This window comes from Paenibacillus taichungensis (assembly GCF_013359905.1).
Lineage (GTDB): Bacteria > Bacillota > Bacilli > Paenibacillales > Paenibacillaceae > Paenibacillus > Paenibacillus taichungensis.
The window spans coordinates 1-57,671 of record NZ_JABMCC010000114.1; the positions used below are offsets into that span (position 1 = coordinate 1).

Here is a 57,671-nt window from a genome sequence, read left to right on the forward strand (position 1 = left end):
CCAGCAACTTTTTTTTCACGATTTACACCCTCCGACTGGTACTATTTTCCTAAGTATCATATCATACAATATCTGATAAATAAATATATGGTTACCATTTTCGAGAATTAAATTATCTTTAGAATTCAATAAAAGAAGACTCATCAACGCTATGCTGTTAGGAGCTCAAATAACCTTTAGATTTCTGGAATCGATATACCATTAACCTTATCTTTCAAAGGTTTAGACACTTTATTAATTCTAAGATAAATCTTGCAATGCCCGCCTAAGATTGAATAGAATTGATCCTCCTTTCAAGAATCGACTGGCTTTTGCCTAATTATTAAGATGGAAATACCTTGGACGGATGCCAAGTTTGTCAACTGCGCAAATCGGCAATATCTTCGCCGTTAAATTCAGAACGATTAGGTTCCCATCTACTCTTACACGCTCAACAATAATGCCACTTTAAGATTGTAATCCCTCTAAGTACGCTCTACCGTTAGTGTAACCTGCCTTAGTTTAATGAATTGAAGGGCAAGATGACCATTAGATACACGCCTAATCGGCAACAGGAACATGTTCTAGTCCTCAGCAGCTATTTTCAGTCCGATATTTCGCCTTTTTAATACCGAGCAACCGTGTTTAACCTCTCATCTTGTCAGTTGTCACATAACAATGTGAACATTTTCATGTATTATGGTACTTAATAAAGCTTTAAGTACAAGTAATTAATGCTTAGATGTACATCTAATCGGCAATCGGACTATGTTCTTGTCCATTCCGGCAATAGGTACAAGTTCTTTTCACTCATCTACCACCACTTACGGTAATGATTTCCCCTAAAATATAATTTGCTACATCTGATGCGAGGAAGCAGATGACTTCTGCTATTTCCAGTGGAGTTGCAGCACGTTTCATTGGGACGGATGCTACTAATCGTTCGAGGCGGTTATCTTCAGGGGCAAACTTATCATGAAATGGTGTTTCAACAATTCCGGGGGCGACTCCATTTACAATAATCCCATATTCAATAAACTCCCTAGACATTCCAACTGTCATCGTGTTTACTGCACCTTTTGTTGAGGCGTAGTGGATACTTTCGCCCGAACCTCCAATACGAGCCGCTGCCGAAGAAAGATTAATAATTTTACCACTTTTTCGTGAAAGCATGTCTTTTAATACCGCCTGTGAACATAGAAGGATACTTTTTACATTCAACGCATAGGTATCGTCCCAAAGTTCCTCGGTCATATCCATGAATGTGCTCTGTTTAATGCCTCCACCAGCGTTATTTACCAATACATGAACGGCTCCATAAATCGAAACAACCTCTTGAACCATTACCTCAACTTGGTCTTTCTTAGTAACATCTGCTTGGACAGCTATACATTCACCACCCAATTCTCGAATCGCAGTAACTGTTTCTGTTGCTCCCTTTTTGTTTGTATTGTAGTTGATGACAACGTTTGCCCCTCTAGAAGCCATTAATTGCGCCGTCGCCCGACCAATTCCAGAACTGGCTCCCGTAATGAGAACAATTTTCCCTTGTAAATCTTGCACAATCTCTACCTCCCGACTGTATTCTTTTTAATATTTTTGGATATTATTATGCATCAAGCGTGGGATGGAACATTTACCTTGCCTTTATTTCAAGATTACTGCCCTTTAGTTTAACAAAAAAATGGAGCAACATCCGCCCGCAGAATCCTCCATTTTTTGTTACGCTATAGTTTCCTGATTGCGTTACATTGTTTATTGACAACCTTAACAACTATTTAATCGGTAAAAAATCAGTACATAATTTTTTACTCTTGTTTATCTAACCATAGAAAATGAAATGGGAATATAAAATTTTCTATCCATTATAGTTCTTCGTTGTATAGAGCTATACTCCGTGCTGCACAACTCTAAGTCTAATTCACTTGCTCTTCCAAAGATCTGACTCGTAGTAGCTCCATCAAGGAAAACCAAATTTTTTAGCCGTTAGTTCTACGATCTACAACAGCTATTTTCAGTCCCAAATTGTTATTCTTTAATACCTAGCCGCCAGCGTTTAACCTCTCATCATATGTTTAAGTGGTTAAGGTCATTTTATATAGATTATAACGTTTACCATTGTTACGCTAACTTGCCAGTTAGCTTAGTTAAACAGATAAAGATTCTCATTAACATTGACCAAGTTCTTAACCGTTTCAACCATTATAGCCCATTTAGAAATAATCATGCTGGCACGCTAACATGGGTTAATAATAATACTCTTATTGAAATGAGTAGTTCTCATTTTAACAAAAATACCATGATGCAATAAGCCTCTACTATTAAGTAAAAAACAAAGGATGCCAAACGCGAAATTAACGTATTGGCATCCTTTTAAATTTATTGATATTCGTAACCGTCTAAAAAAACGCAATGTTCTCCATGAATATGAAAATACCGCTAAAGCGTTATTCAACAACGCTTAGACGGTATCCAGTAATTGTTCTTGATTTCAATATCGGGGTGGTCGGCTGAGACAGCATGACCAACCAAATCGTCGTTGGCTTTTCGTTTACGCCCTTTATTAGTGCCTGTGCTCCCTTTACTCTCGCTAATTTTATTCCTCTACGGCGATGCCGGCAGCTCTTAAGTGCCCATAGGCAACAATTTTACTAAACTGAGATGAAACTTCATCTGCAGGAAGGGGTTTATCGTTTTTAATCCACCAAATTACAATGCCCATGAAAGCCGATCCGAGGTATTCGATCAGCAATTCCTTGGATATCGCTAGTGTGGAGTTTTCCTTAGCAGGTTTCCACCCCTCAATTAATTTATCATTAATGATGTTCTCCATTTTCGATTGAAACTGATAGATTCGATTCTCTTCAATTAACATGGAACGGTAAAAGGTCATACTTAGGGAAATATGCTCCAGTACAGTTTGCATGACTGTCTCGAGTAGAGAAATGCTGAAAAGATTCATGCTGATCGGACAAAGAACGACTGCATCCTTTAAATCGCTTAACAGTTCATTCATGCATGTATCTAATAAATCAGGCTTGTTTTGGTAGTGGAGATAAAAAGTATTTCGATTGATCATAGCCCGATCGGCAATATCCTGGATCGTAATCGCCTCGTATCCTTTTTCCTGAATAAGCTCATAAAACGCCTTTCGAATCGATTGTTTCGTGCGCAGTATTCTTAGGTCGATTTTTTTATTCATTGTATTCGTTCCCCCTAAATTTATTTAGGTCGTTAAGCGACAAAGTTTTATGAAGTTGTCTGTTATCCATCATAGCTAAAAATATTGAATATTGAGCGTTATATTAACCACTATTATAATAAGCATCAGATAAATAAACAACGTTCTGTTCATTATTTATCTAATGACCAAAAAAATTCCAAGGAGGATTTACCAATGACATTCAACCATCAAAATGAGCTTGTTCGTAAGACAATCGCCGTGCTGGAAAGTTTTGAAAGCGGCAATCCCGAAGCGATTACGGCTTACGTTCATCCAGATCAATATATTCAGCACAACCAGGCCTTACTCGATGGTCGTGAAACCATGCTTGGTGCTCTTGATCATTTAAAGGGAATTGGTACTAAGGTAAGCATTAAGCGGGCTTTAGTTGACGGAAATTATGTGGCTCTTCATTCTGTATATCATTTTCACGGCCCTAAAATCGTATTTGATATCTTCCGTTTTGAGGATGGGCTAATCGTTGAACATTGGGACAATTTGCAAGAGATGGTGGAAAAGACACCAAGTAATCATTCAATGATTGACGGACCGGTTACGATTAAGGATATCGACAAGACGGAGGCCAACAAAGCATTTGTCAAAAGCTATGTTGAAAACATCTTGCTCGGAAATAACCCTGATCTGCTTGCCTCTTACTTTGATGGAGATACCTACATTCAGCATAGTCCTCATATTGCAGACGGCCTTTCTGGTCTTCACGCTGCTTTGCAGGCTCTGAAGGAGAAAAAAGTTGAGTTTCAATATACTCATGTCCATCAAGTTATCGGGCAAGGCGATTTTGTTCTTACCGTGAGCGAAGGTCAATTTGATGGTCAACATACTGCTTTCTACGATTTGTTCCGCGTACAGGATGGAAAGATCGCTGAGCATTGGGACGTTATCGAGGCCATTCTACCGGAAGAAAAACGGAAAAATACGAACAGTAGATTTTGAAGTTTGTGTAGCTGAATCGCAAGAAAGACATCGCCAAATTTATTTACGGTGATGTCTTTCGCTTCACGAATGTACTTGAATGGAAAATTTTAAAGTCCAATGGATACAGGAGCGTTGCTTCAGCAACGCTATTTTTGTTCAATGCAATGAAGTGATGAGGGGAAGAGAATCATGAAAATATTGACACAAAAAATGATGTGGATCGGATTAGTGCTCGTCCTGATCGTGCTGACCGTATTCGGGGTAGCGATGATGGGATCGGTGCTGGGATCGAAGCCCAAGGAGCTTCCAGTGGCCCTCGTTATCCTTGACCGGCCGGCGGATCTGTCGACTGGAGGAACGATTTCGTTTGGGGAAATGATTCGGGAAAAGTTGGTGTCAGACCCGGCAATGCCGTTCGTATGGCATATCGTGGATTCCGAGGAAACGGCTCGGGAAGGATTGGATAAACGCGAATATTACGGAGTGATAGTGATTCCGGCGGATTTGAGCAGCGGTTTACTCTCGTTAGCAACTCCCTCACCGATTCATCCTAATGTGAAGATCATCGCCAACGAAGGGATGAACAGCCAAGCCTCGTTGGTCGTAAGACAGACCATGAGGCAAGCGATGCAAATGATAAGCGAGGAACTGTTGCAGCTGCTGCTTGAGCAGATCGGGCAGCAAACGGAGCAAATTCCTGTTGACTCGGCAACAGCTTTAATGACACCGGTGACCGTTCAGGAGGACGTCGTGCATCCACCGGGAGTGAATAATGCGTCGGGGAATGCGCCAGGTTTGTTGACCCAGATCATGTGGATCGGCAGTCTGGTGACCGGGATAGTTTTGTTCCTGGCTAGCCAGAAGGCAGTCGCCGCGGGTTCAAGGAGATGGACAGTAAGTGCGCTGCAAGCTATCGTGGGACTTGCGACCGTTGGTATAGCGTCAGGCTTCACCGTATGGATGGCTTTGTCGTGGTACGGCATGGAACTAGCGAACGCGAGGGAGACTTGGTTCTTCTTATGGTTGGCTGGATCGGCGTTCTTCTTGTTGCAATCTTCATTACTCAATTGGATCGGATTTCCGGCTATGCCTCTGCTCGTACTGCTGATGTTCTTCTCCATGCCGCTGCTGAACATGGCTCCGGAGTTCTTGTCGCAGACAACGCGAGATTGGATCTATTCGTGGACGCCACTGCGGTTCACGGCAGAAGGGCTGCGGGAAGTGATGTACTTCGGAGGACTGGACGCGGTCGGCTCAAACGCCTTCGTTTTGTGGGGCGTCGCCGTGGGATTTTTGGTCCTGCTGCTCGCTTCCGGATTTAAGGCCGGTCGAACTACAGATGCGCCCCCTACTTCTGTTACAGGAGATTAAAATATGGTAAGAACAAACAAAGTTGTGTTGTCGGTATTTGGTTCGGTTAGTGTGGTTCGATATTCTCCCTCATGATACTATTTAGATAATTACCTAATACGAAATGATACCAAGTTTTTGTCCCTCGACCGTTCCCTACCCTTTGTGGTGTGTACGATATCATCGATTGAATTTCTCCTTTAGCACTATCATGCTGATAAGGACATAAGCATTTATTAAGTATCGATTCATTTTTACTTAAATGGTAATACTCAATTCTGCTGGAAGAACTGCTGTAATCAATGAGCCTGTGTGAGGAAATTGTATCATTTCGAGGGAGCTTAACAAAAGCAGCCGATCACGATGATCAGCTGCTTTATCTTATTGAGCTATCGTTTCCCGTTAATTGAATACTGGCCTTAATACGACTTCTTTACCCTAAAAGAGTCTCGTGGACTCCATGAAGTTAACTGATTCAGCAGAGCATATCCTTTTCCTATTTCTTCAATTGCTTGAGCATGGTTATCCAGATCCTTAAACCTGTCACCCACAGCGTCAAAGCAGAACCGAAACCGATAAAAATAGACCTCGCAATCAGAGATACATCGCCCAAAGTGGTATTCAGTGGTATAAACAAAGAAATGATGCCTAGAATACTGAGCACTATACCTGTACCATAATAAAAATTCTCTCGAAACAATCGCGCTAAAGGAAAAAAATGGACTCCGACAATGATAGCCATGATCGGGAAAAAGACTTCAAAGCGATCAAATAAGTTACAAAGCACACTTGTAATCAAGATTGCCAGACCTTCTAAACCACAGATCATACCAAATTTCCGGTTAATTTTATTCCTCATTTCCCTCTCTTTCGGTGTAGTGACATGGTTCACGTCACGTGCTTTCCCAATTAGCGAAATAGCTCCGATTAGCAACGTTAATGTCACAATACCTGAAAGAACAAGCAGCCAAGGAGCTCCCAGTTTATTTGAACCAATAATACCAATTGCAGACCAAAGGGCTCCAAAAAAAGTCATGAATATTACTCCATTTGCAGCTCCAAAGACAGCAGCTTTCGGCAGTTTTACTACATATCCCATCCTAACCATGTCTCCTACAATTCAAATTTTAACCACTTTTAATGTACCATAAATTCTCTTTTTGAAAATGCAATGTTAAATTGCTTCTCCACACTTAGTGAAGATTAATCTATGGTTCTATACATGGCTAACGTATTAAATTGGAACTATCCTGTACGTTTAGGATGCAAATACTAAGCGTACAACCCCTTTACAGTTGCATGCTCTATTTTTTATGTCTTTGCAAACCCTAAATATCCATATACTCCTCAACCTGGATAAATACTGATTTCCAACTACAAGTCGGAAACTGTACTTGTTGATACTCAAAATATTATTACATTGAGACCATATGAAGCTAAGGTTAATTTATACACAGTGTAATCAAATTTTTTAAAGGTCTTCCACACCATACTGTTCAGCGAGCCGAAGGCCAGTCTGGGGACAAAGCTTGCCGTTCGTGCGATTTCTGAGGGCCTGCTTCAAGATGCCAGCAACAAGCTTCGAGTAACGATCGTTTCACCTTGGATCCACACAATTGGATTCCCTGGACGCCATAAATGACTCAGAGATGAAAGCCAAACTCGAAGCTTATCAGAACATTGGGTTCTCCCCCTACTCTATCGCTAAAGCTATTGCGTTCGCAGTTGAGCAACCAAATGGCGTGGATGTAAGTGAAATAGTGGTCCGCCCCACAGCGCAAATGTCCAGGGACATCCTCATTAATGATCAATAAGGATCAGGTACCACCTCATTACGAAGTTTCTTGATCTCCGCAAAAAACTTAAAATGCACCTCCAATTGTTAGTAGTGGTTAACAATTGGAGGTGCATTTCATATCCTTTAGCTTCTTTTATATTACATAAATGATTAATATCAATCCTTAGGCAATTCATTAAAGAAAGCGACATCTTCTATCGGTAATCTTACCGTCCGGTGTCCGGGCTTCACCGCCTTGCCGATGGCGATAAGCATAACAGGAGCGTATCTCGCCGGAATATCAAACTCTTCTACAAATTTTACTTGGTCAAAGCCGCCCATCGGGACCGTATCATAGCCTTTTGCACGAGCGACAAGCATTAGCTGCATGGATACCAGTCCACTATCAATAAATACTTTTCGGAGTACATTTTCTGGAGGCATACTCGCGAACAGTCTTTGGTATCGCTCCACGAATGAATTAGCTGTCTCTTCAGGCATGTACCCCGCATCGACCGCCATCCCGTATACTTTCTCGGCCAATTTATAGCCTTCTAAATCTCCGAGTATCGCAATGACAGCTGAAGCCTCAATCACTTGCTGCTGGCTGTTGGCGATCAGAAGCAGTTTTTGTTTTAGCTCCTGCGAGTCGATGACGAGAAATCTCCACGGCTGGAGATTGGCGCCAGAAGGAGCCAGTGTAGCTAGCTGCAATATATCCTTCATTTCGTCCCGTGAGATCTTTACTTCGGAATCATAGTACCTTACAGATCTCCGATCTTGAATAACATCAAAAAACTGCGCCTCCACCTTCTGTGACGATTGTTCAACGGACATGCTTCTCTCCTCCTCATAATTTCCTTGCCCCAAGTTGGCACAAGATATTCTAAATAATTTGTAGTCGACCTTCAAAACAAATTCAACCATTGCAGTTAAATGAGCTTAATTGTTACTATAAATTATTTAGTGTATACTTTAAAGTAGACACATTATTTTTATATAGCTCTATAAATTAGACTAACTATACTATAGTAAGGGATGATTTTGTGGATATAAGCAAAGAGGACGAACAATGTCTCATCTCCATTCGCGAGGCGTTGGAGGTTGTTCGCGGAAAATGGGCTATTTTGGTACTCACCTTACTTAGTCTGGGTCCGCAGCGATTTAATCAGATGCGAAGATATTTAGACAATGTCAGCATCAAGTCTTTAACGGATGTCCTGCGTCATTTTGAGCGGCATGAAGTCATCAACCGTCAGGTGTTCCCTACCTCACCTGTTACTGTTGAGTATTCGCTAACAGATAAAGGAAAGGCGTACATACCTGTACTTCGGGAGATGCGCATATGGGGTGAAACCTGGGGAGGAACATCGGAAGGCGTTAATGATGACGAAACCCCGCTTGGGTAAAGTCATAGTTTAGACTGGCTCTTAAAAATGAAACGGCAACAGCTAGGGAATCAGAAAATAAAGTCTTCGTTATGGTCTTAATACAGTATTAAGTTCATGTGATTAATGTTTAGATGTGCATCTAATCGGCAATCGGACTATGTTCTTGTCCCTCGACAATTTTCTATCTATATCCCCTTTATTTGATTAATACGAATAATATATTACAACCAAAATAATTCTTTCAACTTAAATCCTATAAGCCTACGAAATCCATTAGTATGGAGATTAACTTGGTGGGTTTGAATTTATTGTTCAGAAAAATGCTGATCCAATCAGTAAATCCCAATAAGGCAATCACTAAGAAAACTACAATTTCCTTTTTTGCGTTACGTTTATTAATCATGATAAACAGACAAATCCCCAGCACTGTTATAAAAAACACAATAAACCAGATCATGAGGTCGTCTCCCTCATGGATTTTTTTCTGCTCCTACGTATCCAAGTGACAATTAAAAGCAATAGTGGAATGAATACGCTATAGATTAACGTATATTCAAAATCATATTTTTTGCTGAATTCGATATTCTCCACTACATTATCATATCCCAGAGCCAGACCTGAAATAAGCAAAATGAGCGCAAGCGTTATCCAAGATCTATTTTTAATCCGGAAGAGTTGGCATATGCCGAGAACTGAGCAATAATAAGCGATCGATAATTTTATGAAGATAGCTACTAACAAGATCAATGCAATCGTAGATTCCATATGTTCGAAAAAGGACCCAATATGAATCTCCTGCGCAATGACAAACAACGGATAGGTATCATGGGAAGCACGCGTGACACCAAGCACCCCTATCGTAAAAAACGTTGAAAAGCTTAGCATAATTGTTGCAATTACAATTGCCAAGATAAAGCTACTCTTCAATTTACTTTTAACGAAAGGAAACAGCATTAGGAAAAGCAACGATTCTAGGAATGGGAAGCCAAAGATTGAACGGGTCTCCTTCATCGTCTTCCATAGATCCATTCTAAACATTCCCTGAAATCGCCCTGAATCCCATTGAGTCAATCCCAAACAGACTATGAAGATAAACGTTACCCCCATAATGATAAATAATAACTCTGAAGATCGAGCTATGGTGTCGATGCCTTTGTATACGGCATATCCACTTATAACGAGAAACATGAGATGAAACACGGTTATAGGTGACATGGGCATCATTGCTTGTTTCATGAAATCACCCATATTACGAGTAACAAATACTGCTAATTGAATAAAGTAGGAGATATACATCAATGCTAGCAGACTTCCCAGCTTCTTTCCCGCTACTTTAATACAAATCTGGATAATCGATAGACCTTGATATTGCTTGGAGAGTTCTAACCAGATTAGGGACACTAAAATAGTGGAAGTTCCCGCCCAAAGCGGAACGATCCAAGCATCTTGCTTGGCAACATTAATTAACCCACCAGGGGTAAAAAAAAATGACGTTCCGATTAAAAAAGTTAAAGTCAGAACAAAAAATTGCCAAACCGTAATTTTACTCTGTCCCATTCCCTTCACCCTCCTTAAACGGATCGATGATTTCGCCAACATCATTAATTGTACTCCTGACGGTTAATTGCAGCTTGGTTTGAGTCCAAGCCTCACTTTGCTTCTGAAGAAAATTCCATGCTCGCCCCCGTTTATATTTGATCATATCTCCGAGTCCGAACATATCCCATTTGTTTCTGATCGCTTTCTTATAAAGATTATGGGAATTCTCAATAATCTGTTGATTAAATTGGTTTGAAATTTGAGAGACATTGTCCCAATCAAGTTTTTCTCTCTGATTATTATTCCGAATGGCAAGTTGGGCGGTAACCTCAATATTCAATACAGGTTCCCCGTTAACTAGCGACAAATGCTGCTTAGTCTTGACTTTATTAGCATACAAATCTACAAAACTGCCTTTTAAGTCGATGGACTGAAAAAAAGTATCCGTCTCACCTTTCAACATATTGTAATAACCATTTTCCCACAAGGTAATTTTCCCCACCATTCGGTCTTTATTAAACAGCGCAGCACCGGTAAGGATCAGGTTGCTCTCGCTAACATCAATGTTTTCGAAACTGCCCGTGGTATGGTCAGGTGGTTTTGCTCCTTTTAAACTGACGATAGGCAAAACCGTTACTTTAGAAGAATCCAAGTTCTCGACCAAATCCTTTACACGGGATTTCAAGCTAATTTGACCGGTAGCCTTATGTGTATTGCTAATCAGAGATCGTAAAAGCCGCCCGGGAAGTTTCTCAAGCGGAGTATATGTCTTCATAACCTCAGATAGGGGAGAATCAGTGATGAACAGATATAGGCTGGATCGCCTGTTGAACTGACGCTCATAATAGTTAAGAAAAGAGCGCATACCTTCTTTGGCATAGGCTTCAGTGACGATGTGAGACTGATAATGATCCGTAAAAAGTTTTCGAGGCAGCATATAACTTGACTTTTGACCAATTGCTCCTTTGGTCTGACTACGAAATGTATAAGTGAATACAGGAGATCCACCACTTGCTGAGCTTGAAGAAAAGGCTTCGGGATTAACAATCTGGTAGTAGACAATTTGCTCGTGAGTCTTTTTGTCCATCTCTGATCCTACCAGCCCAACAACGGCCAGTTCATTAATCTCAACACGGTCCCAGCAGCCAGTGAGACAGCTTATAGTGAGTCCACCAACTATAAGCTTCAGAAAGACAGATTTCATAGGCCCCTCCTTCTTTTCCTTCTTTTAGTCCCTTTCATTTTTGGATATTCCCTCATCCAAGGTCGTGGCACACGGATTAAAATGTCTTTCCAGTCGGATAGAGTGGTGGGAGCAACTGGAGACAAATAAGGGACGTTGAAAGAATTCATGGAAGCAAGATGCACGACGGTAAGCAGCACTGCACATAAAACGCCGAAAAGGCCCATTGCTCCCGCAAGAATTAGATAGAAAAATTGTAAAATCCGCTGAGTAATCCCGAAACTGTAAGAAGGCGCTACAAAGTTGGAGATGGCTGTAATCGATACTACAATTACCATTGCGGTAGAGACAAGGCCCGCTGTAACCGCGGCCTGACCAAGTACCAATGCACCAACGATTGAAATCGCTTGTCCGGCTATACGTGGCATACGCAAACCCGCCTCCCGTAGCACCTCAAATGTGATCATCATTAGCATAGCCTCTACAAAGGCTGGAAAAGGGACGCCTTCCCTTTGCCCTGCTATGCTGATTAACAAAGAATGGGGGAGTAGTTCTTGCTGATAGGATACGACGGCCACGTAAAGGGCTGGGACGAATATTGACAACATAAAAGAAAGAAATCGGATCCATCGAAGCATTGTTGCAATGTCTGGACTCTGATAGTAATCTTCAGGTGCGATAAAAAATTGGAAGAACGTAATAGGACCCACCAATGCAATTGGACTCCCGTCTACAAGTACACCTACACCCCCTTCCAGAAGGTGTGAAGTTATAATATCGGGCCTCTCTGTACTGAGCAGTGTTGAGAATGGAGAATAGCTCTTCTCTTTCAACCACTCCTCTACATAGGCGCTGTCCAGAATACTGTCTGTATGAATTGCGTCAAGACGCTTGCGAAACTCCTCTATCACTTCATTCGAAGCCAAATTATTCATATAAATAATTGAAATTTTTGTATCAGTCTCTGTTCCAGCTGTAACTTCCTGAATGCAAAGATGTTCATTTCGGACTCGCTTGCGGATCAGAGAGAGATTAATTGCCATTTCCTCTGTAAACCCAACTTGTGGTCCCCGTACAGTTGATTCCGTCATAGGCTCTGCAACACTGCGCTGACTGGTCTGAGAGACGTTAATCCATAACACTTCTGGAGCACCTGACACTATAATGAGGCAGGCACCTTTTAAGAGGCTGTCGATACACACTCTAAAATCACTTGTGGATGATACTGAGCTGAAAGGAATACGTCCCTTTAGGACCGCGATAATTTCATCTGTACTGAAGGATTCTTGGAATTCCTTTTTCTCAGCTAAAAATGAGAGCAGCTCATGCTCAATTTTATTCTTATCTGTTAGCGTCTCAAAAAATACACATTGGCAAGGAATATCTGAAGATATAACCATTGAATGGATAATAAGATCGGGAGGGCTATGCAGGTATTCCTGTATAGCATGAACAAACGATGCTGTATCCTCGCAGTTAAAACTTGAATCTTTGAACGATTCTGATGATTGCTGGTTCGAGTAGGAATCTTGAGTAGTCATGCTAGGTGCTCCTTAGGTGTCATCTGGAATGTTTTTTTAAATATGTCCAACAATGGGTAAATTTATACGAGAAGTCCAATGCCTAACCTAACTGAAAGAAAACACTAAACGGCGAGATTAACGTATTGGAACATTAGCCGATTAAAAAAAATGTTTTCTTCCAACAATTCAATCAGCGGCGGAGAGGTCTCTACGGCGGTTACACGGGCCCCTCGCTCCGCAAATGGTACCGAGAACACTCCCGATGCCGCGCCAATCTCCAGCCCACGAATAAATTTGTTAATCAGGGTCAATCCGGTATAGAATCCGGCAGCGACTAATCCATAGCCGATACCGAGAAGATGATGCCCATTTGTCTGCATCCTTTCGTTTTGCAAAATGAGAAACAGTCCCAGCAGAGCAATGACTATACAAATTGTCTTTTTATACCGAGCTTATAGAAGCAGGTATCATATTATAATTACCTATTTGTGTAATCGAATATGACACGATGTCCTTGTCCTCAGTTTGGAAATAAGCTTGGTTCCTTAAACAAAAACGCTATTTACGCGACATTTTATGTTATTTTCTTTAGTCACTCTACATGAATTCCAGCTATGAAACTATTTAGATACTTACCTAATCGGAAATGACACAATGTTCTTGTCCTTTTCGGCAATGGTACAATGTTCTTTTCCTCAGCAAGGGACAAGAATCTAGTTCCTTAAAACAAAAAGGCCGCTAAATAAGCGACTTTGAATGGAACAATGTTCTTGTCCCGCGACACATTTTGACAAGAACTTATACCTATTGCCGTAGCTGGACAAGAATGGCATCAGAGAAGGCGGATCGTACCTTATCGCTGCCTTTAAACGACAAAATGGTGCCGATAGCCATAGCCCCATAGCGCAACGAAATAATGAGCCTAATCCAACAGTGCCCGCATGATGTTGGATTTTGCCTCTGCCGCAATCGCTTCATTCCCGTCATCAACTGCTTGCATTAAGATCAGCATGGGGATGTATACCGCGATCAGCCGCGCCAGCAGCTTCGTTTCCTCGTCCGCTCCTCCGTACGTTTCGAAAAACACGCCGCGAGCGTAAGGTGGTAAAAAGCTATAAGCAACGCTCAAATCGCAAGCCGGATGGCCTACGTTCAGATCGCCCCAATCAATGATGCCAGAAACGATCCCGTTCTCATTCACAAGCATATTTTTGAAATGAAGATCGCCATGTAGCAGTGCATTCACCGCCTCGACACGGTCCTTTTGCAGCCTGCTAATATACGCTTCGATCACACCCGACTCCTCCGGCGACAAGTGTTCAACCACCTTCGATAGAAAGCCTTCCAATTTCACTTTGCGCGATGCTATGTCCGTCAAGTTTCGATGATCTTGCTGAACTCCGCACTTCAGCGCCGCCTGCACCGGAAACTCATGCAATCTCCGCAAAAATTTCGCCAGCGTCTCTGCCGATAAAGCCCGGCGTTCTTCCGTCAAACCGATTGGGAAATCTCCTGGCACGTAGGCATAGCCAAGAAATGGTGCCGGGTATTCGTCACTTGCTTCGCCATAAAACAACGGTTTTGGATAGGGGATGGTCATATATGCCTCCAGCTTCGGCAGCAGTTTCCCTTCCATATGAATCGAGCCAACTGCAATCGATCTTCTTGGAAACCGGAACACGTACTCGTCACCAATGAGAAAAACCGTATTGTCCCAGCCCCAGCCCAATCGCTTCACTTGCTTCGATGACAGCTGAGGGAATTGTCTGCCGATCAGCGTCCGCGCCTGCTCTTCGTTAACCTCCCACTCCGCATCCCATACATTCGTTCCTCCCATGAATTGTCTGCCTCCTCGTTCCTTACGTTATTTAGATGTTTACATTCCCTGGAAGTTACGCATAACTGCCCGTTAGTTGAGTAAAAGCAGCCATTCACAATGATAAGCTGCTTTCTTGTTGTTATAGAGCCAGCAACAACTCCCGTAAGTAAAAGCGATACTAATTTTTTTCCTTTCATGGATTGAAACCTCCTTTTCAATGTTTTTCCTAAAGTGTTGGCAATGCTGATCTTATTTTCTTTAGGTCTACTGATATAACGCAGTAGATTGCTGGAAGGTTGTGAGATTTCTGATAATATCTTTAATCTATAAGTTAGGTTTACTAACTTACTTGAAGTTTTCAAGAAAGCCTAGTGAATATTCTTTTTGACTGTCTATAAAAGTATACAAAAAAGGATCGTCAGCAATCCCTATTGTCAGTACGTTAGTTAAAAACAGCAGCCAGAATACCGGCTGCTGTTGATTACATTTCTTTTGTGCAAAAGTTTCTCGTTATCTTAATCTGCTTCTAAAAAGCAATAACATTAATATCATCTACCCTATAGCCAATAAGACCATCTCGGCAAAACGTCAGCTGAATTAACGAACATTGAGTTGTGTCTGTTACTGGCACTCTCGAATATACTATTTTAGCATAGGTTCGGAATCGAATTGGGATGAAATGCATTATTCAGAACCTAAAGCCACATTGGCGACTCTTGAGCTTGAAACCTTCTCCATCCATTCCTATGAAAAATCCAATCTGTTATTCTGTTTTTTTGGGCACAGCATGGCGGTAATATCGTATGACCTTGCGATACATCTTCTTGTCCTTTAATTGATTGAATATAAATGGGTCCGGTTTGACATTCACCTCTATAATCCAGGGTTTCAGACTGTGGTCAAGGCCGATATCCACACCGATTTGCATTAGATAAGGGTACTTTTTTTTCATATGACGAGCTATGCGCAGGCTAAGCTCATTCATCTCCTGAACCAGTTCATTCCTGCGTTTTGTGGATGCATGCGATTGTAGCAGCTTGTGAATATCCATCGGGGTTCCACCACTATGATAATTGGTTACGATTTTCTTTGGATGACCCAGTCGGCCGATGATTCCGGTAGCTTCCCAATGTTTGGTAGGGCTTAGCTGTATCATGACTCGGATGTCAAAACGTCTGTTATTGTGCTTAAGCAGATGGATTCCTCTCTGAATCAGATAACTTCTTTTATGCACCAAACGAGTCAGACTGCTATAAAACGATTCAAAGCTGTCAAACGTCAGGCGTTTTTGCTCTATCTGATAGACAAAATGTTGATGACTGTCCATCTCGGCCTTAATAACACCCATCCCGAAAGTACCTCTCTCGGGTTTGACATAGACCATTCCATATTTGCTGATCATGGATTTCAGATTCGTTTTGTTATATTTCTGTGTGTCGGGGATATACGGTTTAATTGATTCATTATTAATGATCAATTTTGTTTTTAACCACTTGCTTCTTAACGGCTGCAATTTATCAACTCCCATGTCGTAAACTCTCCCTTCAGCAACCGCATCAAAGCTCGCTGTTTGATCAAGATCCTGCATGCATTATATGTAATACCGATAAAGGAACCCTGAACAAAAGCCCCTATTCGTAAAAATGTATATTTGCACATGCCCTGACCAAAACACTTTTGCACACATACCATATAATAAGTCATCACGATTTGTGCAAGGAGTTGAGAAGATGTCCGTCCAGCGTGGAATCCGGTTGAATAATGCGCCTAAGATTGATGTTCTTATACCAGCGATCGAAAAAGATTTGACTACCCTTCCCCTCGTCATCGATAACATTCGCCGTTATGTAAAACATCCCATTGGAAGCATATATATTGTTTCTCCGGTCAGCACCAAAATCAGAAAACTTTGTTCCCGTAAAAACTGCATTTTTGTTAATGAGCGATCCGTCCTGCCTATAACCAAAAACGAGATACACTACCAGTCCTCCCGGTGGAATCGGTCAGGCTGGTTATATCAGCAGTTGCTCAAAATGAACGGAGATTCCATTGTGAAGGCAAAATACTTTCTAGTCATGGATGCGGATACCGTACTGATTAAACCTCATTCATTTCTTGTAGAAGGCAAAACAGTATTTTACTGCCGTGACTGGAGCCAGCCGGAATATTTCAATACCTACAGCAAGTTGTTAGGCATGAAAGCTCCGCGTCCCCGCTCTTTTGTCACCCATTATATGCTTTTCGATAAATCTAAACTCTCTGCCTTGAAACAGAAAATTGAAGCGGTTCATAAACTGCCATGGTACAAAGCGATCATCTCCAATATCAATAAGAAAAAGCAGTTTGGTTTCTCCGAGTATGAAACGTATGCCAATTTTATGTACACGAAGAACCCAGGCAGCATGGTCCTTAAAAGTTCCATGAATAAAAGTCTGAATGTGAACGCTTCTTCGTTAAAAGAGCAACAAATCCGTAATCTGGCCCTTAAATACCGTTCTCTTTCCTTTCATAAACGGAAAATCTATAGTAAAGCTCCCTGAGCTTAAGGAGGAAGCCCATGCATATCGTACTGCTGTGCGGTGGCTCTGGCAAAAGGCTCTGGCCGTTATCCAATGAGCTTCGCTCCAAGCTGTTCATAGATATACTTCCATCACCCGCTGGAGGTAGGGAATCCATGATCCGCAGAGTATGCCGCCAGCTTGACAGTTCATCCCTGACGGATTCAACGCTCATTATTTCACATCAGGATCAGGCTAATATTACGGCTCGACATACTCAAGGCAAAATACCAGTCATCGGGGAACCATATAAACGAGGCACTTTTACTGCGGCGGCCTTAGCGACGTTATATCTGCAATCCTTCCGAATGGCCAAAGATGACGATGTGATCTGTATCGCGCCAGCTGATGTGTTCGCAGGTGAAGATTTTTTCAGCAACTTCCAATTACTACCGGACATCTTGAAACATTCTCAAGCCGATATTGCTTTAATTGGGACAAGGCCTACACATGCTTCAGAACAGTATGGATACATCCTGCCGGGTGAGGAAGAACATGCTTATGCGCCCATAACACAATTTATAGAAAAACCCGAAGCCACCATTGCTGAAACTCTGATACAACGTGGGGCACTATGGAACTGCGGTGTGTACGCGTTCACCGTCGAGTTTATGATATCCCATATTAAAAAAATGGGGCTTCCGGTTCATTATGATCAATTGTCATCCCTGTATGAAGCGTTGCCTGAACGCAGTTTTGACAAGCATGTTGCAGAAAAGGCTCAGCGGGCCGTAGTCCTGCCTTATAAGGGAGTATGGCAGGATATCGGAAGCTGGGATACGCTGTGCGCACAGTTAGATTCCCATGTAATCGGACACGGTGGAATCTCGGGCTCTTCCTCCGACTCCTATATTATTAACGAGCTTCCCTACCCCATCCAAGTCATTGGCGTGCCAGGTATTATCGCTGCCGCAAGTCCGGACGGCATACTCATTGCCAACAAAAATAATTCAAATGAAATTAAAGCGCAATTAGGCAACTTGCCATTAAAACCGATGTATGGTGAAGCAACCTGGGGCAGTTATCGTGTCATCGAGAGTTCGGTAGAAGATGAGAGTACAACTGTAACCATATTAAACATAACGGTTCTACCGGGCAAACATATCGGGTTGAACTGGCACAGGGCAGGATGTAGAGCGTGGATGGTACTTGCAGGCAGCGGTCAATTGCTTATCAACGGACAGGTCACACAGATGACTCTGGGCACTCAGTTCGCGATGATCTCGGAGAGCGTCTATTCTATTTTCGCTGAAACCAGGTTGGTCTTCCTTGAAGTACAGATCGGCGAACCCGAGGATGAGAACAATATCCTTTTTGAAGAAGAAGACTGGAATATAATCGTAGAACGTGCAGGATCGTATAACTATGGAGTGTAAATTGAACCGTTCAAATCTTAGCCCCGTCCATTCGTGGGGGCTATTTGCTTTGCCTATCAAACGAAACATGGGGTAAAACCAAATATCAGTGTGCTAGGGAATATGTTCTTGTCCCTCGACAATACTACTATATTGAAAGGGTACTCTTCGACATTGAAGAGTTTATCACTCACGCGACAGAGCAAACTCAATTTGTCATCATTATAAGGTTTACCAGATCAAATGCTAAAAACATTGCCTGCCCCGTATTTCATCTCATAATTGGTAAGATCAATTTGCATACCATTACTATCTAAGTGACGCTTTAAAGACGTATCTTCACTCACTGCTCTTTGAAGATTTATTAGGGATTTGGAAAATAGTCGAATTGAGGACAAAAACTTGTACCGATTCCCATTTACTTTCCCATCTCTTGAAATCGCTGACTTATGGGATAGTTATAAAAAGTAGTTAAGTTAATTGAGTAGTGATAGTAAAGTAAATGAGACGTTTATTTTCGGGATAAGTTAATCCCCCCTAGACCACAATTCAGCAGATCGTAGGCAAAGTTTTTATCTATGTTCCTCCTCATTAACTATGAGACACTTGTAGCCGTCACTGTAGGCGTTCCTGAAGAGATAATTCAAAAATAGGAATCTAACGCCTTAATGATACTATTTCCCACCTCTAATTTGCATTTCATCAGCCTCATGCATGATGAGTTGGCGCAATGGACTAGGAATTTGTATTGGTAAAATTTACTCATTAAACTGTGTTCTCATCTTTGTTAAAGTGGATAAGCATTATGAAGACAAAGACGGGAGTTTTAATTGACATGAACGTTCTTACCAAATCCATCATCGGCCTGCTTTGCGTGACGACATTAGCAGGCGCGTATTTCAGTTATACCGAGCATCAGGATAATCGACAATGGAAGCAGCAACAACAGCGCAATACGCAATACTGGTCGCATATGCAAGCGATCTACCTGCGCGATTTCGACTATGCGCTTGCGGAATCTCTTGCGGCATCTACGATTGCGGATCGGCAAGCAGCACTTCAATCTGCAATTGAACATGCCAATTTTATTTTGGAATATGTAAGGATCGGATCCGTTACAATGAACTTTCCATCTTGGTCCTCGTATGAGTCATTTATCACGGACGGCAGCCGCTACTTGGCCTATCCTGCCAGCGAGAAGGGAATGTCGCTCAACCCAGATCAATTAGAACAAATTCAACGCTTGAGAACGTTCGCGAGGATCGCTCTACCGTATCTCGAGCAGATGAGGAAGAAAGCTGTTGATTCCTCTTTATCAGATATACAACAGATTTCGACCGAAATGGAAGAGGCTTTGTCTCAACTTGACTCGGTCTTTACGTCCGGCAATAAAGCCTTTAACGAGTTCCTGTACAACCAGAATCCTTACATACCTCTGAAGCCAGGAACCGTGTTCGCCGGGGAAACCACGTATAAGGCTACGGAGCTTGCGGCCAAAGCGAAAATTTTCATGGGCGAGGCTTGGAATAAAGGAGTAGGTAAGCAAATCGTCCACATGTCCTCCGGCGGAATCGGCCCCGAGTTCGGAGAAGTCATGGATTTCAATTTATCGGACACCGATGGGAAATCAACCAGCTCCTATATTGCAACACTGAGTAAAAGCGGACACGTGCTCCAAGTGAGACGCAAGGGCTTGATCTCCGAAAAAGGAGATGTAGAGCAATCTATGGACTTAAAGCAGGTTGTCGCGGTTGCGGATACCTGGATGGCTCGCTGGTCTGGCGAACGTCTGACATTAGTAGGGAAAGAGATAAAAGAAACCTCCATTTATCTCACGTATATTCCGGTCCGGGAGCAAGTTTCCATTCCACAGATGAAAGTCGTATGGCAATTTGATCGCCATACCGGTGCGTTAAAGCGCTTTGATGCGTCTAAGTATTTTACCTATTACAATAAAACCTTCCCCATTCACCCGAAGCTAACAGCGGAGCAAGCCTCAGCGAAGCTTGGTCCAAAAGTTAACGTTTCGGGTAAGCCAAAGCTGGAGCTCCGCAACGACAAGCTCGTATATGCATTTCCCGTCACTGGGATTGAAGGCGTTTCTCATGTATACATAAATGCCCGCACAGGCGCTGGCGAAGGCATTAATTACAACTTTTAATCACAATTGAAAAGGCAGCCCCACGAATACCTTTGCTGCGGGCTGCTTTAATTTTGCGTGTCAATCTTGGCTCACCTTCATTGTTACTTACTTATGTCACCGAGAGCCCAACAAAAAATGAGAATCGGTTACCTTCTTAGAGTAGGCAAGTCATAATCCCTAATTTAAAGACCATCCTTTGTGGGATGGCCATTCCTTTTCTGGCTGTGTTAACGTATCGTACCCGTTAACACAAAAAGTCCATATCAATATAGGGAGTGTTATTTAGCAAATTTTCATAGTAGAAGCGTCGGGCTTGCTCATCCCATTCGCTCCAATCAGGAGCGTTAAAATCTCTGCTTCTATAGAACGCGGCTAATACTCTAGCTTGCCTTAAATTAATAAATAATGGGATTTGGTTTAACCAACCTTGACTCACCGTATTTTCCTTACAATAGCCGTTTAAGAAGTTGCAATAGAAACGCTTTGCAATCTCCTTTCTTACATCTCCAGACACAACCCACGGAATAGGGATTTCATAGAATAATGGAGTAGCAATATCAGAAACAAACCAGCTATATTCCGAGTCGTCATAATCAATAATAAAGGCATTGTCCCCATCATTAAGATAATTGCCAGGGCTGATATCCCCATGAATAAGACCGTACGTATCTTTTTCCTTGGCTAGAGCGCTAACTTCAGTAATTAAACGATCAAAGTTATCGTGTAATTCTAACGGACAATACTTCTTAAATGAGGCTAATAGGGCATTATCATTCCATTCATAGCGTGAATGTTGGGACGAATAATGAAGTGAAAACTTATGTATTGTACCGACCATTTGACCGATATTCTCATAAAATGTATTGCTCTCCTCGGCTATTACTGCATTTTTGCCGGGTGCTTTCTCAAAAGCTGTCACAACAAAGGACTCGTCAATGATATGAATAAGATCCCCTGATAAAGACTGAATGGGCCTTGCTACTTTCATTCCGCAATCAGCCAGGAACATGATAAAATCTAGTTCCGCTCTTATTAATAATTCATTTCGATGTGTGACATGGGCAATTCTTAAAATAACTTTTCGATCTCCAACTACCCCGGAATAAACGAAATTTTGAAATCCATTTAATTCGAAAATGGAGTCTTCACGTATTCCAAAACATTGTGCGGACTGTCTCAATATATCTTGTGTGTATAGTAGTTTAATCTTTTTATCCATATTACCTCTCCCCTTCATTTTCATGGTAACAAAAGGTGCTGCTTGAAAATATACTGAATTTGATTCAGAATCAAATTCTACACAAAAAGCCACATCAGAAAGCTCGATGTGACTTACAAGTGAATCTATTTTCTAGAGTAAATGATTTTCTTAATGCTTTCGTAGGAAAGACTGAATTCATTCGAGAGTTCATCGATCGACTTTCCATTGAAATATGTTTGACGGATCGTTTCGTTTCTTAGACTCAGCCGTTCTCTACTCCCCGATTTTTCTCCCCATTTTTTGTGCAATTTTTCAGGGGTCGGGACATACACCATGCGGCCGTGAATGTACTTCTGAATTTCTTTTAGCAACTCTTCCGGAAAGATATTGTCTGCATTTACATATTTCATGATAGCTCTGCTCCTTAAAATTTTTTTGAAATTTAAGGGAGCAAAGTCATTCTATAAACAGTAAACATCATGCCAGAGATGATTCAGCGGTTAAATTTCTTTGTTCTCGCTCCACACAAACAACCGCCGTTGTTTATAGAATAGACTTTGCATGGAGCAGATTGTGGATTTTCTCATCAGTTGAAACCCTCCCTCCCAAAATTATAAATGTAACGCATTCCCAAATATTCGTAAATACTAGTTCTCGACTATTTCCTGCACCGCACAAATACCCCGATAACTCAAAATCGGTTCAGGGGAACTTTGGGACATATATTATATTCGTGACCTAGAACTACGACCCCTTTTTCGAGGTTTTTTTTCTTTTTAAGAAGGTAGGTAGATTGAGAATCATCAAAACGAAGCAGTACATTGTCATTTTGCATCATGCGGATCTGTCCTTTTCCAACACGCCCAGCAATTAGCTGGCTGTAAGAAATGTCTGGTTTCCACAACTGCCATATCCCGATGAGCAGCCCTAACAACGCAATCGCTCGTGGCACCTTTTCGATAATATCATAAGTCGCGAAATGCTTTTCCGCCCCAAAATAGACGTTGTAGCCACTTGTGGCTATGAGTTTTAATAATTCATCCTTATTCAACTATCGATCCCTCCTCCCATTTATCTTTTATTTTTCTTTTCAAAATGAAAGGCACAGGAAAGTCTCAACTTCTTACATATGATCTTACGATAACTAGTAGAAATCTCCAATACATTCTCTACCATTAATTGATTTTGACTTCAGTGATTAAGCTGGTTGCTGTGTCAAAGAGAAAATGGCTTTTTCGGTTGATCGAGTCCGTGTATGCGAAAGGCTACATCGAGCAAAAAGGAAAATAAGCGTTTGCGCAGCCCTTTTATAAGTGCATGTGCTCAATGTTTAGACATACATCAAATCGGCAATCTGACTATGTTCTTGTCTATTACGGTAATCGGTATTAGTTCTTGTCGTTTGCTTGGGACAAGAACTTGTACCGATAAATTAAAAAAGCCGCTAAAATAGCGACTTTAATTTATCCTCGACAATCCTTATGCAAGTGTGACGCGACCTCCGAAGCTGTCAGCGGCATCGTTTATTAATAGAGTAAATTACTAAAGAATCTCTGCATGCTCTAGCAGACGAACGATCATTGCAGCAACCTGCTCTCTCGTAATTTGATCTTTTACGGCTAACTTTCCGTTAATACCCATAATAATTCCTTCTTGTACTGAGGAGGCAATATCATTTCTAGACCAGATGCTAATTTGAGCTTGATCGCTATATTCGCCAAGGACCCTATCCATTTCCGAGTCAGATAATACCTTTTTTGAATCAAGATGATGTAACACTCTCGCTACAATAACCATAGCCTCTTCTCTCGTAATTTTCTGAGTTGGACGATAAGTAGTATCTGGATAACCATTCATAAAACCAAGTTCCGCAACTGCAGCTACAGCATCCGAATACCATGCACCTGTAACAACATCAGTATAATTTAGGCTACCTGATGTCTCCACCAGCCCGAGAGCCTTGCTGATAATAGTAGCAAATTCAGCTCTTGTTATAGCACGTTTCGGTTCAAACGTTGTTTCATTCACGCCACTCAGTATAAGTTTGGAAGATAATGTATCAATTGCTTTAAGCGACCAGCCGGAGACGTCTGTAAATCTAGGCTGCTTGCGAATCAGCATGTAAGTGCCTGATCCGTAGCTTGTTACCTTAGCATAATAGCTTTGGTCATTTATTGAAATTGCCGCTGTCACTGGGCTTTGTACTCCGTTATCTAGAAGCTTTAACACGGCTGACGGCAATTCCCCCGTACCCGTGGAGCCAAGCACGATAGTTCCAAGCTCTTGTAAATGTAGTGAGTTATCCTCATTCTGTGCCAATAGATCAATTGTAATCGGAACTCCAATTAACTGATAAGCACCCTTTTGAGCTTGTTCCTTAGCTTGAGCAAACATTCCTTCAGATTCATGCTTTATGCTAATTACATATCTGCTGTGATTGGTCGCTAGCATTTGCTTTAATTCCTGGCTGCTTAGTAAAAATTGTTGGCCCGTTGTTTTAAATAACAGACTATTGCTGTTAGCAGCAAGCTTATCTAGCGCTTCATTGGACACGATTAGCTGAGACTTTGAGTATGTCCCCATTAAGCTCACTTCTATCGTCTGGTTTTCATGTGTTTTGCTTAAGTGAGTAAGCTGCGCCTTGCTTAACAGAATCTCAATAGAGCTTCCTTGAACATGGACTTGACCTGTAAACGCACCCTCAAGCTCATCTTCACCAAACTTTATCATCACATCTGCTGACACTGGATTTTCGGTAGAAGCAACCTCAGATGTATGTCCTGTACTATGACTCGGCTCAGGAATGGTACGATAAATAATGGAAGCACTTGTGGCTTCTGAAACATTGCCTGCGCGATCGATGAATCGGACATAAACCGTCTTGCTGCCTTCTCCTGCTGACAGGTTGTAACTCATGCTTGGGCTGTAGGCTTCTTCTGTTGACCATGTCACATTGTCATCCGAAAATTGTACACCCACGACATCCGTCACACCTGCCCCTAAAGTAAATTTAAGGGTTACCCCTTGAGATGTTGCATAGGCAGCTCCTCCATTAATCGCAACTGTTCCTGTTGGTGCTAAGGTATCAAGAATAATTGTTGATGAATATATCGGAGAAATATTTCCTCCCCCGCTAATTAGCGTAACCGTAATCTCTTTCTCTTCATTCGTATTTCCTACATTAATAACAAAGCTGTCGATATATGGGATCGTCGTTGGTGTTGAACTATTAATCATATATCTGATGAAAGCAATGTCGTTTACACCTACATCTGGAGTTATTGCAACGACTACATTCGCGTTATTCGTGTAGACGTTTCCATTATTAATAAGAACAGAAGCTGTTGGAGGCTTCGTATTCAACAAAATACTTCTCTGAATCACACCAATGTTGCCAAAGCGATCAATAAGTCTTACAAAAACGGTTTTATCTCCGTCTCCCGTTGGCAATGTATATCTTTTGCTTGGGCTGTAACCTTCTACTGAAGACCAATTATTATTATCTGCTGAAAATTGCATACTCACAATTTCATTAGCACCTACATCTGTTGTAATAAGGAGATCAACCTCGCGCTCTGTTGTATAGGCAGCACCACTGTTAATCGTTAAAGTACCAGTAGGGATAGTAGTATTCATTGAGAAATTCCAAAAATAAAGCGGAGATATATTGCCCGCTGCATCTATTAATTCAACTCTTACCGATTTATCACCGTTATCCGATCCTACCCCAATTGAAAATTGTGAATAGTATAGCTGAGTAGTTGATACTTGAGACGAATTAACAGAATACCGCATCCTAACGATATCATCCACGCCTGGATCTGGTGTAATTGTAACATCTACAAATTGATGATTCGTGAAGTAGCTTCCATTATTTATAAGAACGGTTGCAGTCGGAGGCGTTTTATCTATTTCGAATTGTAATGTTTTTGAGAGGCTTCCATCAGTAACGACAAGTGTATAAGAACCCTCAACAGTAATTGTTGTTCCACTTGAAAAGGAAGCTCCATTTAGTGTAGCTGTACCTATGTTAAATTGCGGCGTTACATTTGTATTATATATACCGTCATTAACAACACCCGTTATTTCGATATCCTCAATTTCAGAGTATGTAATATCAGTCGTTTGTATATAATGTTCCTTCGTTGGTATATCGGCACTGCGTGCTTCTTCGGCAGAAAGTACAGAAAGGATAAATGTTGCAGTAGGATTTGTTTTTAGGCTTTCCTCTGATATGTGGCTTGTAAAGTCAAAGGGAGCAAGGGTGGGCTTAGGGTGAATTTCTGGGATAGTATGATTTAATAAATTAGTCAGTTTGGATTGAACCTCTATTGGAGAACCGTATCCCCCCTGATAACCTAAATTAAGATATCCAAGGCCCTCATCTTCGTACATTATCTTTCCTGAATCTATTCCTTCATAAACAATTGTTGTATCCTCTAATGCATAGATAGCTGACGAAACGATATTAGCAGATGCTGCAGTTTGATGATTAAAAAAAACGATGAATACCATACTAACGATTGCAACGAATAAACTTCCGGTTGAAACCACTCTCTTTCTCACCACATACACTTCCTTTCTCAGATCTAGTTACTGTTTAAAAATGGTGAACCGATTGCTAAAATTACCTCCTGTCATTCATTCCAATCTAAATATCATAGTCTGAGCATAAGAAATTTAAATCCTACTAAAGTTGTACTCAAAAAAAATTTGATCTGATCTTAAATCATGACGCTTTTTATGCTCATTCCAAAAAAAAGAAAGAAGCGACTTTTACAGCTCGCTTCCCGTTTGTCACTCTATCCATTGCAGCTCTCTGGCACGTACGACAGCTTGACCCCGCCGCTTTACACCCAGCTTGCCATAGATTCTAGACGTGTGTGTTTTAACCGTTGTCTCTGCGATACCAAACCGGTCGGCAATCTCCCTGTTCGACAAACCTTCCGCAATCGCGGTTATAATTTCCGTTTCACGTTCGGTCAGCGGTTCGGTCAGCCCTGGTTGACCAAGACCAGACGTCGCAGACGATACGTTAGTACTCGGGATTGTAACATCCGCAGCTTCGTCTTCCAGTAGCTTGAGATAAATGATCCGTGTCGCAATAAGCTCCAACACCTGGACGTCCTTCTTTGTGAATACGCCTGGCATCTGTCGATTTTCCAAGTAAAGCAGATAGGAGGCCTGTTCTCCCGGAACATCAATTGGCATGCACAGGATCGATCTTTGTGTGCTTGCTGCAATATAGGCATCTTTCACCCAAAAACTCTCAATCGCATCATACAGAACCAGCGGTTTGCCTGTTATCGCTGTATGACGTAAGACGCTCTCTGAATACAATCCGTTCCCCTCTTGCTTCTCCTTCCAGTCCGAACCGTTAATTTCAATAAAGAACTCGTTATTTCCACGCTTCAATAATAGGCCCCGCTCTGCTCCGGCTTGTTGAAGAGCCGTTTTCAAGAGATTCACCTTCCAGTCGGCCTTATTCGGCATAGCAAACCCTTTCATAAGTCGCTGTACAAGCTCGAATTCCTCTTCGCTCCTTGAACCTTCACCCTTCTTGGTGCCGTTCTGCCGAAGTAACTCAGTGCCAGTATGATTCACTTGGACTCGCTCCTGCAAAACCGGACCCTCATAGCGTTTGTAAACCGGGTCCAGCAATTCAGCGTGTCTGCTTCTAATCTGTGTTACTTTGGAAGTTATGCCCCATTCGGCGTATGCCGCACATGCATCCATCATTGTAATTGCCGCTCCAGATCGGCTGAGCAGATCGTCTTGATAACACACCGCAAGCCGTTCGCAAGCAATGGCTTCCAGCAACACGTATTTCTCCATTCTCGCCTGCCTGATTGCAGCCGTATACTGTTGCAGCGCACCCATCGAATTCCCAGCGATCCGTTCACTCTCTGCTTTGATCAGAAAATAGGCGGAGGACTTACTGTCCAAAAATCCTCGCCAACTCCTCATCAATCGTAATTGTGCGCGTATCGCCTTCCGGATTCGCTTGCGTTCCTCCCGGTTCGTCTCGAAGTATAATCCAGCTAGTGCCAAGCTCTCATATAGGCGATGTTTACGAATTCGCATCCAATCCAAAGGCAATTCGTTTGCCCTTCCTCGTTGTGACCAGTACAGCGCTTCCCTGTACCTTCCCGACAAGTAAGCGGCCTCCAGCCGGCAACAGCAGCTATAGTTGTCCTCGTCCCGTTGCTCCAACTGGCTGCTGGTTGGCACCTGTGGAATAGCCACAAAGCTGTCGGCCAACGACTCATCTTGCAGCACCGCTGCATAGCTGTTCGTCAGCCGTACCATTTCCAGTATCTTGTCGTCGGCAATCTGTTGCATGTTCTGTTCAAAGTATCGAAGCAATTCATTTAAGGCATATACATTTCCAGGGTTACCCATAAAACAGAAAATTAAGGCCTGATTAGCAAAATCATGATCACCGGATTCAAGCCCTTGACGCATCCCCTTGAACAAAGCGATGGAAGATTCCAAAGGCCTGTCCATCTGCTTATACATTCCGCTCAAAAAAGTAATGACATGTTTTTTCCTGAATGTAGAGTCGTTCGCTATTTGCTGAAACACCCGTTCAGCAATCGAAGTCTCTCGAACCAAGCTCGGAAATACCCTTTGTACAATCAGCTCATATCCACCAATCATCGCAGCCAGCGACTCGTTTACTCCTTTTTGCAACCCATAACGAATAAATCGGGCATATAATTCCAGAAGTAATCGCGCATCGTGTGTAAGCAACGGAAGAAACATCAGCTCCATTAAATGGCATAGCTCCTCATATTCCTCGTCGAGTGGGTTGGACAGTAGAAGGCGCTTCTCCCGTTTTCGATGTAAAAGGACCCCGGTCCGGATCACCTCCTTGGCGATGGACAATAGGGAACTCTTCTTCCCAAGCTTCCAACCGTAGGAGCCTAGTGCCTCCATCCCAAATTGAATCGCAATCTCATTGTCAGCGAATGCATGGAATTGAATCAAAGGCGCCCAGATCTTGAGCCGTTCCGATCGGCTCAGCTGATCGCTGTCTTGGTTCAAGTCAACCAGCAGCTCCTTCGCTCGTTCGCTATTGCCATCCATATATTCCGTCCATGCCAATATCAGTTGCAACCCGATATCGCTTGTACCTGATCCTCCCACCTCTCTTGTTGCCAGCAGATGAAGCCCGTTCTCGGCATAATTCTTTCCTTTCGCATAGCGCCCGGATGCCAACGCCTCTTGTCCCGCTTGCAGATTGAGCTCGATCAGTTCCCTCGTCTCTTGCTCCGATAATAGTAAAGCAGCCAAGTTCAAATGATCAATCACTGTCCATGACAGGTCATCGCGTGGCTCAGGAACGTGATCCTGTAACGACCGCCCGATTGCTCTGTGTCGGTGCATATTGCGTCCTGGATCAAAAGCATATGCCATCCGGTGTATGAATTCATGCACAAATACATAGATTGATTCCGATATATCTTCTTGCTTCGCTTCATCTTGCCGATAAATAAATCCTTCAGCTTCAGACTCTTGAAGCCAGTGAAATGCAATATCCATTGGTATAGTACACACTTCAGCCAAGAGAGATAATTGAAATGTCGGACCAATTGTGGCTGCCACAGCTAAAAATTCCTTCCGATCTTCCTTGAGCTTGGAGAAGCCCGTCTCCAGGAGACGTATATGGCCTTCTGAACTGCTTAGTAGCCGAATTATTTCTGAGTCCCACACCCACTGACGTCTTTTCTCGTCAAAGCTTAGTCTGTGCTCCTGTAACCAGTCTTTTAGCAAGAGACGAATCGAGCCGGGATTACCACCTGTTTGATCGTAGACAGATCGCGCCAGAGGATGAATACGCGCGGATTTCTCATGTAAAGCATCAGAGAGTAGCTGCCTCACATCTTCATAAACCAGCGGAGGCAGAGCTACTTGTTCCTCTGGATTCACACGGCATCTTTCGAACAACCAAGTCAGTAATGTCTCTTGCTTGAAATTCGGTTCATCCCGAACGGAAGTGAGAACTTCCTCCGCCCGAACAGCTCCGATTAAGAATAATCCATGTGCCTTTTGTGCTAGTGCAAGCGTACGAATTACGGTTTGCGTACCACAGTCAACCCACTGCAAATTGTCCATAAACAGAACAAGCGGTGGCTTGCATTCAGCCATGCAGCAAATCAGGTCCGGCAGCAATTCTTCAAACCGATCCCAGACCTTCGGATCGTTCGTGATATGAGATACCTCCGTATTGCTGTTTAACAACGGATTAGCCTCAGGCCAGCAGGAGACGATTACTTGCGTTTCTCGCCCAAACTCCGCTTGTATCCTAGCCTTCAGTTGTGTAATGATATCAACTGGCTCACTCCACAGCTGGTGAATCCATTGCCGCATCGCCTGAAGGATCAGTCCACACCGTACAGTTTGTTGGGAAGGCTCCGCTTGCACTGTGATCATCCGGCCTCCATGTCGAACGACATTTTGTTGAAGCCTATGGACAAACGTCGTTTTACCTGTCCCCTCTTTGCCTATCACCCAACGAATTGCATTCATTCCTTGTAGAGCCTGCTCCAGCCCTGTCTCCATTTGCATCACTTCAGCACTACGCCCATACCATGATTCGGATAGGGAAAGCGTATGGATCTTATCCCAACGTCCGACTTCCATTGGCGTAAACGTTCCGTCGTTATCCATCATGTTCTGGTACAACTTCAAGTACTCCATATGTACTCTGGTAACGGTCTACCTCTGATTTGGCAAGTAATTTCAATAGTATCGCTTGTATTGTTTCGTCTAATCCCAACCGAATATCGGATACAGGTGGAGGCACCCTGCGGATATGCACGGTGCTCCAGTCTTCTTCATTGTCAGCTTGAAAAGGCAATTGCCCGGTTAACAACTCGTAGAAAATAATACCTAATGCGTAAAGATCACTTCGCCCACTCGGCACAAGATCGAATCGGCCAAATTGCTCGGGAGAATGGTAGGCAGCATGACTTTCCGTATGCCAGGATATCTGCGCAGCCTTCCCCTCCCACTGAACGATGATATGATCAGGGCTAAGGTGCCCTATCACTGTATTTTGCTGATGTTCACGGTGTACCATTTCCGTCATTATAATTGACAATTCAATGAACACAGCAAGCTCTACAGGGGGTTGCGTGATGTATTCTCTTAAAATCTTGATGACGATGCACACCTATCTGGGTTATATTTTCGTTTCGAGAAAAAGCATATTTCAGAATATAATAAAAATTGGGTTAGATAAAATCGAGTTATCACTTTGCCTAAATAAATCTTAATCTATGATGCATCTAGAGTCTAGCCTGGGTGATATATGTATTCATCGCAAATAAACAACGTAAATAACAAAAATATAAGCCCAGCTCACCTCTACACGTATGCGTGAAGGATAAACTGCAGCTTCATCTTCACTGTCACTCTTCATATGAATTACAGCATCATAAATGAAGCGGATTATAGCCGTTCATCACCCCCGTTTTTATGGCGAATCTAGATCACTTCGGGCAAATGAATGACGTTTATAGTCACTATTTGGTAACCATCATCCCGCAAGAACTGCCATTCAGGTAGCTAAGCTACCACGTAGCGCTGAGATTGAGATCGAACTGGTTGCCATCAAACGAAAGCTTTACCAAGAAGGCTGATGGATTAGTCAAATTTTGAAAGAAGGCACATTGGCTTGCGAACTTATCTGTTTCTCTTATTTTGCGCGACTCTTTATGGAAGTAACTTCGTATTCGGCTCACTCTTGCTGCAGGAGTTTCCTGCAATGCATCTTTCCGCATACCGCCTTGCCGTATCATCCGTGTTCCTCATTGGCTATCTAATCTTGTCCAAACGTATGGTTCGATTGACTTCACGGGATATCCTCTACTTAATTCCGCTCGCTATTATTGGGATGTTGCTGCATCAGGTATCTTTCTTTACGGGATTGCAGACGATAGATGCAACGACAGCTTCACTTATTGTATCGCTCTCTCCTATATTTACCGCTTTGCTAGGGCGATTCTTCTTAAAAGAGTCATTCACCCTGCGTATGATGGTAGGATCCTGATAAAAGAGCATCAGATCCGCGCATTGGCTTTCTATACCTTTTTTTGCCGGGCAACACCCACTGTTTTCCCTTTATATCCAGGTACGTGATCGCTGACCCGCACTTGGGGTGTCCTGGTCTACGGAGGAGCCCTTTTTTGTGATTTAAATACTCATATACAAAAAAGGATCGTCAGCATTTCTGCAACGATCCCTGTTGACAGTCCGCTAGTTGAAATCAGCAACTGATCAATTTGATGCCTTCTTAAGTTTATTAAGCTAACGTTCCCCGTTAGCGTAACGAAGGATCAATACTTTTTGAGTTCCTTCACTAAATCATTTAGTAGCACTTGAATCTCAAGAACTGCAGAATCATCTCTGTTCCAAAAGATCAACAGCTTATGCTGATCCTCCACCATATTGGGTAACCAGTCACTAATGAAATCGTCTAATGAGATACAATGTGCTTTATAATTTGACCACTCTTCATAAGCACAGTACTCTGCAAACTCTTTCCTAGGCCAGAATGAAACAAGCAATCTCTCTTTATCATCTGAAGACATTGCCCAACCGTCATCATACAACCCCCAAATTGCTTCTGAATCAGTAACCTTCTTAATAAAATATTCATATCGAATGTTCGCAGGGAGTTTAATAACAGCTTCAAACTCTTTCGAGGTTATCGAATTCATTTGCAGCCTCCTTGTTAGAACTTTAGATTAAATATACCACGCTAACCTGCCCGTTAGTTATAAAAAGGCAGCCGATCAACGATCACCATATTTATGGTATATAATCTACGTTAATACTGATAAATGCAGACTAGTTATTGAGTATAAAAACGCTGAGATGAAGAAGTTCCACGGTATAGCAACAGCCTAGTACCGAGGTCCATTTCGTATGCGAATACAGACATATCTCACAAAGCTTATGACTGAGACAAAATTCCTTTTACAAACAATGAGACACTGTGCTTGTAGAAATCTTCCTCGGTGACGAGTTGGGACTGATATTGCCCGTGAATCAGCTCGCTCATCTGAAAGCCGTAGCACATCGAGAGAAAAGACATGGCGGCAAGGCGCTCATCCTGTCTGGCTATAACTTTTTTCTTCTGCAGACGTTCAAAATATTCAACCAGCAACGAGTGCAGCTTCACCGGCGGATCGGCCAGCACTCTGTCTAATTCGGGAAACATTCCTTTGTCGCGGATGCCAATCAAAATGATGTCCGCATTTTTATGGAAGAACAATCGGTACTGCTGACTTACATTCAGCAGATCGACTTCCGGATTATCGGTCGCGTCCTCTTTTAACATCTTCTCAAATTGCGGGATATCCGAATGTCTTTCAATGATGGCTTCCAATATGCCTTGCTTGCTTCCAAATTGCCGGAAAATCGTAGATTCATTGACTTTAGCTTCCGTTGCAATGGCTTTGGTGCTTACTCCGCGATAGCCGTTCTTTTTGATGAGCTGTGTCGCGGCTTCAATGATTTTGTCTGAAGTTTGCATTGTATTTCTCCTTTTGCATATGTTAAATCTATTCTACTACAAGTTTTGTATATGCAGCAGGGTAGGGGTTCATCATTTTCATAAACGCTTATTTAAGGTAAATCACTTCTTTTATCCCAGCGGCTTGGTTCCGTAATTTTGATATGATCAGGCACCAATTGCGTGAGCGTGCCTAATTTATCAAATGTAATCTGGATTCGGTCAGAGGGCAACAGCCATTCTTCGGTCTCGATTGCGCAGCAATCCGGTATCGTCCCCATTCCTATAATCGTGCCCGGGAGTGGCGTGAAAACTTGGAGAACCTCCTCCATCACTTTTGCAGGGTGTGCAGAATACTCGGATGTGCTTCCCTTCCAGTGCAGTCTCTCCCCGATACGCACATCCACGTCCAATGCCAGCGGGTTGTCGATTTCATCCGGCGTTACCAGAAATGGCCCTATCCCTTTGCTGCGATCGAAATCTTTGCAGCGCGTCGGTCCGGTCATCGCCTGGAAATCCGGCCACTGCACATCGCGGACAGTACTGTCGTTAAAAATAACATAACCTGCAACGCAGTTCCCCTTCCCTGTAACAAAGGCCAGCTCCGGCTCAATATCCAGGTATGAAGAGTATGATGGCCAATGAATCGTATCCCCATCGCCAATTACAGCTTTATGGTTACACTTGTAATAACTGAAATTCACTTTATTCGGATCTTGCTGGAATTTTTCGGCGATTTTCCGTTTAAGTTCTTCTCTTTCCGGCCCTGTATATTCTCTTTGCAGCAGATTTACGCCAGCATTTCTCAGATGTCTTGGCGTCAGCCCAAAATCGATAAGCGCAGCCGGATTCGGAACCGGCGGTAGCAGGTTTACCGCTGAAATCGGGCTGATTTCATTTTCATTGAATTGATGCAACTGTTCTATAGCATATTGCATCATTTCCTTAGCAGCATCATAACTCGCCGGCAAATAATGAAGATAACTGTCCATACTTTCAAGACTGTCAGAGAATGTTCCCTGCTTTTTCATGATTGCAGCAAAAGACACGACAAATCTCTCGTTAATTACAAGCCCAAACAAAGGTTCCTGGGATGTATTGGTTTGAAAGGTTACTAGTTTCATGTTGCAGCGCCTCCATCCATGTAGTGTGATGTTGTTCTGTTAGTAGCATACAGTATGGAATTAATGCATGCAAGTACATGCTTGCATTTCTGTTTTCCATTTTCTATAATGGGGACATAGTCAGTATGACTTACCAAAAAAACATATACACGAAGGAGAATTTTTATGAAGTATGGACGTATTATTCAAAAACCTCGCGTTAAATTTTTTGAAGTCGCAGATGGCGTCTTTGCCGGTATTTCGCCGTATCGCGGCATCAGTTGGGCCAATGCCGGATTCATCAACAAGGGTGAAGGGCTGGTGTATGACACGTTCTTCGATTTGTTCCATGCGCGGGAAATGCGGGAGGCTTTTAAGGAAGTAAGCAACGGCGGCTCTCCCGCATATGTGGTGAACTCGCACTATAATAGCGACCATGCCTGGGGAAACAAAGTGTTTGAAGATGCTTGCATTATTATGCACAAGGAAGCGTCCAGAGAGCGTCTTACCGAAAATATCGCCTGGATGGACAGCGTCATCAAAAGAGGAAAGGATTCTCCGGAATCGACTTCGGGCGAGCGGTTTTTTGCAGCGGAATTTGAAGGATTCGACCTGGAAGGCGTAGAATGGTTGCTCCCGAATATTGAGATAAAAGACGATATCAACATCCGTCTTGGCGATACGGAAGTAATGATTTACAACGTTGCTCCAGCACACTCTGACAGCGACTTGCTGCTGTGGATGCCAAGAGAAAAAGTGCTGTTCGCCGGCGATGTCGTGTTTAACGGGTGTACGGCATACAGCGAAGAGGGAACCCTCAATTGGGTTAAAGTGCTTGACCGCATTATTGATGAAATTAAACCCGAAATCGTTATTCCAGGACATGGCGCCATCTGCGGCCTGGACTTCGTGAAGGAGCAGAGAGACTACCTCCTGAACCTGATCAGCGAGTTCAACAAGCATTACAATGACGAAATTGATGCCTTGTCCCTGACTAAGCAAATTGATATTTCCCGCTTCCTTCATTGGATTCAGCCAGAACGCTTGTATGTTACAGTGGACATCCTATTGAAAAGCAAACGAGGGTTACCCCCCCTTCCAATTTGGAACGAGGTGCCTGCTAAACTGGAAGACATGAAAGTTTTTTTGACCGGAAAATATGGTAATCAAATCAAGCCATGGGACCCTATGAGTGTTTGGCAAGAGTGAATAGCAATTTGAAGCTAGCCTACGAAAAACAAAAAACGACCCTGTCGCAAACGATGCGAACAGCGGCCGTTTTTTTGAATTGTTCCACGGAATTAAAATGGGTGCTTAGAAACCGATTATGAAGAAAAATGGAGTTGCACTTATGACTTACTAGTAGAACTCTTCAGCTTCTTTTGTATTTCTACTCGGTTTGCACAGCGAATTCATAATAACTTTAAGCCTTGCGAAGCATTTGTCTCTCGCTTAGCTGTGAAAGCATATCCTTCGTCATGGCCTTCAGGTCGTAACGGGCATGAAATCCCCATTCTGTTTTCGCTGCCGTCGCATCAATGGAATGCGGCCAGCTATCGGCAATCGCCTGTCTCTTCGGATCAACGTCATAATCGAGGATAAAGCCGGGAAACTCATCCCGTATCGCTGCAGCGATCGCCTCCGGATCCACGCTCATTGCGGTAACATTAAATGAATTTCGGTGTATCAACCGGGAAGAATCCGCTTCCATTAATTCGATGATAGCGTTCAGGGCATCCGGCATATACATCATGTCCATGTTTGAGTCCTTGGCGATATAAGATGTATACCGGCCAGTCGTCACGGCTGCGTAATAAATTTCCACAGCGTAATCTGTCGTTCCTCCGCCGGGAGGCGTCATATAAGATATCAAACCCGGGAATCGCAGCCCCCTAGTATCCAGGCCATATTTGTGAAAATAATAATCACAAAGCAGTTCGCCGGACACTTTATTCACACCGTACATCGTATTGGGCCTCTGGATCGTATCCTGCGGGGTATTGTCTTTCGGAGTCGAAGGACCAAAAGATCCAATGGAGCTTGGAGTGAAAAATTGGCAGCCGAGCTCCCTGGATATTTCAAGTGCATTCATCAATCCGCCCATATTCAAATTCCAGGCAAGCAGCGGTTTCTCCTCTGCGGTAGCCGACAGCAGCGCAGCCAAATGGATGACGGTATCAACTTCGTACCGCTTGGCGATTTCGAACATCGCCTTATCATTCGTCACGTCCAGCAGCTCGAATGGCCCGGATCGGGTAATTTCGTGGGCTGATGACCTGAGATCCGTTGCAACGACGTGATCCGCACCATAGATTTCACGTAATTTAACAACTAACTCAGAACCGATTTGGCCCAGTGCTCCAGTCACCAAAATCTTGTTCATAAGACATTCCTCCCGAAATATACTCCTTCGAATGCAGCTAAATCAGCTTCATTTCCTTGCCAACTTTCTCATAAACGGAGATCACCTGATCGAGCATCTCCTTGGTATGGGCAGCTGTCGGCATGTTACGTATTCTTCCGGTTCCCTTCGGAACTGTCGGAAACAGGATTGCCTTGGCGTAAACGCCTTCTTCATAGAGCCGTTTGCTGAACTGTTGGGTGGTTACTTCATCGCCAATGATACAAGGTGTGATCGGCGTTTCGCTTTGGCCTACATCATATCCAAGCAGGCTCAAGCCATTTTTCAATTTATTGCCGTTCTCCCACAGCTTCTCGATCAGTTCTTTGTCATTCATCAAAATGTCGACAGAAGCGCTGCAAGAAGCGATTACAGCCGGAGGTAGCGATGTCGAGAACAGAAACGGACGGCTTCTCAGCTTCAACCATTCGATCAGTTGTTTTTTACCCGCCACATAACCTCCGACAACGCCGATCGCCTTGGAAAGAGTACCAATTTGAAAGTCAATGCGGTCGGACAATCCAAAATGCTTCACGGTTCCCGCACCTGCTCCGAGAACGCCCGAACCGTGGGCATCATCCACATAAGTAATCAGATCGAATTCTTCTGCTATTTTCACGATTTCGGGCAGCTTTGCTATATCACCATCCATGGAGAAAACCCCGTCGGTGATGACCATAATTTTATGGTACTGACCGGATTCCTTGGCATCTTTCGCCTGCTGTCTTAAATCATTCATATCCGAATGCTTAAAGCGAATCACCTTGGCTCTCGACAGGCGGCAACCATCAATAATCGAAGCGTGGTTCAGCTCATCAGATAAAATCGCATCATGCTGGTCCATTACCGCGGATATAGCAGCCATATTGCAGTTAAATCCCGATTGATACACGATAACGGCTTCCGTTTTTTTGAAACGGGCCAGTTTTTCTTCAAGCTCAATATGAAGATCCATCGTACCATTAATGGTTCTCACAGCCCCTGCGCCTGCCCCGTATGTCTGCGACGCCTTAACTGAAGCATCAATCAGGCGGTGATCTGTTGCCAGTCCCAAATAGTTATTGGAAGACAAATTGATTAGGGACTTTCCGTCGATACGAATAACAGGACCATTTGCACCCTGCAGCGTGTCGATGACGTTATATAGACCTTTAGTCTTTAGATCCTCGATGTTCGAAATTAAAAATTGGTCCAATGCTTGACTTGACATTCCATTCCCTCCTCGATATACGTATGTCCTCGTACAGGAGACATAGTATTCTTTAAAAAAACCCTGTTATAAAAGGAGTTAAACTAATTTCAATGTATCATCTTTTTTATTTTTTGTACACATGTGGAGGACAAAAAAATAAAAATATCCGCACGAAAACATAGCGATTGCTTCCCCATTTCCGGAAGCAATCGCTACTAAATCTTTGCTTGATACAAACGAAGTTCTGGTCGAAGAAGCGAAAGTATTTCGAAATAGATTTGTATTTTCATCTGGACAAACAATTAAGTGGGTTGGAAAGAAATATGTGTTCCGGCGTGAAAACTATTTAGATCAACATCAAATCGGAAATGACTCAATGTTCTTGTCCTTGGCTCAACGCGAACATGTCGATTCTAGCCAACGTACGTCCTAATGGTAGTGTGTGATGGGCCGAGCGTTCTCTCTTCATCAACGGAGCTCGCTTCGAATTCATGCTAGTTGGATTTTCAGGCGTCTTCCTTACTGTACTCAGCAATTTTCATGTGGTTTCAGAATGTTTATTTACGGTACTTAACTAATCGGTAATGGGAACAGGTTCTTATCCATTTCGGTAATCGAACTATGTTCTTGTCCTCCGACAACTAAGCAATTGTTGTCGCCGTTCACCTAGAATTATTTTATCAAGCTAAAAGAGTTCTGAAATTAAGTGGTCCACACTTGCTAGAACGTTGAAAGTTCGTTCAAAACTTCTATTTTTGATTCGTTATATAAGAAAATACCTGCCCTCTCACAGGCAGGTATTTAAATCGTATAATATCTTACCAACATCGATACTAATTATTAGTCCAAAAGGCTGTAGATCTGAATGCTCTCCACCTTGGCATCTTTGATATGAAACGACATCACATCCACATAATTGGATGGCTCGTAACGGAAGTCATCCTCCTCATTAGCGGCTCCATCACCAAGCAGTTTCCCCTCAGGGTAGGCGTCTTTGAGTGTATCCAGGCTATCTCCTGCTTTAATGTTTCGCACTGTCGCATACTTAGGATCTGTAATTTCGATATGAAAGATGGAGTCTTGTTTCCCCTCCGGTATACTGATAGTTTTAATCTCCAGACCAGGATACGTATAAACCTTTTCTGTAAAACCGATTAACGTATCCATGTTTGTTCCATCGTCAGCACTGTACGTATGAGATTTCACGTTATCCGGTTTGCCCAGCATCTGTTCCATCTGATCTTCATTCGCTGTATCCGAAATCGCAATGGTGTGCTCATTATAGACAAAAGCAAGCTCCTTCAGCACCACATTGCCTTCCTTCTCCATCGAACCTTCTTTAATAGCTTCAGTACCCTTTTCTTCAGAACTTTCGGAAGCAGGCGCATTAGCATTTGTTGCACCTTCGCCGGTGTTCTGTTCATTTGCTGTGTTCTGTCCGGTTGCTGGAGATGTAGCTTCACTAGATTGACAGCCCGTTAATGCCACCGTTAGTAAAGCACCTAGTACGATAAAACCTGCAGCTTTCTTTGTTAATTTCATCATGATCCCTCCATAAATGTGTGATTTCTTCTTATGAAGTGATTATAAAAAAAGCATTTGTTAGTCTCATAACAGAATTGTATCAATCTTGTAACGTTAACTATTTAAGCGAGTGTTTACGCACGGGGTAACACAATCGTAACGGTCGTTCCTTCTCCGATTTGACTTTCCATGTCGATATATCCATTAAACCGCTCTACAATCTCTTTGCAAATCGAAATTCCAAGACCTGAACCGTTCGCTGTGCTTGCATTTTTCGCCCGGTAAAAGCGTTCCTGCACTCGCTCCAGCTCATCGCCCGCGATACCGATCCCTTGATCACGTATCCGTATAACTACCTCGCTTGGCGTATGTTCCAACTTTAATTCGATTAGCGATGGACTGCCTGAATATTTGATGGCATTGTCCACAAGGTTGACGATCGCATGGGACATCAGCATTGGATTCACGTTGGCGTGGACTCTTGTCAGAAGCTTATCCTCCAGTTCCACTTCCGCCTCTCTGAACATAATCTCGATTCCTTTATCTTTAGCCTTGGCACCCATACTCGTAGCAACTTGCTGAATCAGTTCGTTTATTTCCGTCTTCTCGACTTCCAGTTCGTTAGAACCAGCCTTGTCGAATCGGGATAGCAACAACAATTCATTAATCAAGCGCGTCAGCCGATCTGATTCCTGCAGCAGATGAGCATAGATTTTTTGCAGTTCCTTGTTCTCGTTCTCCCCTTCAACCAAGTACTGAGAGAAACCACGAATTGCTGCCAAGGGTGTTTTTAACTCGTGAGATACGTTGGAGACAAATTGTTTCTGGTACTGAATGTAATCATGAAGCTGCCGCCCCATGGAATCCAGCCCATCTGCCAGCATGCCCAGCTCATCCTTCCGGTTTAGTTGAACTCTCCGAAACTCCTGTTTAGAGAAACTTTGTGCAGCGCCAAGCAACAGTTTAATCGGCTTGGTTGTGTTGCGGGCAATCCACAGACTGGATAACGTAATCAGTATAATAAATCCGCCTGCGCCGACAAACAGGATAAAACGGATTTGATCCATAATCGCATAAAAGTAGGAAATGTCCTCCACGAATTCATACACATAGGCGTTTTCGTAGAATTGATCCTGAATGGGCGTCGCAAAATAAAGCAGATGATCTTCCGTGACGGTGTAGGCATAACTGCCGCTCAGTGCTTTCTCTATATTTTTGTCAAAAATAAGCGGTTTGCCATCATTAATGATGATGCCATCCACAGCCAGGCCGAGCAACTGCTTGGAGCTGTCATAGATACGTACTTCCTTGCCTGAAGCTTTCAGCTTCTCCAGAGCAAGTCTGACAATTTCCTTCGTCTGGGGCTCACCTGACGATGACCTATGCTGTGCCAACACCTCACGGAAGGACAACTCCGACAGATCTGCCTTCTCCATCATCTGTTTCTCAATGGTAATGAAGCTGTAGTAATCGATAGCTTTATTTACCGCAAAAATGATGATGCCAAAAGACAGCACGGAGAAAAATAAATAATTCAGCAGTAACCGGGTTGCATACTTCAGGCTTCGCCACCTCCAAGTTGATAGCCAAATCCATAGATCGTCCTGAAGTACTTTGGTTCGTCCGCGTTATCCTCCAACTTCTTCCGTAATCGCATGATGGTCATATCCACACTGCGACTATCTCCCATAAAGTCATATCCCCATCCGATCTGCAGCAGCTCATCCCGGGTAAAGATTTTTTCTGGCCTTTTCAGTAACGTTTCCAGAATTTTAAACTCTTTGGCCGTTAAAGACACGGGTACACCGTTTTTCATCACTCTTCGGCTCTCCAGGTCAAAAGTCAGCTCTTCATGAATGATACGTGTCGATTGTACTTCTGTCCCTTCACTTGTGTCCTCCCTGCTCTCGTTTCTTCTCAGAATCACCTTGATTCGAGCGAGCAATTCACGATTGTCAAAGGGTTTCGTCATGTAATCTTCCGCCCCTAGCTCTAGTCCCAACACCTTGTCGATTACCTCATTTTTGGCAGAGAGCATGATCACAGGAACGGCGCGTTTCCCGGTGATTTCCTTGCACAAGTCATATCCGGAGCAGTCTGGCAGCATCAGATCAAGTACCACTAAATCGGGTTGAAAAGACTCGAGCAGCTGCAGGCCCATTTTGCCATCCTCTGCGGTCTGCACATCGTAGTTTTCTCGTCTTAGCACCAGCTCAATTAAATCTCGAATTGCGATTTCATCATCAATGACTAGGATTCTCTTCAAATGTACACCCCTATCTAGCCTTGTTTTCACCAGCTTCAATCATCATTTATCCTCATCTTAGCACAGGCACTTTAGATTCCTCCACCAACTGGAAGATGAGGTATATTCCAATGAGCCCAACATAACTTGTAATAAACCCGAAGAAAGGAGAACAATCCATGGATCTGCTCTGGGTACTCATTGTTGGTGGACTTATCGGCTGGTTAAGCGGCAACTTGATTGGGCGGGACGTACCGGGCGGTGTACTTGGAAACATTATTGCGGGTTTTATCGGTTCCTGGTTAGGAACGGAATTGCTGGGACCAAGGGGGCCGGTGATTGGCGGATTTCATATTATTCCAGCCATTGTTGGCTCGATTATTGCCCTGCTCATCTTCTTCGCTCTGGCACGCGGTGGAGCCTTCCGAAGACGTTAACAAAGAGAGGCGAAAACCGATACCGTCGTTCATTAGATATTTTTATAAAGATGCTGCCAGGGAATAAAGGTACAGGATAAACATAAAAGGACTGAAAGCATTCATCGATGTATGATGAACACTTACGGTCTTTTTTTATTGTTGTACTGATTTCATCCATTCTTTCAGTGCCTGAACAACCTGCTGAAGCTGTTTCAATCCTGTAACCTTAGGCATGCTCTCACTCCCTTTTGCATCACGTCGGAGCCAAATTGACCATGGTTACCACCCTTTATATTCACTAATGTCGTGTTTTTCAGAAGATTGGGTCTGGCTTTTCCTCACGCTTCCCAGTTCAGAACACCATCAGAACAAACAACGGACTAATGTTCTTATCCCTCGACCCTAATTAGTTTTTGGTCCATGTTCATGCAGGTTACCAATATGGCTACTATGAACTCATTCTGTAAATTGGCATATTAAACTTTATGTAAATTGGACCTGTTGAATCATCCAATTTGATTTATAATTCGTTGATGTAATTCTTTACCTAATTATTAGAGGAGTGAGATTAATGTTTCATGGACTATCTGCTTTTCCTTTAACCCCTATGAATGAGCAACATGTTAACGATAGAGAATTTGTGAACTTAATTCAACGTTTAGTTTCAGCAAGAGTGGACTCTATTGGGGTTCTGGGATCAACAGGAAACTATGCCTATCTAAGTCGAATGGAACGATTGCGTGTCTTGCAGCTTGCTGTTAGTGCAGCTGAAAACACCCCCGTAATGACAAGTATCAGTGCATTACGCACACTTGATGTACTTCATTTAGCGGAAGATGCCCAAAAAGCAGGAGCTAGTGCGGTACTACTTGCTCCTGTTTCTTATCAAACACTGACGGATGAAGAAGTTTACCTATTGTATGAACAATGTACAAAGTCGCTCTCTATTCCACTTTGTGTGTATGATAATCCTGGAACTACGAAGTTTCATTTTACCGATGAACTGCATGGTCGAATTGCTTCCCTTCCCCATGTGCGTTCCATTAAGATTCCTGGTGTGCCTTCTAACCTTGAAGCAGCCAACGTAAGGATTAACAATCTTCGTGAGCTAGTTCCCTCACATGTTACGATCGGGGTAAGCGGTGATCCATTTGCAGCTACTGGCTTGAATGCAGGATGTGAACTATGGTACTCCGTTCTGGGTGGCTTATTTCCAAAGCTGTGTTTAAGAATGACTCAGGTCTCTCTGAAAGGTTATAGTGCGGAAGCTGATCAAATCTCCACACAAATAGAACCGATTTGGTTGCTATTCCGCCAATACGGAAGTCTTCGTGTTATTTCTGCAGCTGCAGAAATCATGGGGTTAATTTCAAGTCCTAGTCTCCCTCTTCCTCTCCAGCCTCTCAATTCATCAGCAAGAGATCTCTTGAATTCATTTCTAATAGAAATCAGTTCAATGGAAGAATCTTAGTAAGAGCCTTGTCAATCTGAAAAAGGTAACTTTTTATTAGTTAGTATCTTATTCTGAAACAGCAAACAAGATTTTTTATTTTTCTTTGTTAATGTATTAGGAGGACAACAAGATTTGGCTTGTAGCTGCAGTTGGGGCTGCGTTTTTCTTCGGCTTACGAGGTGTCTTATATCAATGGACATCTCAACGTTCTATTGATCGCAATTTCTTATTCATTGGGGTTTACATCTCAAGCACCATTCTAGTTCTAATATTAAATCGATTATTAATCAGCCACGGAGGAAAGGTATACGGTTCGGACTATTATTGTTTTTTTTCATTCCTGGCTATCACATTCTCACATAAAGGTTAGGACTCGTAAGTGGTGTGGTTATTGCTCTATTTGGAGTAATTATTCTGAAATGGATGCAGTAATACCTGATCAGCCACAAGACTAAATCATTAATAAAACCTCAAAGGAGTTTACCCTCTATATTGAATTACTTACCGAAAATATTTAGATAATAATCCAATGGTAAATGATCTATGTTCTTTTCAATTTCGGAAATCGGTACAAGTTCTTATCCTTGGCTCAGACATGAACTTGTACCGATCACAAAAAAGCCGCCAAATTAGCGACTTCATTGGGAATATGTTCTTGTCCCTCGATATTACTGCAACAAAAAAACATTCTTTCTTATAACTGCGTGAAAAATATAAAAAACACCCGTTCAGGCTAGGCTATTGCATAAGACAGCTTATACTTAAAAGAGACGATCCATCGAAAGTTTAGATTCTTGAACTTGAGTTGTCATCGATGATGCCCAGCTTTATTCCAATGTGCCAGTACATCAGATTAACTGATCTTTAAGCAGCATTCCTGCAAATAGGACGAGAAAATTTTTTTGTTCATCAGCATATGCTTGTTATCCCCATCCAACTTGCTGAGCAAAATCCCTCCCTCCAACAAGGAAAATGCAAATGATGCTAGCGCATCCACATCCAGATCCTCCTTTAACTCTCCAGCTTGAATGCCGTCACGAATAATACTTTTCATCATATCCAAGAAGTTATGCATCCCTTGCCTTGCCTGACCACAAAGCTCCAAATGAGTATCGTCACTTTCTACAGCTGTATTCTGCATGGGACATCCACCAATAAATGGGGGGTCGTTGACGACATTCTCATAGACACGAAAAAAAGATAGCAACTTTCCTGACGCAGACTGCTCTTGATCGACCGCTTCAGAAAATTTACTGGCGACCATACTGGCCGCATAATTGTAGGCTTCAAGCGCTATCTCGTCTTTACTAGCAAAATGTCGATAAATGCCCCCCTTTTTAATTCCTGTGTCGGCAATAATATCGTTTAGCGATGTACCGGCATATCCTCTCTGGTTAAAAATTTCAGCCGATTTCATAATGATGTGTTTTCGTGTTCTGTCCCCTTTTTTCATGATCTCCTCCATATGAACCGTATATTTGCTTTAAACGAATTATCCAATTCGTCCTTGCAATTCACTAATATCATGCTAATATAAAGATACCTAACGGTCTCTTTTCACATTATACAATAAGCTATTCTAGAATGAAATAGCGCTGGGTCATTTTTATTTCATTGTAGGCATTGGCTTGTTGGAATAAATAAAACTTATAGGGGGATTTTCAGTGACTGTAAAAGTAGGTATAAACGGTTTTGGACGAATTGGACGACTCGCTTTTCGCCGAATTCAAGATGTGGAAGGCGTCGAGGTAGTAGCGATTAACGACCTTACGAACGCTAAAATGTTAGCTCATCTGCTCAAATATGATACGACGCAAGGTACTTTTCAAGGTGACATTGAAGTCCATGACGGAACCTTCAAAGTAAACGGCAAAGAAGTTAAGGTTTTGGCTAAACGGAATCCTGAAGAGCTTCCTTGGGGAGAGCTTGGCGTTGATATTGTCCTCGAATGTACAGGCTTCTTCACTTCAAAAGAAAAGGCCGAGCTTCACCTGAAAGGCGGAGCGAAGAAAGTCGTCATTTCCGCCCCTGCTACAGGAGACATGAAAACGATTGTATACAACGTGAACCATGACACACTGGACGGAACGGAAACCGTCATTTCCGGCGCCTCCTGCACAACCAACTGCCTGGCCCCTATGGCTAAAGCTCTACACGACAAGTTTGGTATTCAATCCGGGCTGATGACGACCGTTCACGCTTACACGGGTAACCAAAACACGCTTGACGCTCCGGATCCAAAAGGAGATTTCCGAGCTGCGCGCGCCTCAGCGGAGAACATCGTTCCCTACTCCACCGGTGCTGCAAAAGCCATTGGTTTGGTTCTTCCGGAACTGAAGGGTAAACTGGATGGGGCATCTCAACGTGTACCTGTACCAACAGGTTCTGTGACTGAACTCGTTGCCGTTTTGAATACCAAGGTAACAGTTGAGCAAGTTAACGCTGCTATGAAAGAAGCTTCCGATCCAGAGACTTTCGGCTACACGGAAGACGAGATTGTATCTTCCGATATCAAAGGCATCACATTCGGTTCGCTCTTCGACGCCACACAGACGAAAGTTCTGACTGTCGGTGACCATCAATTGGTGAAAACCGCAGCTTGGTACGATAACGAAATGTCTTATACAGCCCAATTGGTTCGAACTCTGGAGCACTTCGCTAAGATCGCTAGATAAATAATCGTAAGATGAAGAGAAGTAAAATTCTATGAAGGATGCGCTCCAGAGTACGATGATCGATTGTTCGGTATTAGTCTGGTTTTGACCGGATGCGCGTCGGTTGAGCTAAACCATCAATCCGTGGCGACACCAGGCGGACTATCCTGAATTCCGAACCGAAAGGAATGCGCTCTTGAACACGGAGAAGGCGGCCATGCCTACTTTATCAAGGATCAGGAAGGGCAGAGTTTCCGTGAGTTTGTCGCCTCACTTGCGAACTTGCAGGGCTTGTCCATCGATAAGATGCGTTCGCTGTCCTACTGGCTCGTCTCTGCGATTGGCCGGCTGTTCGACACGATCTGGGACATCACACGGAAAGACGGCGATCCGCCGATCTCACGCTCGATGATACGCATGATTGGGCGTGAGTTCACCGTCAACGATGCCGCTGCACGTCGAGAGTTAGGCTATGTCGGAAGAACTTTGCGCGACACCGGCTTGCAAAGCTATGAGGAACCATCTGCTCGAAGATAGGGATTTGAAGGGCAAACGACTGCAATCAGTGGTAAGTCGATTCTTGGGCTGGCTCTTTTGGCCAATTTGGTAAACATGAGCACTACTGGATCATCAAAAGCTTATTAGCGTAATAAAGGAGCAGTCGCCGCCGACGATACTGCTCCTTTATTTTTTTGATCTAAAGTGCTCCGTTAGTTCAGTGATTTCTTCATTAAGTATGAGATAATTGCTGTTTTAGACAGTTTTGGATCCTATCCCATACTGAAAGTACTTAGAGGTGCAATGGACATGCAATTCAATTCCCACACTAGCAGCAATTTGCTCGATCTCGTTATCGTCAAAGAAATTCTTCACTATAGTAGCATGATCACCATTATTAAGCTTCCGAACCATCGTTTGCCCAGATGTCCCCACTACATGAGACTCGCGGGTTCCTGATACTTCTCGATCATCGATAAAGAACATTTTCCCTCCGGGCTTCAAACAGCATGAGACCATGGTGAAGAAGCTCGCCAGTCTTTCTCTGGGTAAATGAGATATCCAGAAAGTAAAAGCAACTGAATCGTATAACTGATCCGGAGACCAATTGAAAAGATCTGCAATGATCGTTCTTACATTGGGTTCAGATACTACCGGATTATGCGAAAGCATTTCTTCGGAACCGTCTACAAGGGTCAATATAAGGGCTTCTTTTAAGAACAGACTACTCCAAGTCCCAGTCCCCGCCGCAAGTTCAAGAAAGTCACCATGAAAATGTTCAGCTTTAAAAGCATCCTTAACCGTACTAATCTCATCGAACCAGATTTGGTTAGCTTCGTCTCCTTGATTAAATGTGCCTCGACGGTACCACCAGTCATCATACTCTGGAGCTCGTTCTTTATAATATTTCAACTGATCCTGAAGCTGCTGATCTGTCACACTTTCGTACGAAGCATCGTTGGTTTCCTTGCTGTTCACGCAAACATCTTTCCCTTCTCCCATCAGGGCTTAAGTCAATGGCAGCTTCCCACATAGTAACAACGTTCAATTGGAAGAAAGCGAATTATCCAGAACACTCTCTTGCTTCAAATTCACTGCATCAATACTCTGTGTAGTATTGTTAATATTATAATCATAGAAACAAGATTTATATGATTCATCAACTTTAAAACTTGAAATTATTTATTCTAAAATCATATAGACAATGATTTCAGACAGGCAGGGGAATTTAATGGACTAAAAAGCATCCTTTCAAGAGATCGAAACCGCACTCCTGTGCTTTAATCTCGCCAGATGATCTACATCATGATACTATTTAGATAATTAACTAAACCGAAATGACACAATGTTTGTGTCCCGCGACAATAACACTTAAAAAACCGCTCACCCGAGTATTGGATGAGCGGTCTTTATATTTTACTTCTTGTACTGATTGCCGTGTTAATAGCATGTTCACTTCAAGAATCCAGGAAAGAATCTCCTGGTGGATTTTCATTTGGTTAACCACGTGTACGAAACGGTACCTGCTTTTGCTCATTTATACATAGGCTTACAGTTCATTCTCTTTTTGCAAACGAAAAACTTCCCTTGATGTTTCTATAAAAGATAACATGATTGGTGAAAGCCACTTGTCTTTATGCCACAACATCTGTGTATACACCCTCAAATCCGGAATTTCCCATGGAAGAACAACAAGTTTCCCGCGTTCAACTTCGGCTTCTACAACGATTTCAGGAAGAAAGCCGATACCGATTCCCGAGATCGCACATTGTTTAATAGCCTCGGCACTTTGAAACTCTAGATACGTGATGCTATCAATGCCCTCTTTCTCAAATGACCGGTCAAACATCGTTCGATATGGACAACCCTTCTCATTCGTCAGGAACACTTCTTCATGAAAATCTTCCAAGTGCAGCACAGTTCGTTTGGCGAGTGGGTGATCTGGAGCAGCTAACAATCGGAAATTTTCTTCCAGCAAAGGTTCCACGGAAAGTCCACTCGAGCGGATGGGTTCATCCAACATATAAACAATATCCGTGGTTCCCTCAAAGAGCGTTTGCTTGAGCTCTTGATTCGGAACTGAGCGGAAGATTAGACGAACTCCCGGATGCTGCGAGCGAAACCGTTGGAAGACAGGTGGAAGCCGGTAGGAACAAATAACCTCATTCGCACTTATCGTTAAGGTACCAGTTAGTTTTTCATTAGCATGGACAGCACTACGAGCTTCGTCCATTTTTTCAAGAATACCTTGGGCGTGTGTTAAAAAGCGTTTGCCCGCAGTTGTAAGAGCGAGTTGCTTGCCCAACCGATCAAAGAGGCGAACACCCAGCTCATCTTCCAATGCTTTAATTTGCATCGTGACGTTGGAAGGAACGTAGCTCAGCACTTCTGCTGCCCGCGTGAAATTCAATGTTGTTGCAACCGTACAAAACGTATTCAGTTGACGCAATTCCATCCGATGCTCCCCCCTTCATCTTTCAATTTTATTGAATACTACCTTGAATTCTATTCACTTTTATTGAGAGTACCACGGCTCTATACTAAGTACAAGAGATCACACTGAACATGTGGTTTTTCATTTTGAAGGGAGCGACTATACGATGGACTATGAAATTTTTAATTTGGGTGATGTACTCTTACAATCAGGAGTGACGTTACCAAATGCTTTTCTTGCTTATAAAACTTACGGAAAACTAAATGAACAGAAGGATAATGTTATTGTCTATCCAACGGCTTTTGGGGATCAGCATGTTCAGAATGAATGGCTCATTGGCAGCGGGATGGCACTCGATCCAGAGAAATATTTTATTATCGTTCCCAATTTGCTGGGCAATGGGCTATCTTCCTCTCCCAGTAACACGCCTCCTCCATTTGATCGGGCTACCTTTCCACAGGTAACCATCTATGACAACGTTCGATTACAGCACCAACTGCTGACCGAAAAATTCGGTATTCAAAAGATTGCTCTCGTGGTCGGGTGGTCGATGGGCGGCATTCAGGCATTTCAATGGGGGGCAAGTTACCCGGAGATGGTCGAACGAATCGCACCTTTCGGAGGCATCGCCAAACCTTGGCCTCACACATTGGTGGTCCTGGAAGGCGTGAAGGCTTCGCTGCTATCTGCGGTTGGCTTCGACTCAAGTAAAATAAACCAACTAAGTTCTACAGACATGCGTGCAGTTGGTCGGGTGTATGCGGGATGGGGACTATCACATGCGTTTTATAGAGAAGAGCTTTACCGTGAGATGGGATTTGACACATTGGAGGATTTTGTAGCTGGTGTCTGGGAAGATAGCTTTATGAATATGGATCCTCATAATGTTCTGGCAATGTTATGGACAGGTCAACATGCAGATATTAGTGCCAACCCCTCCTATAACGGAGACTTTGATAAAGCACTTCAGAGCATAAAAGCTCTTGCCTGTATCATGCCGGGAAGCACGGATCTCTTCTGCACAGCGGACGATAATGAATATGAAGCTAAGCGTATACCTAATGCTGTCTTGAAACCAATCCAATCGATCTGGGGCCATTTTGCCGGTCGTGGAATCAACAGTGTCGATAATCAATTTATTGATGACAATCTAAAACACTTGTTGTCACATAGTACTAATGAATAGATCGTCGCTTGCATTGGATGTCTGTCAGGGCTAGCAAGATTCCTTGTTCTATAGCCGGGTTATTTCTCTTGTGATCGTAATTTCTTTAACGTATTCAGCGAACAGAAGCGTTGATCTTTCGGAGGGAGGGATCCCCCAAACAGTGGTGTTATTGAATGATGATGATTTAGAAATTAAGGAACCAGCAATAATTAAGCTGAGGACCTTATTCCAAAGCTTGTGTTTTTTTGCAAGTTGTATGTGTTCCCCAAATACTTATTGCATTTTTGGGCCATATTTACTCATTATCTATTAGATACTCATCTAATCGTAAGTCGGATCATGCTCTTGTCCTATCCCCCAATCGGTACAAGTTCTTGTCCTTGGCTTGGGACACGAACTTGTACCGATAATATAAAAAAGTCGCTAAATTAGCGACTTAATGGGAATATGTTCTTATCCCTCGACATATCCGGTTGCTCTAAGCGGTGCAATTCTCCATTTCGATACCCGTAACTCTGCCAACCTCATTTCTATGGCTTTCATCTTTAATTCCACCGGATAACTCACTCTGTTTGAAATTACAAAAACACCTCCAAGAGGATTTCCTTATCTTACGACAAGGTTTCATTCTCTTGAAGGTGTGCTTTTCTTTATCAGATACATCTTCCTAATGAGAATAACTGCAATTAAGTAAGTACGGTCATCGCCTCTCTTGTAAATGGAACCAGATCATCGGTGCGTCCTTCTTGAATTTTCTTAGCCCATTCAGGGTCGACCAGAAGAGCGCGTCCTACAGCTACCAAATCAAACTCATCATTCTGAAGTCGTTGTACCAATCCATCGATACCGACGTTACTTGCGCCCTTACCTTCTGTGAACAGACTTGTAAAGTCACCATCAAGACCAATCGATCCAACAGTAATTGTCGGTTTGCCAGTCAGTTTTTTGGTCCATCCAGCAAAGTTCAGATCAGATCCTTCGAATTCCGGCTCCCAGAAACGGCGTGTGGAACAGTGGAAGATATCGACTCCTGCTTGAACCAACGGTGCGAGAAGCTGCTCCAGTAATTCCGGTGTTTCAGCCAATTTAGCCTGATAATCATCTGTCTTCCATTGAGATAAACGCAGTACAATCGGGAATTCCGGTCCGACTACTTCACGGCAAGCCTCAATCACTTCAACTGCAAAACGTGTGCGAGCCATCATATCTCCACCATAACGATCCGTACGAGAGTTGGTTTTCTCATACAGGAATTGGTCGATCAGATAGCCGTGTGCTCCATGGATTTCAACACCATCGAACCCAACGCGTTTCGCTTCTGAGGCTGCTTGTGCGAATTCCTGAACGATTGTAGCAATTTCAGCTTCCGAATAATCATTAACATGACCTTTGGCTCCCATATGCCAGATCTGTGGAATAATTCGACCGCCAGCTTCATGTACTTCAGATACAACATGTGCCCAACCATTCATTGCAGCTTCGCCATAAAAGTGCGGCACATTAGCTTGATTGGATGCATCTGGATGATTAATTATTGTTCCTTCTGTCACAATAAGCCCCACTGCGTTCTCTGCTCTGCGGCGGTAATAGCCCGCAACATTCGAACCCGGGATACCGTCCGGAGAAAATTGACGCGTCATCGGCGCCATCACGATCCGATTGGATAATTTCAATTGACCTAACTCTATAGGCTGGAACAATGCTTCTATGGATTGAGAATAATTCATAATAACCTCCAAATATTTAGTTTTATATAAGTCGAACTAGGAGATGTTAAACAGCTACCAGCCTGGTTAACAGCTAGACGTTACTTCCAAATGAATCAATACACGATTTTTATCGAAAAGCCCCACCTCCTTCAAGGTTTCGTGGTGTATTAATCCGCCTTAAATTTATTTTTGACTTCGCAGTCAAGAATTTAACAAAAAAAAGATCAAGACATGATCATGCCAAATGAAGTACGCAGAACCGTCTCGATCTGTTCACGGGATGAACCTGATTTCTCCATAACTCTCACACCCAGGATGGTGTTATTTAGATAAGATGCAAGCTCTATACTCGTATACCGGTTGGAAATTAACTGTTGTTGCTGCCCGCTACTTATGATCTTCTCTAATACCAGTTGAATCTCTTCTGCCATGAGCTCAGCTTCGCGTGTGACTTGCTCGTCCTCTGTTCCGAATTCAAGGGATGCATTCACAATTAGACAACCTTGGCAGCCAATTTCATCGTCTAAAAGGGACTCTCGTAAGGCATCCAGTTTATCACCGGGAGACGAATCCAAGGCTTCAATCTCCTTCAGTTTCGCTATAACCTGTTCACGGTAAAGTGCCAGCGCCTTCAGGAACAATGATCGCTTGTCTTTAAAAACACAGTACAAACTTTGCTTTTTGACTCCTGTAGTACGCGTAAGGTCCTCATAAGAAGTTGCTTTGAAGCCTTGATTCCAGAACACTTCCATAGACTGGTATAATACACGATCGACATCAAATTCTCTTGGTCTGCTCATGGGATTAATATATCAGTTATTGACCATGCAGTCAATAACTGATCATTTTACGTCAGCTAATCTATACGGAAATTTCCTGCTGGTCCCTTGAATGCAGTCTAACTCTTCCGGTAAGCAACCTTGTGAAAAGCATTAATATAACGAAACAGTGCTTCACCATCATCAGGCACATGCGTGCTTTTATCCAGCGGAAACATCATTGCCTGATACGGCTCTGGCACCATTCTATATTGATGGACATAGGAGGTCAGGATGAACCCGTTACGTTGCCAGAACTGAATGCGTTCCTGATGAGCCTCCGTTGTCCCGGACTCCGCCTCGATAATCATACCTTTGATCCCGTGTTCCCTTAACGCCCAGGCTCTGAGCTGCTCTAGCATCCAGGTCCCTATGCCCAACCCGCGCAGCTTCTGTTCAACCGCGAGGTAATCGATGATCAGAATGCGGTCCGCAGCCTTCCCCTCCAGTCCAGTAACAGCCATCGCAACCACTTCTCCATGATGCACGCCCGTGTGTAAACAACCAATTCCCCGGTCCAGCATACTGCGCAGAATCGCTTTGGTCTTAGCGCCGCTTTGAAAAGCCTCATGATAGATTCGCTCCATCCGCGCCCACAATGCTTCATCCCACTCCTCTATAGTAGTAAACTCTAATTCCAGCATCTCATTCGCCTCCAGATTTCTATCATAACAAATCCCGCCTCTGCTAATAACAGTGTTAAACGTTTGTAGAAGGCACTCTACTGTCTAGTTCTTTTATAAATGAGTCAAAGAAAAAGCAGTGTACACCACTTGTACGCTGCTTTTAACTCGCTTTTTGCTTACACCGAATTCAAAACATGTAAGAGATATTCCTTCCGATTTAATGGATTATGATCGTATCTTGTACATGATGGCACTTCACCATCGAAGGGCTCATAGCCATAGAATTCGGATAGCAATACACCTTCACCTTGGGTCCAACCCGGAAGTTGGTTCTTGAATGACTGAATATTCTTAATCGGGATCATGCCATATATCATAAATACCTGGTCATTCTGAATCGGATCCTGATAGGTTGAAGAGGCTTGAGTTAGTTTAAATAAAATCCTACTTAGATAATTAGCAGGAACCTCTAATTCGAACCGATGAATGGGTTCATAAATTTGAGTAGTTGCTTCAGCTAGTGCTCTCATTAACACAAGAGGCGTTAATTTTCGAAAATCACTAGCTGTACTAACTGCACTTGCATAGGCGGTATCCGTAAGTGTCACAATTAGATCGCGAACTTCCCAACCATATAGTCCTTGCTTAAGCGTCTCATAGACGGTTTCTTCAATTGCCTTATGAAACGATAAAGGTAGGGAGCCGAGCTCTACTTCTAAATGATATTCAATACCGGTTGAACGAGGATTCGGGTCAATACGAAAGCCTATAGTACTATAAAATGGGTTTCCCTTGTCTCCCATTCTCTCAACTGCCTCCCCTGTAAAGATAGGCTTTTCAATATAAATAGGCTGTGTCTCAAGAAATTCGATATCGATTTGAGCGTCTTTTTTCAGTTGATCCCGAATCACTTCTTTTTGAATTTCACCATAAAGATGAATAGATAGCTCCCTTTGAAGAGAATTCTGTTTGATATGAATAAATGGATCCTGTTCGGCTAATTTTTTCAATGCTCTGAATAAATGAATGGTCTCGTTTTCGTCAGAGGCTTTGATCGTTGTTACTAAACTAGGCGGCGAGAACAGGGTTTCGGTCGTTTCATTGGAAGGAACACCGATATCATCGCCAACCTGGCAGTCTGTTAGACCCATAATTTTTACGATATCTCCACTTGCAGCAATTGTTCCATCTGTTGTTTTTCCAGAAAAGAAGTGCTTCAACCCCGTGACCTTGTTGGTAAATTTGATAATTTCTCCTGTTTGATTCATCCGATAATAGGTAAGACTCTCACGTATTTTGATTTCACCAGAGAAAACTCGTACGTAAGCGATCTTTTCGTCGTTTTTTCCACGTTCAATTTTAAAAACTCTCCCTCTTGTAAAAGGAGTATTTTCATAATGAACGGAAGAATGGCAATTCTGTATGGCTGTAATCAAATGGGGAATGCCCCTACCAGTAATTGCTGAACCAAATAGCACCGGATAAAGCTGTGCTTGCTTGAACTGTTCTAGAAACTCCGATTCAAAGTCATCAGGGGCTAATTCTTCAGAGCTGTAAAGATATCGTTCGAGAAAGCGTCCATTATTATCAGCTAAACGATTTGCTAGGCCCTCCATAAATTTCTGATTATTTTCCGTGAACAATTCCATATGCGCAGCTGATGTGCCGATATTATAAACAAAGCCCATTGCTAAAGCATGGGGTGTCAATTTATCATGGATTTCAGTTAGTAACGATTCGTACCTAGCACCCACACGATCAATTTTATTGATAAAAAAGATTGTAGGGATTTTCAATTTAGCAAGTGTCTTCATCAAAACTCGTGTCTGAGTTTGAATACCTTCGACAGATGAAATGACAAGGATGACTCCATCTAATACTCGTAAAGCCCTCTCAACTTCAGAGATGAATTCGGGGTGACCTGGTGTATCAATCAAATTCACTTTCACATCATTAACCGCAAAAGAAACGACAGCAGATTGAATGGTAATTCCTCGTTGTCGTTCCATTTCCATAGAATCTGTTTGCGTATTTCCTTTATCTACACTGCCGATTTCAGATATGATACCCGTTTCAAAAAGTAATCTTTCAGTTAAACTCGTCTTTCCTGCGTCTACATGCGCAAGAATCCCTATATTTATATTTCTCAATCGTTATCATCCTTTTTTTCATATTATTCTCCTTTTGTATAGTCATAGTATTTTTTTGCATACTATTCACGCTCCTTATATGTAATACTCTTATTATACTTTTTATGAATTTTATTACAAACCTTCAACATCAGATTCGTTATCCATCTAAATAAACTCAAAATGAAAAAGACCGTTAAGAAACTAATTCTTCACGGCCCTTTCTTTATAAGGTAGGTCAATGATTCATATAATAGTCATATAGTTGCTCGAAGGTTGTAAAGCGTTTCACTTCTCTGCCAACCTTATCATACTCGTCTAGATATTCATCCATCACTTCAAGGAACTTCTCTTTCATTACTGGTAAATCACTTGCATCAAAGTACTGCATAAGATCAAATTTCTTGGTCCCCTTCTCCACAGCCATTTCATCAAGATACCCTTGTGCTCCAAAGGCCGAAAGAAAGACGTAGGAAGCATCATTTGTTGTAACACTGTTCAAGATTTTATTGTAGTAGTTGCACCACAATTCTTCGTATGTTCCCCTCAGATTATCAAAGTTAGGAGTAGGTTTAACAATGAAGTTATCGCACATCGTACTATGTAACCTTGTAACGCTATTCAACATTTTAAAAGATGCTATTCGGATATCTTCAATGGTATGAGATTCGATGATTGACATGTATAAGGATTCGAGATCATCCGGAACATAGCGAAACGAGCGTATCTCTTCCAAATATCGCTTGATTCCTCGTTTGATACACGTGTTATTCATACTGACCAAGGCATTAACTAGATTGTACAGAACGTCGGCAGATGCATGTCGCACTGAACCGATATCTTCACCTAGCATCGTATCGCTGTATGCTTGCTTAGCCAGATCGATCCATTTTTTTGCTCGATTAAGACACGCTTCTCCTATCGGGCTCGTAAGTGCATCAAGAGCATTTTGCCTGAAATCATTCAATTTCTCCAAATCCTCAGGTTTAGCATAGTAGAGTATTTTGAGCTCGGTTAGGCTCGATACGTTGGGACTCTCTAATGTGGATTGCTCTTGTATTCTTGAATGGCGTGCAATAGATGTCATATCCAACGTCATCCAAGATGAAGCAATCGGATATTCCCCATCCCCTCTCTGTATTGTTGATAATAATCAAATCAAGATCGCTCTTCTCGTGAAAGTCCCCGGTGCTAAATGAACCCGTAAGCCCAATAATGGCGATATCGTCTAGAAAATCTCTTTTTGCGCGTTCGATAACCATGTTAATCAACAGTTCATTTTTGCCCAGCAGCTTCTTCTTCATGATTTCGTTCATTCTTTACACCCCTTCATACAAGCAGGCCGTTCTTCATCCCAACAACCTTAACTTGAGTCTATCGATGTAGAGGTGCGGTTTCTATGTATAAGTTGATTTAATCCATCTTTGCACAAAACCCGCTAAACCGTCGATACGACCATTTAGCGGGTTTCATTAGTTCTTACTATAAACAATTTTCTTTATGCTTTCGTAGGACAAGAAATACTGAGCCGCCAAATCCTCTATGCTGACTCCATTGCGAAACAAGGGTTTGATCTCAGCGTTTCGAGCAGAGACCCTACTTTTGCTTTGTGTTGTCTCGCCCCATTTTAGGTGTGCCTCTTTGGGTTTGGGGATATAAATCAATTCGCCTTGAACGTATTCCTGAATGATACGTAGCAGTTCTTCGGGAAAAACAAACTCGGCATTTGAATATTTCATGAGCCTCACTCCTTATTTAATAAATCAATAAGGTGCAAAGCCAGTTAGTAGAATATTA

The 57,671-nt window shown here is 42.7% G+C and carries 47 protein-coding genes and 2 pseudogenes; 14 read left to right on the forward strand and 35 right to left on the reverse strand.

All coding sequences use genetic code 11. From position 1 onward, the window contains the following. Positions 1–789 precede the first annotated feature (789 nt). Together HP548_RS19110 and HP548_RS19115 are read right to left on the reverse strand one after the other, a co-directional pair. On the reverse strand, positions 790–1,542 hold the full coding sequence (locus tag HP548_RS19110; protein WP_099859060.1) for an SDR family NAD(P)-dependent oxidoreductase: 753 nt from the start codon (positions 1,540–1,542) through the stop codon (positions 790–792). Between the two features lie 1,033 nt (positions 1,543–2,575). Then, complete coding sequence (locus HP548_RS19115; protein ID WP_175382532.1) at positions 2,576–3,181, reverse strand: TetR/AcrR family transcriptional regulator; 606 nt, start codon at positions 3,179–3,181, stop codon at positions 2,576–2,578. A gap of 84 nt (positions 3,182–3,265) precedes the next feature. Between HP548_RS19115 and HP548_RS19120 the strand changes: the two genes are divergently transcribed. Then, complete coding sequence (locus HP548_RS19120) at positions 3,266–4,156, forward strand: nuclear transport factor 2 family protein (RefSeq protein ID WP_246318125.1); 891 nt, start codon at positions 3,266–3,268, stop codon at positions 4,154–4,156. A 171-nt stretch (positions 4,157–4,327) separates the two neighbouring features. After that, on the forward strand, positions 4,328–5,509 hold the full coding sequence (locus tag HP548_RS19125) for a YhgE/Pip domain-containing protein (protein ID WP_175382533.1): 1,182 nt from the start codon (positions 4,328–4,330) through the stop codon (positions 5,507–5,509). A 475-nt stretch (positions 5,510–5,984) separates the two neighbouring features. On the opposite strand, the gene HP548_RS19130 is transcribed toward HP548_RS19125, so the two are convergent. Further along, positions 5,985–6,587, reverse strand: coding sequence for a DUF7010 family protein (locus HP548_RS19130; protein ID WP_175382534.1), 603 nt, complete (start codon positions 6,585–6,587; stop codon positions 5,985–5,987). A gap of 855 nt (positions 6,588–7,442) precedes the next feature. Further along, entirely contained in the window at positions 7,443–8,102 is a 660-nt protein-coding gene (locus HP548_RS19135) for a nitroreductase family protein (protein WP_099859067.1), read from the reverse strand. Between the two features lie 209 nt (positions 8,103–8,311). Between HP548_RS19135 and HP548_RS19140 the strand changes: the two genes are divergently transcribed. After that, positions 8,312–8,674: a winged helix-turn-helix transcriptional regulator gene (locus tag HP548_RS19140; RefSeq protein WP_076288747.1), complete on the forward strand. Its 363-nt coding sequence runs from the start codon at positions 8,312–8,314 to the stop codon at positions 8,672–8,674. Positions 8,675–9,109: 435 nt separating this feature from the next. Here the strand turns inward: HP548_RS19140 and HP548_RS19145 are convergent, their stop codons facing one another. The 6 genes and pseudogenes from HP548_RS19145 to HP548_RS19175 form a co-directional block, all read right to left on the reverse strand. Further along, a complete protein-coding gene (locus tag HP548_RS19145; RefSeq protein ID WP_099859068.1) occupies positions 9,110–10,213 on the reverse strand; it encodes a GerAB/ArcD/ProY family transporter in 1,104 nt (367 codons plus the stop codon). After that, a complete protein-coding gene (locus HP548_RS19150) occupies positions 10,200–11,399 on the reverse strand; it encodes a Ger(x)C family spore germination protein (RefSeq protein ID WP_076288750.1) in 1,200 nt (399 codons plus the stop codon). Before HP548_RS19150 ends, HP548_RS19145 begins: the two co-directional genes overlap by 14 nt. Beyond that, on the reverse strand, positions 11,396–12,919 hold the full coding sequence (locus HP548_RS19155; protein ID WP_099859070.1) for a spore germination protein: 1,524 nt from the start codon (positions 12,917–12,919) through the stop codon (positions 11,396–11,398). Before HP548_RS19155 ends, HP548_RS19150 begins: the two co-directional genes overlap by 4 nt. 149 nt (positions 12,920–13,068) lie before the next feature. Continuing rightward, positions 13,069–13,335, reverse strand: a pseudogene (locus tag HP548_RS33410) (hypothetical protein); the annotation flags it as partial. Between the two features lie 488 nt (positions 13,336–13,823). Continuing rightward, positions 13,824–14,738, reverse strand: a complete 915-nt coding sequence (locus HP548_RS19170) for a phosphotransferase (RefSeq protein ID WP_175382535.1) — start codon at positions 14,736–14,738, stop codon at positions 13,824–13,826. A 745-nt stretch (positions 14,739–15,483) separates the two neighbouring features. Beyond that, positions 15,484–16,248 carry a YheC/YheD family protein gene (locus HP548_RS19175; protein ID WP_076288753.1) on the reverse strand — a complete coding sequence of 255 codons (765 nt, stop codon included), beginning with the start codon at positions 16,246–16,248 and terminating at the stop codon, positions 15,484–15,486. Positions 16,249–16,450: 202 nt separating this feature from the next. Here HP548_RS19175 and HP548_RS19180 point away from each other — a divergent pair, with 202 nt between their 5' ends. The 3 genes from HP548_RS19180 to HP548_RS19190 all read left to right on the forward strand — a co-directional run bounded on the left by HP548_RS19180 (position 16,451) and on the right by HP548_RS19190 (position 20,794). Further along, positions 16,451–17,260, forward strand: a complete 810-nt coding sequence (locus HP548_RS19180; protein WP_076288754.1) for a DUF6492 family protein — start codon at positions 16,451–16,453, stop codon at positions 17,258–17,260. A 17-nt stretch (positions 17,261–17,277) separates the two neighbouring features. Beyond that, the gene (locus tag HP548_RS19185) at positions 17,278–18,654 is read left to right on the forward strand and encodes a sugar phosphate nucleotidyltransferase (RefSeq protein WP_076288755.1); all 1,377 of its coding nucleotides are present in this window, start codon (positions 17,278–17,280) and stop codon (positions 18,652–18,654) included. An 814-nt stretch (positions 18,655–19,468) separates the two neighbouring features. After that, positions 19,469–20,794 carry a PepSY domain-containing protein gene (locus HP548_RS19190; protein ID WP_175382536.1) on the forward strand — a complete coding sequence of 442 codons (1,326 nt, stop codon included), beginning with the start codon at positions 19,469–19,471 and terminating at the stop codon, positions 20,792–20,794. Between the two features lie 226 nt (positions 20,795–21,020). Here HP548_RS19190 and HP548_RS19195 read toward each other — a convergent pair whose 3' ends face one another. From HP548_RS19195 to HP548_RS19220, 6 genes are all read right to left on the reverse strand, one after another. Then, positions 21,021–21,995 carry a phosphotransferase enzyme family protein gene (locus HP548_RS19195; protein ID WP_175382537.1) on the reverse strand — a complete coding sequence of 325 codons (975 nt, stop codon included), beginning with the start codon at positions 21,993–21,995 and terminating at the stop codon, positions 21,021–21,023. A gap of 125 nt (positions 21,996–22,120) precedes the next feature. Beyond that, positions 22,121–22,387: a CD3324 family protein gene (locus HP548_RS19200; RefSeq protein ID WP_175382538.1), complete on the reverse strand. Its 267-nt coding sequence runs from the start codon at positions 22,385–22,387 to the stop codon at positions 22,121–22,123. Positions 22,388–22,668: 281 nt separating this feature from the next. Then, positions 22,669–23,028, reverse strand: coding sequence for a hypothetical protein (locus HP548_RS19205; protein WP_175382539.1), 360 nt, complete (start codon positions 23,026–23,028; stop codon positions 22,669–22,671). A 491-nt stretch (positions 23,029–23,519) separates the two neighbouring features. Beyond that, positions 23,520–26,543 (reverse strand): S-layer homology domain-containing protein, encoded by a 3,024-nt coding sequence (locus tag HP548_RS33940; RefSeq protein ID WP_175382540.1) that lies wholly within the window; start codon positions 26,541–26,543, stop codon positions 23,520–23,522. A 231-nt stretch (positions 26,544–26,774) separates the two neighbouring features. Then, positions 26,775–30,665 (reverse strand): LuxR C-terminal-related transcriptional regulator, encoded by a 3,891-nt coding sequence (locus HP548_RS19215; protein WP_175382541.1) that lies wholly within the window; start codon positions 30,663–30,665, stop codon positions 26,775–26,777. Next, positions 30,643–31,071 carry a serine/threonine-protein kinase gene (locus tag HP548_RS19220; RefSeq protein ID WP_175382542.1) on the reverse strand — a complete coding sequence of 143 codons (429 nt, stop codon included), beginning with the start codon at positions 31,069–31,071 and terminating at the stop codon, positions 30,643–30,645. Before HP548_RS19220 ends, HP548_RS19215 begins: the two co-directional genes overlap by 23 nt. A gap of 469 nt (positions 31,072–31,540) precedes the next feature. On the opposite strand from HP548_RS19220, the gene HP548_RS34130 reads away from it, so the two are divergent. After that, on the forward strand, positions 31,541–31,624 hold the full coding sequence (locus HP548_RS34130) for a hypothetical protein (protein WP_409347666.1): 84 nt from the start codon (positions 31,541–31,543) through the stop codon (positions 31,622–31,624). A 35-nt stretch (positions 31,625–31,659) separates the two neighbouring features. Next, entirely contained in the window at positions 31,660–32,034 is a 375-nt protein-coding gene (locus HP548_RS19225; RefSeq protein WP_175382543.1) for a DMT family transporter, read from the forward strand. A 286-nt stretch (positions 32,035–32,320) separates the two neighbouring features. Here HP548_RS19225 and HP548_RS19230 read toward each other — a convergent pair whose 3' ends face one another. From HP548_RS19230 to HP548_RS19240, 3 genes are all read right to left on the reverse strand, one after another. Continuing rightward, positions 32,321–32,704, reverse strand: a complete 384-nt coding sequence (locus HP548_RS19230) for a DUF2750 domain-containing protein (RefSeq protein ID WP_217504756.1) — start codon at positions 32,702–32,704, stop codon at positions 32,321–32,323. Between the two features lie 236 nt (positions 32,705–32,940). After that, entirely contained in the window at positions 32,941–33,522 is a 582-nt protein-coding gene (locus HP548_RS19235) for a TetR/AcrR family transcriptional regulator (RefSeq protein ID WP_175382544.1), read from the reverse strand. A gap of 92 nt (positions 33,523–33,614) precedes the next feature. Next, the gene (locus HP548_RS19240) at positions 33,615–34,625 is read right to left on the reverse strand and encodes a fumarylacetoacetate hydrolase family protein (RefSeq protein ID WP_175382545.1); all 1,011 of its coding nucleotides are present in this window, start codon (positions 34,623–34,625) and stop codon (positions 33,615–33,617) included. 165 nt (positions 34,626–34,790) lie between these two features. On the opposite strand from HP548_RS19240, the gene HP548_RS19245 reads away from it, so the two are divergent. Continuing rightward, positions 34,791–35,813, forward strand: a complete 1,023-nt coding sequence (locus tag HP548_RS19245; RefSeq protein WP_175382546.1) for an MBL fold metallo-hydrolase — start codon at positions 34,791–34,793, stop codon at positions 35,811–35,813. 214 nt (positions 35,814–36,027) lie between these two features. Here the strand turns inward: HP548_RS19245 and HP548_RS19250 are convergent, their stop codons facing one another. From HP548_RS19250 to HP548_RS19270, 5 genes are all read right to left on the reverse strand, one after another. Further along, positions 36,028–36,987: an L-threonine 3-dehydrogenase gene (locus HP548_RS19250; RefSeq protein ID WP_076288767.1), complete on the reverse strand. Its 960-nt coding sequence runs from the start codon at positions 36,985–36,987 to the stop codon at positions 36,028–36,030. 37 nt (positions 36,988–37,024) lie between these two features. Continuing rightward, on the reverse strand, positions 37,025–38,215 hold the full coding sequence (locus HP548_RS19255; RefSeq protein ID WP_076288768.1) for a glycine C-acetyltransferase: 1,191 nt from the start codon (positions 38,213–38,215) through the stop codon (positions 37,025–37,027). Between the two features lie 822 nt (positions 38,216–39,037). After that, positions 39,038–39,739 carry a hypothetical protein gene (locus HP548_RS19260; RefSeq protein ID WP_076288769.1) on the reverse strand — a complete coding sequence of 234 codons (702 nt, stop codon included), beginning with the start codon at positions 39,737–39,739 and terminating at the stop codon, positions 39,038–39,040. A 116-nt stretch (positions 39,740–39,855) separates the two neighbouring features. Next, positions 39,856–41,238, reverse strand: a complete 1,383-nt coding sequence (locus HP548_RS19265; RefSeq protein ID WP_175382547.1) for an ATP-binding protein — start codon at positions 41,236–41,238, stop codon at positions 39,856–39,858. Positions 41,239–41,279: 41 nt separating this feature from the next. After that, a complete protein-coding gene (locus HP548_RS19270; protein WP_175382548.1) occupies positions 41,280–41,987 on the reverse strand; it encodes a response regulator transcription factor in 708 nt (235 codons plus the stop codon). 158 nt (positions 41,988–42,145) lie between these two features. Between HP548_RS19270 and HP548_RS19275 the strand changes: the two genes are divergently transcribed. Continuing rightward, positions 42,146–42,403 (forward strand): GlsB/YeaQ/YmgE family stress response membrane protein, encoded by a 258-nt coding sequence (locus HP548_RS19275; protein WP_024630063.1) that lies wholly within the window; start codon positions 42,146–42,148, stop codon positions 42,401–42,403. Positions 42,404–42,597: 194 nt separating this feature from the next. Here the strand turns inward: HP548_RS19275 and HP548_RS34135 are convergent. Continuing rightward, positions 42,598–42,705: pseudogene (locus HP548_RS34135) on the reverse strand (alpha/beta hydrolase); the annotation flags it as partial. Positions 42,706–42,956: 251 nt separating this feature from the next. Here HP548_RS34135 and HP548_RS19285 point away from each other — a divergent pair. After that, complete coding sequence (locus tag HP548_RS19285; protein WP_175382549.1) at positions 42,957–43,856, forward strand: dihydrodipicolinate synthase family protein; 900 nt, start codon at positions 42,957–42,959, stop codon at positions 43,854–43,856. Between the two features lie 835 nt (positions 43,857–44,691). Here HP548_RS19285 and HP548_RS19290 read toward each other — a convergent pair. Further along, positions 44,692–45,291 (reverse strand): TetR/AcrR family transcriptional regulator, encoded by a 600-nt coding sequence (locus HP548_RS19290; RefSeq protein ID WP_076288773.1) that lies wholly within the window; start codon positions 45,289–45,291, stop codon positions 44,692–44,694. Positions 45,292–45,502: 211 nt separating this feature from the next. On the opposite strand from HP548_RS19290, the gene gap reads away from it, so the two are divergent. Next, positions 45,503–46,513 carry a type I glyceraldehyde-3-phosphate dehydrogenase gene (gene gap / locus HP548_RS19295; RefSeq protein ID WP_076288774.1) on the forward strand — a complete coding sequence of 337 codons (1,011 nt, stop codon included), beginning with the start codon at positions 45,503–45,505 and terminating at the stop codon, positions 46,511–46,513. A 270-nt stretch (positions 46,514–46,783) separates the two neighbouring features. Next, complete coding sequence (locus tag HP548_RS19300) at positions 46,784–47,029, forward strand: hypothetical protein (RefSeq protein ID WP_217504757.1); 246 nt, start codon at positions 46,784–46,786, stop codon at positions 47,027–47,029. Between the two features lie 216 nt (positions 47,030–47,245). Here HP548_RS19300 and HP548_RS19305 read toward each other — a convergent pair whose 3' ends face one another. Together HP548_RS19305 and HP548_RS19310 are read right to left on the reverse strand one after the other, a co-directional pair. Then, complete coding sequence (locus HP548_RS19305; RefSeq protein ID WP_175382550.1) at positions 47,246–47,992, reverse strand: class I SAM-dependent methyltransferase; 747 nt, start codon at positions 47,990–47,992, stop codon at positions 47,246–47,248. Between the two features lie 547 nt (positions 47,993–48,539). Continuing rightward, positions 48,540–49,445 carry a LysR family transcriptional regulator gene (locus HP548_RS19310; protein WP_175382551.1) on the reverse strand — a complete coding sequence of 302 codons (906 nt, stop codon included), beginning with the start codon at positions 49,443–49,445 and terminating at the stop codon, positions 48,540–48,542. Positions 49,446–49,590: 145 nt separating this feature from the next. Between HP548_RS19310 and HP548_RS19315 the strand changes: the two genes are divergently transcribed. After that, complete coding sequence (locus tag HP548_RS19315; RefSeq protein WP_175382552.1) at positions 49,591–50,610, forward strand: alpha/beta fold hydrolase; 1,020 nt, start codon at positions 49,591–49,593, stop codon at positions 50,608–50,610. 668 nt (positions 50,611–51,278) lie between these two features. Here the strand turns inward: HP548_RS19315 and HP548_RS19320 are convergent. From HP548_RS19320 to HP548_RS19345, 7 genes are all read right to left on the reverse strand, one after another. After that, positions 51,279–52,319: an NADH:flavin oxidoreductase gene (locus HP548_RS19320; protein ID WP_175382553.1), complete on the reverse strand. Its 1,041-nt coding sequence runs from the start codon at positions 52,317–52,319 to the stop codon at positions 51,279–51,281. A gap of 206 nt (positions 52,320–52,525) precedes the next feature. Then, positions 52,526–53,101: a TetR/AcrR family transcriptional regulator gene (locus HP548_RS19325; RefSeq protein WP_175382554.1), complete on the reverse strand. Its 576-nt coding sequence runs from the start codon at positions 53,099–53,101 to the stop codon at positions 52,526–52,528. Between the two features lie 98 nt (positions 53,102–53,199). Next, positions 53,200–53,763, reverse strand: a complete 564-nt coding sequence (locus HP548_RS19330; RefSeq protein ID WP_175382555.1) for a GNAT family N-acetyltransferase — start codon at positions 53,761–53,763, stop codon at positions 53,200–53,202. Positions 53,764–53,921: 158 nt separating this feature from the next. Then, complete coding sequence (locus HP548_RS19335; RefSeq protein WP_217504758.1) at positions 53,922–55,895, reverse strand: elongation factor G; 1,974 nt, start codon at positions 55,893–55,895, stop codon at positions 53,922–53,924. A gap of 217 nt (positions 55,896–56,112) precedes the next feature. Further along, positions 56,113–56,973 carry a nucleotidyltransferase domain-containing protein gene (locus HP548_RS19340; RefSeq protein ID WP_246318131.1) on the reverse strand — a complete coding sequence of 287 codons (861 nt, stop codon included), beginning with the start codon at positions 56,971–56,973 and terminating at the stop codon, positions 56,113–56,115. Beyond that, entirely contained in the window at positions 56,861–57,190 is a 330-nt protein-coding gene (locus HP548_RS33420; RefSeq protein ID WP_343054892.1) for a nucleotidyltransferase domain-containing protein, read from the reverse strand. The genes HP548_RS19340 and HP548_RS33420 overlap by 113 nt, the downstream gene beginning before the upstream one ends. A 156-nt stretch (positions 57,191–57,346) precedes the next feature. Beyond that, the gene (locus tag HP548_RS19345) at positions 57,347–57,613 is read right to left on the reverse strand and encodes a CD3324 family protein (RefSeq protein ID WP_175382556.1); all 267 of its coding nucleotides are present in this window, start codon (positions 57,611–57,613) and stop codon (positions 57,347–57,349) included. Positions 57,614–57,671 lie beyond the last annotated feature (58 nt).

Excerpts from the sequence above, each read along its gene's own strand:
- HP548_RS19135 (WP_099859067.1), bottom strand. The coding sequence starts at position 8,102 with ATGTCCGTTGAACAATCGTCACAGAAGGTGGAGGCGCAGTTTTTTGAT.
- HP548_RS19245 (WP_175382546.1), top strand. The coding sequence starts at position 34,791 with ATGAAGTATGGACGTATTATTCAAAAACCTCGCGTTAAATTTTTTGAA.
- HP548_RS19200 (WP_175382538.1), bottom strand. The coding sequence starts at position 22,387 with ATGAAATATGTAAATGCAGACAATATCTTTCCGGAAGAGTTGCTAAAA.
- HP548_RS19305 (WP_175382550.1), bottom strand. The coding sequence starts at position 47,992 with ATGGGAGAAGGGAAAGATGTTTGCGTGAACAGCAAGGAAACCAACGAT.
- HP548_RS19175 (WP_076288753.1), bottom strand. The coding sequence starts at position 16,248 with ATGGGAGTTGATAAATTGCAGCCGTTAAGAAGCAAGTGGTTAAAAACA.
- HP548_RS19320 (WP_175382553.1), bottom strand. The coding sequence starts at position 52,319 with ATGAATTATTCTCAATCCATAGAAGCATTGTTCCAGCCTATAGAGTTA.
- HP548_RS19235 (WP_175382544.1), bottom strand. The coding sequence starts at position 33,522 with ATGCAAACTTCAGACAAAATCATTGAAGCCGCGACACAGCTCATCAAA.
- HP548_RS19230 (WP_217504756.1), bottom strand. The coding sequence starts at position 32,704 with ATGAATTCGATAACCTCGAAAGAGTTTGAAGCTGTTATTAAACTCCCT.
- HP548_RS19315 (WP_175382552.1), top strand. The coding sequence starts at position 49,591 with ATGGACTATGAAATTTTTAATTTGGGTGATGTACTCTTACAATCAGGA.
- HP548_RS19115 (WP_175382532.1), bottom strand. The coding sequence starts at position 3,181 with ATGAATAAAAAAATCGACCTAAGAATACTGCGCACGAAACAATCGATT.
- HP548_RS19260 (WP_076288769.1), bottom strand. The coding sequence starts at position 39,739 with ATGAAATTAACAAAGAAAGCTGCAGGTTTTATCGTACTAGGTGCTTTA.
- HP548_RS19155 (WP_099859070.1), bottom strand. The coding sequence starts at position 12,919 with ATGACTACTCAAGATTCCTACTCGAACCAGCAATCATCAGAATCGTTC.
- HP548_RS19310 (WP_175382551.1), bottom strand. The coding sequence starts at position 49,445 with ATGGAATTGCGTCAACTGAATACGTTTTGTACGGTTGCAACAACATTG.
- HP548_RS19325 (WP_175382554.1), bottom strand. The coding sequence starts at position 53,101 with ATGAGCAGACCAAGAGAATTTGATGTCGATCGTGTATTATACCAGTCT.
- HP548_RS19180 (WP_076288754.1), top strand. The coding sequence starts at position 16,451 with ATGTCCGTCCAGCGTGGAATCCGGTTGAATAATGCGCCTAAGATTGAT.
- HP548_RS19255 (WP_076288768.1), bottom strand. The coding sequence starts at position 38,215 with ATGTCAAGTCAAGCATTGGACCAATTTTTAATTTCGAACATCGAGGAT.
- HP548_RS19145 (WP_099859068.1), bottom strand. The coding sequence starts at position 10,213 with ATGGGACAGAGTAAAATTACGGTTTGGCAATTTTTTGTTCTGACTTTA.
- HP548_RS19185 (WP_076288755.1), top strand. The coding sequence starts at position 17,278 with ATGCATATCGTACTGCTGTGCGGTGGCTCTGGCAAAAGGCTCTGGCCG.
- HP548_RS19130 (WP_175382534.1), bottom strand. The coding sequence starts at position 6,587 with ATGGGATATGTAGTAAAACTGCCGAAAGCTGCTGTCTTTGGAGCTGCA.
- HP548_RS19250 (WP_076288767.1), bottom strand. The coding sequence starts at position 36,987 with ATGAACAAGATTTTGGTGACTGGAGCACTGGGCCAAATCGGTTCTGAG.
- HP548_RS19345 (WP_175382556.1), bottom strand. The coding sequence starts at position 57,613 with ATGAAATATTCAAATGCCGAGTTTGTTTTTCCCGAAGAACTGCTACGT.
- HP548_RS19190 (WP_175382536.1), top strand. The coding sequence starts at position 19,469 with ATGAACGTTCTTACCAAATCCATCATCGGCCTGCTTTGCGTGACGACA.
- HP548_RS19125 (WP_175382533.1), top strand. The coding sequence starts at position 4,328 with ATGAAAATATTGACACAAAAAATGATGTGGATCGGATTAGTGCTCGTC.
- HP548_RS19170 (WP_175382535.1), bottom strand. The coding sequence starts at position 14,738 with ATGGGAGGAACGAATGTATGGGATGCGGAGTGGGAGGTTAACGAAGAG.
- HP548_RS19220 (WP_175382542.1), bottom strand. The coding sequence starts at position 31,071 with ATGACGGAAATGGTACACCGTGAACATCAGCAAAATACAGTGATAGGG.
- HP548_RS19330 (WP_175382555.1), bottom strand. The coding sequence starts at position 53,763 with ATGCTGGAATTAGAGTTTACTACTATAGAGGAGTGGGATGAAGCATTG.
- HP548_RS19150 (WP_076288750.1), bottom strand. The coding sequence starts at position 11,399 with ATGAAATCTGTCTTTCTGAAGCTTATAGTTGGTGGACTCACTATAAGC.
- HP548_RS19290 (WP_076288773.1), bottom strand. The coding sequence starts at position 45,291 with ATGAAAAAAGGGGACAGAACACGAAAACACATCATTATGAAATCGGCT.
- HP548_RS19275 (WP_024630063.1), top strand. The coding sequence starts at position 42,146 with ATGGATCTGCTCTGGGTACTCATTGTTGGTGGACTTATCGGCTGGTTA.
- HP548_RS19195 (WP_175382537.1), bottom strand. The coding sequence starts at position 21,995 with ATGGATAAAAAGATTAAACTACTATACACACAAGATATATTGAGACAG.
- HP548_RS33420 (WP_343054892.1), bottom strand. The coding sequence starts at position 57,190 with ATGAACGAAATCATGAAGAAGAAGCTGCTGGGCAAAAATGAACTGTTG.
- HP548_RS19240 (WP_175382545.1), bottom strand. The coding sequence starts at position 34,625 with ATGAAACTAGTAACCTTTCAAACCAATACATCCCAGGAACCTTTGTTT.
- HP548_RS19285 (WP_175382549.1), top strand. The coding sequence starts at position 42,957 with ATGTTTCATGGACTATCTGCTTTTCCTTTAACCCCTATGAATGAGCAA.
- HP548_RS19340 (WP_246318131.1), bottom strand. The coding sequence starts at position 56,973 with ATGACGTTGGATATGACATCTATTGCACGCCATTCAAGAATACAAGAG.